We start from the raw sequence: 42,436 nt of genomic DNA on the forward strand, positions 1-42,436 counted from the left end.
TCGGGGCTTGCTTGAGCCGTGTGCGGTGAACAGCTGCTTGCACGGTTCTGAGGGGGCGGGGACGCAGTAATGCGTCCCCGCTACCCGACTGATCATCGGAACGAACCGGTCCGCCATCGGCACGCTCGTGGAGCGTACGACCAGGTTCACGATCCTGGTCCACCTGCCGCGGATGGAAGGCTACGGAGTCGAGCCTCGGGTCAAGAACGGCCCCGCGCTAGCCGGTTACGGTGCCGAGGCGATGAGGGAGGCCCTCACGGCCCGGATGACCACACTCCCGGCGCAGCTACGTCGCTCATTGACCTGGGATCGCGGCAAGGAGCTGGCCCAGCACGCCCAGCTGAAGGCCGACATCGGCATCGCCGTCTATTTCGCCGACCCGCACAGCCCCTGGCAACGGGGCACAAACGAGAACACGAACGGGCTGCTGCGGCAGTACTTTCCCAAGGGCACCGACATCTCCCGCTGGAGCGCCGACGAGCTTGAAGCCGTCGCGGGGGCTCTCAACAGCCGGCCGCGAAAGACACTCGGCTGGCGAACCCCTGCGGAAGCCCTGGACGATCAGCTACTCTCCCTCCAAAACAGCGGTGTTGCAACGACCCCTTGAACCCGGTCAGTACACCTCAGCGGCGTTCGCGGACGTGTGCGACCGGTACGGGATCCGTCGCAGCATGGGTCGGGTCGGCTCCAGTTACGACAACGCCCTGGCCGAGAGCCTGTGGCAGAGCCTCAAACGAGAAGCCCTGTACAGGACGCTGTTCTCCACGATGGAGCAGGCCCGGATAACGGTCCTGCGGTGGCTCACGTACTACAACGCACGGCGACGCCACAGCGCACTGGCCTACCTCTCCCCGATGGAGTTCGAACAACAGCAACGCACGACGGCTAAACTCTCACTCGCGGCGTAAACCCCTGTGTCCACAATCCGGGGGTCACCTCAGTCGGCACGGACCCCTCAATCAGCGACAGAGCCCGAAATCCGTGCCTGAACCAGGAACTGGGCGCCGCCCCCGGTAGGGAGCTCCAGACCCTCTACCGAACCGTCCCGATCGGGGATCCGCCCCGGAGAACACGAGAACGCGCCACGGCACGCCGGTGACGGACTTCGACCGGCGCAGCCACACGACCGCCCGTGTCCCGGGGCCGGTCGGCCCCGGGACACGGGCGGATAGCGGGCGGTCCGTCAGCCGCCCGCCGGACCCGGGGGAACGAGGTCCCTCAGGTGGCCGGCGAGTGCCGCGCGGTTCACCAGGTCAGAGTTTTCGCCCCCAGTTCTCGTCACCGTCGTGGAAATCGTTTGGCCGGGCGTACGTGTCGCTCTTCACGTACTCGCGGGCCTGCTGAAGGATGTAGTCAAGCACCTTGCCGGAGGCTGTATCCCCCTTGCCGTTCGCGAACTTGTTCCGGGCTTCCTCGCCGATCTGCCGGCCCCTGATGTTGTTCACCACGTCGGACATGTGGTCGGTGTGCTCGTGCCGGGGGTGGTACGCCTCATGGGCGTCGCCCCACGCCGTCGCCTGCTTCGCGTTCAGCTCGTAGGTCAACCGCGCCATGAGGATGGCGTGCCGGAAGGCGTTCTGCTGGCCGTCCGTATCCCCTCCGTTTGCGTACTCCGCTTTCGACATGGACAGCGCCCAGGCCCTCACGGGGTAGACGTCGCCAAGGCAGTCGATCGGGTGATCCATGCACATGCCGATCTCGGCATTCGAGGGGTCGATCCAGTCGTCCTTCGTCTTCTGGAGCTTGTCGATCCCGGTCTTCGGATCCCAGTTCGTCTTGAAGGGGGTGTTCTCGCGATACTCCAGTTCCTGGAGCAGGGCGTACGTCCGCCGCTCCTCCCTGTCCTTGCTGCCGAGCTGTATCGGCCCCGCCGGGGGGTCGCTGTACTCGGGGTTGGAGCGGACCTTCTTCACCTCTTCCGAAAGCTGTGCGGGCGTACCGGCGGAGACCCCGGTCAGCGGGTCGTAGGCCATCCGGCCGGTCGGGTCGGAGAGCGTCACCGGGTCGTGGTTGCCGTAGGCGTAACCGCCCATCTGCGTGGGGTCGGTGAGGTCGATCAGCGGGTCCGGGCTGATGAAGCGCCCGGTCGCGGTGTCGTACTCGCGGTCGCCGAGGTGGGTGTAGCCGGTCGCGGTGTCGGTGGTGCCGCCGACGAAGCCGCGCTCGCCCGGCCAGGCCGCCGGGGCCGCGCCGCGCGCTCCTCCGTAGGGCAGGGACTTCCTGCGGTTGACCGCCATGGTGAAGGCGTTGACGGTCAGGGTGTTGGTGCCGTGGTGGTCGGCCAGCTGGTAGCGGACCTTGCCGTCACCGCTGGTCCGCACCGCGCTGCCCTCGCCGGCGCTGTAGTAGCGGGTGCCGTTCACCGCGCCGGTGGCGGTGGTCAGCGCCAGCTCCTGGGTGCCGGGCAGGTAGAGCGTGACGGTGCCCGGGTCGCGGCGCAGGATGCGGGTGCCGTCGGCGTCGTAGACGTCCGAGCTGGTGGTCGCCCCCGCCGTCGCACCGGGGGTGGCCGTCGCCAGGTGGCCTTCCGGATCCCAGGTGAGGGTCTGCTGGACGGCGCCGTTCACCGTCTTCGAGGTGAGGTTGCCCGTGCTGTCGTAGCCGAAGCCGGTGGTGCCCGCGCCGGAGCCCGTGCGGGCCACCTGGGTGGCGGCGTGCGGGCGGGCGGCGCCCGTGGTGGTCGGGTAGGAGTAGCTGCTGACCGTGTCGGCGGTGGCGGTGCCGGTCTTGTGCTGGGTCTCCTTGGCGCGGTTGCCCGCCGTGTCGAAGGTCCAGCTGGACCAGTACGGGTCGACGGCGCCCAGGTTGGGGCCGCCGGCCGTGGCCGGGCCGGTGGCGCAGTTGTCACCCGAGGTCCATGCCTCGGTCAGGCGCCGGGCCCAGTCGTTGGCGAAGCACTGGGTGTCGGTGACCGTCTTGTCGTCCTGCTGGTCCTTGATCCGGGTGATGTCGCCGATCGCGTTGTAGGTGTAGCCGGCGCTGGTCATGACCTGCGGGCCGGACGCCTCGCGGTCGTCCATCACCGTCGCCAGGCGGCGGGTCGGCTCGTCGTAGGTGAGCGTGCGGACCACCCGGCCGCCGATCGTGCCCAGCTGGGTCTGCAGGGTCTGGCCGAACGGCGAGTACTGCGCGCCGCCCAGGTAGCTGATGCCCAGCGAGGAAGAGACCGAGCCGGCCTGCCCGTACTTGTCGTAGCCGTCGGTCAGCGTCTCGGCCGGCAGCGCGGTCGAGGCGTTGGTGTTGGTGGTCGAGTACGCCGTGGTGGCGGGCAGGCCGGTGTTCGGCAGGTAGGTGTAGTCGAGCGTGTACGCACCGGCGAGCTTCTCCTCGCCCGGCACGCTCGGCACCGTGAACGTCGTGCCGGTCGGCCGCCCCGCCGTGTCGTAGCCCTTGACGGCGCTCGCGTAGGCGTAGGTCGTGGCGCCGACCGTGCGGTAGCGCGTCGACCCGGCCGGCAGACCGGTTCCGCCGGGGGCGGTGTCGAAGGCCCACTCCGCGAGCACCGGGCCGGTCGTCGAGCCGGAGCGGATCGTCCGCTTGCGGCCGAGGCTGTCGTACGTGTAGCCGAGCGTGCTCTGCCCCGCGGCCCCGACAGCGGTCGTGACGGTCGCGAGGCGGCCGTCCGCACCGAAGGCGCTGTCGGTGGTGCCCTTGTCCGGGTCGGTGGCCCGGATCTGCCGGCCGCGCAGATCGTAGCCGTAGGTCCAGCTGTTCCGCCCGGTGGCGTCAGTCACCCGGGCGAGCCGGCCGGCGGCGTCGTAGCCGTAGCCCAGCGCCTCGTACTGGGTGGCCGCGGCGCCGATCAGCGGGTTGCGGTCCTTGTAGTTCCGCAGTTCCACCGTCCGGCCCTTGGCGTCCGTACGGGTGAGCGTCGCGGTTCCGCCGGCCGGCGGCAGAACGGACGTCCAGTCACCGCCGTACGTGGTGGTGGTGCGCCACTTCTCCACGTTGAGCGACATGAGGACGGAGGCGGTCGGACGCGACCGTCCGTCGTACTCGGTGACCGTCTGGGAGGGGATCTGGTTGTCCGCGACCGAGTAGAGCACGGTCGCGACACCGAGGCTGTTCCAGTACTCGGCGTTGGTCTTCCAGGGCCGCCCGTGGCTGTCGTAGAAGGTGTCCATGATGGTCCGGCCGGTCGTGGCCGCCTCGGACTGCACCTGGCGCGACCTCAGGAAGGAGTCGCTGAGGACCGTCGCCACCCGGTACGAGCCGTTCTCCAGCAGCACCTTGGTGGACACCGCCGAGGGCACCGTGGCCGACAGGGCGTAGCTGAAGGTCGCGTTCGCCGGGAGGCTGGTGGAACGGCCGGCCTTCCAGGTCGCCGTCAGCCGGCCGGCCGCGTCGTACGTCATGGCGGTCGTGCGGCCCGCCGCGTCGGTGGTGGCGAGGGCGAGGCCGCGCAGGCCGTCGTAGGTCGTGCTGACGACCTGGTCGGCGGGGTTGGTGACCTTGACCGTGGTGGGCTGTTCGCCGTCGGCGGGCGTGTAGGCCGTGGTGGTGGTCCGGTTGTCCTCACCGGTGGTGGAGGTCGGACGGCCGTAGCGGTCGAAGGAGGCCGCGTTCAGGGTGGTGTTCCACACCGGCGTGGAGCCGTTGTGGCGCTCCAGTTGCTCGGACCTGGTGACATGCGCCCGGCCGCTGACCGGCGCCGCGCCGACCGGCCGTCCGTCGTAGGAGGTGCGGGTCGCGCTCACCGCGGTGGCCGGGCCGGACGGGGTGGAGCACAGCGCCGAGTCGGTGGTCACCGAGGACGGGTAGGCGTTCAGCCAGGTGACCGTGTCGGCGTCGGTGTAGGAGGTGCGGGTGCAGCTCTCGTCGCCGCTGACGGCGGTGTCGCCCTCGTCGCTGACCGCGGTGACCCGGCCGAAGACCGGGTCGTAGGTCCGGCTCAGCCTGGTCGTGCGCCAGGTGGTGCCCGACAGCCAGGTCCGGGTCTGCTCGACGGCCGTGCCCGAGAACCTGGCCTCGACGGCCGGCAGTTCGGCGCCGGCCTTGCCGTCATCGCCGGGGACGCTCCTGGGCGTGTAGGTCGCGGCGGCGTCGCTCAGCCACGGCGTGCTCGTCGCCTCCGCGACCACCGTGCCGTTGTCCTGGTCGAAGGTCGAGACCTTCGCCGTGCGGCCGTAGTAGCCGTCCAGGTCGGTGACGCCGTTGACGCTGACCGAGCGCTTGCCGCCACCGGGCAGCAGGTCGCCGTCCATGCCGCGGAAGTACTCGATCTCCGTGAGCGTCCGGTTGACCGAGCCGACCCGGGTGCGGAGCTTCGCGTAGCCTCGGAACTGGTTGTAGGTGCGGTTCTTGTCCGGGGTGAACTCGCCGTCGTCGCGGTGCCAGGCCGCGCCGCCCAGGTACTCGTAGGAGGTCACCTTGGGCTCCGAGCCGGAGCCGGCGGTGGTGTCGTCCTCGGTGACGGACTGCACCAGGTACTTGTGGAACCAGTCGAGGACCTCGGCCTGGTTCTCCGGCGTCCAGTAGGACGGGAAGCAGGCCTTGTCGTTGGACTCGGGCGCCGGGGTCGAGCCGTACACGCACTCCGTCGGCCGGTAGGAGACCAGGGTGTCACCGCCGGTCTCGTTGGTGACCTTGGTGATCCGGTACTTGTGCATGGGCGGACGGCCCTCGGCGCCGTCGACCCGGTTGTCGAACGGTTCGCCGGTGAACTTCGTCGCCTGCGGCGGCTTCACGTCCGTCAGCGCCCCGGCCTGGAACAGCCGCTCGATCGAGGCGAGCCACAGGGACGGCGTGGAGACGTCACCGGTCGGCGGCAGGGTGTGATTCAGCGACCACTGGTCCACCGCCGTGAGCACGCCGCCCAGGCGCGAGAAGGTGTTGATCCGGGACAGCCGCTTGCGGGACCAGAACGTCGGGGAGACGTTCGGGCAGGCGGAACCGGCCGCGCAGGACTGGTCCACCGGGACGTCCGGCCAGTCGGTGGCATGCGCCTTGTCGAAGCTGGTGCAGGTGGTGAGGCAGCGCTCGTCCACGGTGAAGACGACCTGCGCCGAGGGCTTGGACGGCGCGCCCAGGTCACCGCGCATGCCGTAGTCGATCCGCTTGAGGTAGCCGCCGCGCACGTACGGCACCGCGCCGGAGCCGGTCGTCCGGTTCTGCGCGTACGCGTTGGTCTCGCGGTCGTAGTAGTAGGCCGTCGCGTTGCCGTGCACGTCGACCGCGTAGTCCAGGTTCCACCGCCAGGCCTGTGTCCGCACCGAGTCGGCGAACGTCCCCGCGTTGCCCGGCTCGCCCGCGTGGTTGCCGTAGACCGGCACCGTCCAGGTGGCGTTGGTGTCCTCCGTCGACTCCAGCGCGATCGGCGCCTTGTTGCGGCCGAACCAGAACTGGTTGCCCGACCGGTCGGTCACCTTCCAGTACTCGTTGTCGTCGTCCCCGTTGCCGATGGCCTCGCCCCGGATCCGCTCGATCCGCGAGCCGTCGTCGTCGGTCAGCCGCCAGGTGTGGTCGTCGACCTTCACCAGCGCGGTGGAGGAACCGTTCAGCGACATCGTCGCGTTGTCGGACTTCCAGCACAGGTCGCCGGTCTTGGCCGTGTTGTTGCCCTCGTACTGATCGCTCGCGCAGGGCACGTAACTGCGCTCGATGAAGCCGGGGTTGTAGTCCCAGCCCTCACCGATCCAGGACGCCTGGTTGTTGGTCGACGCCGTCCGGCCGTCGGTCCTGGCCGAGCTGTAGGACAGCGCGACGTCCGGGACCTGCCCACCGGGGACAGCCGGTGCCGAAATCGGGTAACTCCAGGTGAATCCACCGGTGTTGCCGGAATGCGACCAGGAACCGGTGGCCGCCAGCGAGGTGGCCTTGTAGTCGCCCATCGGCCCGGAGGGCGAGGCCTCCGCGGTCGTCGCGAGCACCGTCATGGCCGGCGCCTCCTGCGCCGCCGCCGAGGAAACGGCCATCGGGGCCGCGTCCACCCGGGCGGTCAGCGTCCCCGCCACCGGATCGTTCACCGTGGGCACCGCCGTGCGGGTGCGGCACTCCGGCTTCTCCGGCGTGGTCAGGGCGCAGGCCGGCAGGCTCACCAGGGTCAACCTCGATGCGGCGTCCGCCGCGAGGGCGCCCTTGAACTGCGCGTAGTCGACCGAGACGGACACCGGGCCCGCCGAGGCGGAGGCGTCGTCACGGCTCAGGCCGACCAGCAGTCCGTCGACACCGGCCTGCCGGGCGGCCGACCGGTCGGCGACCCGCACCGACACCGCGGCCGGTGAACCCCCGTCCGAGGCGGCCACCGCGACCGGCGTCCCCTCGGCCCGCCGGGCCGGGCTCCCCGCACCGGCCAGGTCCACCCGCACCGACGCGGCCTTCGGCCAGTTCGCCGGCTCCGGCTTCCAGTTGACCGAGGCCGGCGACGGACCGGACACCGGCGCGGCGTCCAGGTCCCGGCCGTTCACCGACTTCGGCTGCTGGACCGGCCGCAGCTTGAAGCCCGGCGCACCGGCGGCACCCGCCGCCGGCGCCGAGAACAGTCCGACCACCACGGCCGCGGCGGTCGCCGTCGCCGCGGCGATTCTCCATCGATGGAGCATTCTCGGCGTATGCGTTCTTGGCGAATCGACATACATCCGCCCCCACCCCCCTCTTCATGCGATCCCCGTAAATGCCTGCGCGATCCTGCCTGCTTGCGACCCGCGCGGCAAGCGGTTCCGTCAGATCGTTCTCCACCGCGTCGGCTTGCTGGCATTTTCCACCCAATGCCATGCCTCCATATTGACTGTCCATTGCCAAACTTTCACCGGGCCGCGACCGCGAGCGGCGGCGTTCCGCACTCCAAGACGGTTTCCATGCCCGATTCCTGACGGTACACCAGCTTTCGACCGATCGATCCCCCCTGAAATTCCCATCGGAAAAAGGCTTGTCGGCGCGTCCTTGTCCACCGGCGTTCGAAGGCGAATAGCATCCCCCGGCACCACCGAAACGGACCAAGGGGGGATCCTCCAGATGAGCACCAGAAAAAGACCGGCGACGGGGCGGCGACGCCTCCTCGCGATTCTCACCACCGGCGCGATACTCGGCACATCGCTGGCCGTCGCCGCGCCGACGGCCGGCGCCGAACCCAACTCGCCAGTGGTGCCACCTCGGTCGACGCAGCAGCAGGCACCGGAAGCCCGGGCGATGGCGGAGGCGAAGCGCACCGGCAGGCCCGTGGAGATCGCCGAGCGCCTCGACGAGTTCAACGAGACCCTGGCCAACCCGGACGGGACGTTCACCCGCCGCAGCCACGTCGAGCCGGTGCGCGCGAAGGTGGACGGCGCCTGGCGCACGCCCGACGCCACGCTGAGGAAGGCCCCCGACGGCGGCCTGACGCCGATCGCGCCGACGTTCCCCATCACCTTCTCCGGCGGCGGCACGGCCCCGCTGGCCACGCTGACGCGTGACGGGCAGACCATGTCGGTCAGTTGGCCGGCCCCGCTGCCGACGCCGACCGTGTCCGGCAACACCGCCCTCTACCCCGAGGTGCTGCCCGGCGTGGACCTGAAGGTCCTGGCGGGTGTCGACGGCTTCGCCGAGCACCTGGTCGTCAAGACCCGTGAGGCCGCCGCCGATCCCGCCCTCGCCGAACTCAGACTCCTCACCAGGGCCGACGGCCTCACGGTGGCCGCTGCCGAGGACGGCGGGATCAAGGTCAAGGGCAAGGACGGCACGACCGTCTTCCAGGCCCCGGCGCCGACCATGTGGGACACCCCGGAGCAGCCCGAGGCCGCCAAGGCCCCCGAGGCGCCCGGCGATCCCAGGGTCTCGAAGGAGTCCGAGTCCGCGAAGGGCTCCGAGGCCCCGGCCTCCGCCGACGCCGGGGCGGCCGAGGAGGGGCAGCAGCCCCAGGAGCCCCCCGCGCTGCCGGTCAAGTCCGCCCGCCTCGGCGTGCGGGTCGCCCCCGGGGAGATCCGGCTCACCCCGGACCGCGAGTTGCTCACCGCCCCGGACGCGCAGTTCCCGCTGGTGATCGACCCGGTGTTCACCGGCGGCTCCCGGCAGAAGTGGTCCTTCACCACGTCCTCCTACCCCAACAGCGCGTTCGTCTCCGGCAGCGGCTGGACCTCCAACAACCCGACCGACGAGTTCCGCGTCGGCTACTCCGGCGACTCCCGGCACCAGAGCTTCTTCACCGTCGACACCAGCGGCCTCGGCGGAGCCCAGATCCTCTCCAGCACCCTCCACACGGTCGAGACCCACTCCTGGGGCTGCACCGCCTCCGACGCGGGCTACACCGACCTCTGGGTGGTCGGCGGCTGGGACCACGACCCGACCTGGAACAACCCGCTCCCCCGGATCAACAAGGTCGCCTCCGACAGCTTCGCCGGCGGCAACCCGAACTACTGCCCCAACGACCTCGGCCACGACTTCGTCTCGGACGGCCTGAAGTCCGCCGTCCAGCAGATGGCCGACTGGAACGCGGGCGCCCTCACCCTCAGCCTCGCCGCCGAGGCGGGCAAGGAGGGCAACACCCTCAGCTACAAGCGGTTCAAGAACAACCCGTACCTGGAGATCACCTACAACCGCACCCCGGTCGTCAACGAGTACGGCGCCTACGAGGGCTCCTGGCTGCAGGGGGGCGCGGGCAACAAGCCCGTGCCGTGCGTGACCGACCCGGCCAAGGCCGCCGTCATCGGCAACAACGGCTTCACCCTCGCGGCCCGCGTCTCCGACCCGGACGGCACCAACACCAACGCCTACTACCGGGTCTGGAAGGAGGGCTGGTCCTGGTTCCACGACCAGGACGAGTGGGTCGGCAACAACAGCTGGTCCTCCCGCACCTGGCCGGCCTCCGAGCTCCAGGAGAACACCGTCTACCGCTGGGCCGTCGCCGCCCGCGACGGAATCACCCAGTCCGGCTACCTGCCCGGCGACCCGTACTGCGCCTTCACGGTGGACAAGACGGCGCCCACCGGGCTGACCGTCACCGCGACCGACGGCAAGCGCCTCGACGTCGCCGAGGTGCCGGCCCGCAGCCCGCGGACCCTGAAGTTCACCGCGACCGACACCAACCTGGCCGGCTTCTGCTGGACCCTGGACCAGCCGATCTCCACCTCCAACACCCGCTGCCAGAACGGCAACTGGGTCGACGCCGGCGGCGGGTCGGCCACCGTCACGGTCACCCCGACCGGCTGGCCGCAGAGCACGCTGCACGTCGTCGCGTACGACGCGGCGGGCAACCGCAGCGCCTACGACGGCACCGGTAGCGGCGTCACCGGCGACACCGTCGTCATCAAGACCACGCCGGCCTCCTATGTCCGCCCGCCCGGCTCCACCACCCCCTGGGCCGCCACCGAGGCCAGGAGCGACCTGTCCGGAGACCTGACCGGCGACGGCTACGCCGACTTCGTCGCGGTCTCGCCCGAGGGCACCCTGCGCCTCTACGCCGGCAACGGGACCGGCGGTTACACCGACCGGACCGACATCGGCACCGGCTACACCGGCGCGCTGATCACCCACCGCGGCGACTTCACCGGCGCGACCGCCGCCACCGCGGGTGCGGACGGCTACGAGGACTACCTGATCCGGCTCTCCACCGGCCTCGACGCCGGGAAGCTGTTCATCTACCCCGGCAACGGCCTCGGACGTCCCAACGCCTCCGCGCGGGTCGAGCTCAAGCACCCGACCCGGCCGAACTGGTCCACGACGACCCAGATCCTGGCCCCGGGCAACATCGACGGGAAGCCCGGCAACGACCTGCTCACCGTCGAGGGCGGCAAGCTCTACCTGTACAGCGGCAGGGTCCTCGGCGACGGCCGCACGCCGGACCACACCGCGCCGTTCGACCTGGCCGGCCGCAAGCAGCTCGGCAGCGAGACCTGGTCCGACTACACCGTGCTCGCGCCCGGCGACGTCAACGGCGACGGCACGGCCGACCTGATCGGCCGCCGCACCTCCGACGGCGCGCTCTTCCTGTTCCCCGGCACCGGCACCGCCGGCGCCTACACCCTCGGTGCGAAGACCACCTACGGCAGCGCGCTCGCCGGGCGGCCGCAGGTCCTCTCGCTCGGCAACCTAGAGGGCCGGGTCACCGACCGGACCGGCTGGGTCGACCTCAACGACGACGGCGTCCAGACCCCGAACGAGGTCGTCGCCTTCCGCCGGTTCGACCCCACCGCCGGCCAGAGCGGCGGCGACCTGATCGCCGCGACCCCGGCCGACTCCGGCACCACGGTCAGCTACACCGACGACGGCACCACCACCAGGACCACCACCTGCCCCACCGGCTGTCTGCTCTTCTACCCCGGCAGCGCCACCGGGCTCGACACCCTGCCGCGGCTGATCGGCGTCGGCGCCTGGGCGGCCTACACGGTCGAGGGCCCGTCACCGCTCGGCAACCGCCTGCTGCGCGAACGCACCGAACACGCCGCCGACTTCAACGGCGACGGCCGCACCGACCTGGCCCTCACCGGCGGCCCCGACTGGTCCTGCCTCCCGGTGGCCACCTCCAGGGGCGACGGCACCGTCAGCACCTCCTGCAACGCCCCCCAGGGCGGGAACTGGGGCTACTGGGCGCACACCGCCAACGTCCGCGCCGTCTCCGGCGACTACAACGGCGACGGCAAGTCGGACATCGCCCTGACCGGCGGCGCGGGCTGGACCTGCCTGCCGGTCGCCGTCTCCAAGGGCGACGGCAACTTTGACGTCAGCTGCTACGCCCCCGAGAACGGTCCGGAGTGGAGCCACTGGGCGTCCGACGCCGGTGTGCAGTTCCTCTCCGGCGACTTCAACGGCGACGGCCTCACCGACCTGGCCATGACCGGCGGAACAAACTGGGGCTGCCTGCCGATCGCCTACGCCAAGGGCGACGGCAGCTTCTCGGTCGGCTGCCCCGGCACCGGATCGTCCTGGACCACCTGGGCGCACGCCCCGGGCGTCAAGGTCGTCACCGGCGACTACAACGGCGACGGGCGGACCGACATCGCGCTCACCGGCGGACCCAACCTCGGCTGCCTGCCGGTCGCGCTCACCAGGGCGGACGGCAGCCTCAACGTCACCTGCACCGCGTTCAGCAGCGGCTCGTGGGGAAGCTGGGCCGCCGAGCCGGGCGTGCAGACGATGTCCGGCGACTTCAACGGCGACGGCCGCACCGACCTCGCCCTGACCGGCGGCACCACCACGACCTGCCTGCCGCTCGCCCTCTCCAAGGGCGACGGGAGCTTCACCGCCACCTGCGGCGCCCCCGGCCTGAACTGGGCCGGCTGGTCCCGCGCCTCGGGCGTCAAGGCGGTCGCGGGCGACTTCAACGGCGACGGCCGGACGGACGTCGCCCTCACCGGCGGACCCGACCCCGGCTGCGTTCCGGTCGCCGCCTCCAACGGCGACGGTTCCTTCACCACCACCTGCAACGCCGTCCAGGGCGGGTACTGGGGCTACTGGGCGTCGGTCCCGGACATCAAGATCCGCTCCGGCGACCTCGACGGCGACGGCCGCACCGACCTGGTGCTGACCGGCGGCGCCGGGTGGGACTGCCTGCCGGTCGCCACCTCCAAGGGCGACGGCAACTTCACCGCCACCTGCCCCGATCCCGGCCACGACTGGGGCTACTGGGCCACCGCCCCGGGCGTCCAGCTCCTGTAACCGCCCCGCCCCTCCCGCCCCGCCACGGCCCGCCCGTCGGCCTCCCACCGGAGGCCGGCGGGCGGGCCATCCCCGCGCTACCCGACGTGACCGCGGCCTCCCCCGGCTTCGGCCCGGAGTTGGTGCCAGGTGCGCATCAGGATCCGCCCGAGCATGTTCCTGCCGGTTCCGGTCCTTCCACGACCCCAGTAGTGGTTGGTGCCGGTGTCCTCGACGATCTCCTCGTCGCCGGTGGACAGCAGGCTGCGTGCGCCCGGGACTTGGCCGCCACGGCCCGGCGCACCCCAAAAACCGGGACCAGACCCATCACCCGCCCTACCCACAGGACCCGCCCGACCCGCCGCACGACTTCACCGGGAAAGCAGCGGGACCACCATGCGACCACCAGCCGACGGAACATCAAAAAGGCCGCTTCCACCGTTCGGTGAAAGCGACCTACGACCTGCGAAAACGCTGGTCGGGACGACAGGATTTGAACCTGCGACCCCTCCCGCCCGAGGGCGATCAGGCCAGCCCGGAAATCCATGAAGCTGTCGTCCGAGCAACCTCTCCCGATGAGATGGGCGGCCGTCCGCACGTCCCAGCGGTAAGCCCGTCGGTCCTATGCACCGTCGGGTGCCCGCTGAAGCGGGAGCTGCTGCTCGAGTCGACGCGGTGCCGGAAGGAGGGCCGTGAGCAAGTAGGAGGCGATGATGTTGACCGGCATGACGGCCGGACCGCTCCACAAGCTCGGGATCGGGCTGCGTGACGACCAGGTGGCGTCTGCGGCGAACTGTGCGGGCCCGGTTCGCACCGCGAGCCGGGCCCGGCGGTGCTACGCGACGCGGGCGGCGCGCCTGGGCGTCCGGCGGCGGCCGGAGGGGCCCTGGTCGTCGCGGCCGGTGGCGGCCCGGGTGCCGGCGGCGGCGTAGGCGGGGCGGCGGCCGCGACTCGTGGACGGGCTGCGGCGCGGCCGCTCGACGACGGGGTCGGGGATCACGGCGGGGATGCCGGTGGGCACGCGGGCGCCGGTGATACGGGCCAGGTCCTCGCCGCCGGCGCTGACCCTGGTGGTGACGGGGGCGATGGCGGCCGTTGTCATCATGCGGGCCATCGCGCGGCGCTGGTTGGGCAGCACCAGCGTGACGACGGTGCCGGACTCGCCGGCCCGTGCGGTGCGGCCGCCCCGGTGGAGGTAGTCCTTGTGGTCGATCGGCGGGTCCACGTTGACGACCAGGTCGAGCCCGTCGACGTGGATGCCGCGGGCGGCGACGTTGGTCGCGATCAACGCGGTCACCTCGCCGGTGCGAAACTGCTCCAGGGTGCGGGTGCGCTGCGGCTGGGACTTGCCGCCGTGCAGGGCCGCGGCCTTCACGCCATTTGCGAGCAGGTCCTCCACCAGGCGGTCCGCGCCGTGCTTGGTGTCGATGAACATGATCACCCTGCCGTCGCGGGACGCGATGTGGGCGATCGTGGCGTTCTTGTCGAAGTTCTGCACGTGCAGCACGTGGTGCTCCATGGTGCTGACCGCTCCCGCGGACGGGTCCACCGAGTGGGTGACCGGGTCCTTGAGGAAGCGCCGCACCAGGCGGTCGACGTTGCGGTCCAGGGTGGCGGAGAACAGCATGGTCTGGCCGCCTTCGGCGACCTGGTCGAGGAGCTCGGTGACCTGCGGCAGGAAGCCCATGTCGGCCATCTGGTCGGCCTCGTCGAGCACCGTGATGCCGACCCTGTCCAGCCGGCAGTCACCACGCTGGATCAGGTCTTTCAGCCGGCCCGGCGTGGCCACCACGACCTCCGCCCCGCGGTTCGGCAGCCATGCCTGGCGACTCATCGACGTCCCGCCCACCGCGGTCGCCATCCTCAGTCGCAGCGCGTGGGCGTAGGGGGTGAGGGCCTCGGTGACCTGCTGCGCGAGCTCGCGGGTGGGGACCAGCACCAGGGCCAGCGGGTAACGCGGCTCGGCCCGCTGCCCGGCGGTGCGGGCCAGCACGGCGAGGCCGAACGCGATGGTTTTGCCGGAGCCGGTGCGGCCTCGTCCGAGGAGGTCGCGGCCGGCCAGCGAGTTCGGCAGCGTTGCGGCCTGGATCGGGAACGGCGCGGTGACGCCCTGGCGGGTCAGCACCGACAGCAGCGCCTTCGGCATGTCCAGCTCATCGAAGGACTCGACGGCCGGCAGTGCCGGGGTGGTGCTCACCGGCATCGCGAACTCGCCCTGCGCAGACATGCCTTGGCCGGCGCCCCGATCGGAGGTCCGTCGGCCTCCGGCGGGCCGGGCGCCGTAGAAGGAGCTGCCACCGGAGCGGGAGCCTGCCGCGGAGCGGGATTGGCGTTCTGGTACGAGGAGCGACTGGAGCGGCTCATACGGGGAAACCTTCCTCGGGGCGGCACGTCACGTGGAAGGTTCCGTGGCGCGGGGCGCCAGCGGAGACCGCAAGGGAACGGGCCGAAAGTGACGGGCGGAGCATGCACGGCAGAACCGTGCCGCACCTCACCTACGGTCGGCGCTCACCACGCAGGGCGGGAGCGAGGAACCTCGAACCGTGAGGTGTCACGGCAGGGCGCCGATCCGGACGCGACGCTGTGCGTCTCGCGTGGGGATGGCCGCCGGTGGCGGAGCCAAGGCCCTGAACGGCCGGAGGGATGCGCCATGGCGCGATGACCGAGAGGCGGCGTTGTCCAGCCGGTGGTCGTAGTCACGGGCGAGGCGCCGGTGGAGCATGAGGGTGCCGTTGACCTGCTCGACCACCCACCGCTTCGGTTGCGGAACGAAGCCCTTGCCCTGGGCGTCAGGGTTGCGACGGACCACCTCGACGGTGATGTCCTTCACCGCCCCGTGGATGATTACGGCGTCCTTGAAGCCCTGGTCGACCAGGACCTTTTCCAGGCGCATCCCGCATCGTTCGGCTGCCTGGTCCAGCAGGGCGATGCCGGCCTCGTTGTCGTGCGCACTCGCGGCCAGGACCACCACACCGATGATCAGGCCCAGCACATCGACGGCCAGTCCCCGCTTCCTGCCAGGCGTCTTCTTGTTCGCATCCAGTCCCGTCGTCTCCTCCGGCACCCCGGCCGCCACGCGCACGGACTGGGTGTCAATGATCACCAGGGACGGGTCCTCTAATCGTCTGGCCCGCTCCCGCACCTGGCAGCGCAGGATCTCCTGGATCCGCTGGTCAAGGCCATCCTGGCGCCACAGGCTGAAGTATTAGAACACCGCCGACCAGGCCGGAAAGTCGTGCGGCAGGAGCCGCCACTGGCAGCCCGTCCGGTTCTGGTACAGCAGCGCGTTCACGACCTCGCGCAGGTCGCAGGAGCCCGGGTCCCCGGTCGCCGAGCGCGACCCGCTCCTGCTTCCAGGCGGTGACCAGCGGCTCGATCAAGGCCCACTGCCCGTCGGACAAGTCCGTTGAGTACGGCATCCGTTCCATGCCCCAACAGCATCATGCACACGACACATGAGTCAGCCTGAACGACTCCATACACACGAACAGGCGACACCAGATCATCCAGAAACGGACTTAACGTCCTCTCACAACGATGGACCCGCCGAGTGGCACAACGGAAGCGAATACCGCAGCTGTGGTAAGGAGTTCGCGCCTCCCCCACCAACCGCCCGGATGCCAGCGAGCCAATTCGTCCGCTCCACCTGCACGGACGTTCGAGTCCATCAGGGTCCGGGTCACCCGACCTACGCCGAGGTGCCGACACGCTCCAGCTCCGGCACTCGTGCTTGGAGTTCGGCGGGTAGGTGCCAGCCCTCGATGCTCGGTGTCATGTAGAGGCGGGCCTTGAGGCCGAGGAGGAGCTGGCGGCGGTTCTCCTGGTCGGCCTGGGCCCAGGCATCCGCGAAGGTCTGGCCGGTCTCGACCTCCACCCAGGCGGAGGGGCGCTGCGGGAGGGCGGCGAGGCGGCGGCGTTCGTCGACGAGGACTTCGAGGGCTTCGGAGTACTCGTCGTCGCCGCCGGGGTAGTCGAACAGGTTGCGGCGCTTCTCCTCCCGGAGATCCTTCATCGCCGCCGTGACGTGGTTGAGCTGCTCGGTGTGGTCCTCTCCGGGGATGAACCTGCGCACCGTCATCGCGAGGCCGGCCAGGCGCTCGACCAGAGCCGCGATCGCGGCAGTGACGCGCTCCCCCTTAACCGACTGGCCCTTGCAGGCCGGTTTGCCGGCCGTCTTCGCGCACCGGTAGTACTCGTACACCTTGCCGTTCTTCGCGAGGTTCACCTGCCGGTAGAACCGATCGCCGCAGCGGTCGCACAGCGCAACGCCGAGCCAGGGCGAGGCCCCGTTCGAGCGCTCCTTCGTCACCGAGCGCTCGTCCATCACCGCCTGGACCGCAGCCCACTCCTCCTCCGCGAACAGAGGCTTGGCCATCCGGATCGGCAGACCCTTGGCGTCGCGGGCGATCTTGCGCGCCTTCACGGAGCGGCCGGTCAGCTTCAGACCCATCGTCGCCGGCGAACGCAGGATCTTCCCCACGCTGGTCGGGTTCCAGTGGTTCGACGGAGCAGTCTTGCGCTTGCTCGAGTACGACTCGCCCTGGTTCTTGAACGCGTGCATCGACGGGGTGTCGAAGCCAGCGGCTTCCAGGGCAGTGGCGATCATCCACTGACTCTGCCCCTCCAGTAGGAGCCTGCCCATGAACCGGACGGCCTCGGAGGTGACCGGGTCCGGCTCCAGGGTGCGCCCACCGCCCGGCCGGTCGACAATCCGGTACCCGTACGGCGGCTGCCCACCCGCCCAGCGGTCCGTCTTGCGCAGGTGCCTGTGCGCGGCCGTGACGCGGGCCTTGATCCGCTTGAGCTCCATCTCCGCAAAAATCGACGCCAGCATCAGGAACACCTTCGCCAACTCGTTCCCGAACGACGACTCACGGCCCGCACGGTAGTCCAAGGTGATCCCATCGTCGGTGAACACCAGGACCTTGTGGTTCTCCTCCGCCCAGTGGGCGAGGTCCGCGCAGTCCTTGGCCGAGCGGAATGCCCGGTCGACCTTGGCCCACACCAACGCGTCCCACTCGCCCTGCCGCTCGGTCAGCCACGGCCCAAGGTCCGGGCGCTTCCACGGCGTGATCTCCGCGGAGACGTCCAGGTCCTCGAAGGACCCGACGATCTCCCACTCCTTCGAGACCGCATGACGCGTCGCCGACTCCGCCTGCACCAGGTGCGAGACCTTGCCCTCGTCCCCGTGCGTGTCCGAGACACGCGAACCCACCACCGCCCGAACCGGCGCCGAAACCGTCATGATGCCCATGGGCCTCCCCTACCGCCCAGGCCAGCGGACACCCTCGAACAACCTGCACTCGAACGGGTGGACTCTTTTAGAAAACGCGTCGTTCCGCTGGAGAGTAGACCTAAGTGTTTGTACAAAAGGCCTCGCCGACAGGGCCATCGAGGCTTACGTCGAACGAGCCGCCTCACACGCCGAACGGTGGAGCGACCACGCGCCAGTCACCGTCAAGTTCGACTTCGGCCATGACTGACCCATAGGCAAATACACTTGATCAGCGGCCGTCGCCGAGCCATGGCGACGCGGGGCGGTCGACGGTCGATTGAACCCCTTGACCCCCAGCACCTCCTTCTGGGTCGGGCTTCGCTTCATCGCCGGCGCGCTGGTTCGGGGCTGTTGCTTCGGCGAGTGGCGTCCGGTGGTCATCGAACCTGGTCCAGCGGGTACCCCTGGGCGAGGGCAGCCTTGCGGAAGGCAGCGAGCCGGTCGACGGGGACGGCGAAGTGGCGCTCCCCCAGCCGGGTCGCGACGGTGCGCAGGCGTCGGTCCCCGGCCAGGAGGGCCGCCACCGCGGGGTCCGCGCATTCGATCAGGTGGACCGGGCCGGTGTCACGGACTTGGCCGAGGCGGCGAGCCGCATCATCCAGCAGCGTCGTGACGGTCTGCGGCAGCGGATGCCGGCTTGCCGACTCCAGGTAGCGGCGTAGCTCGGTGAGGTCGCGTCCGGCGTCGACGGCTCGGAGCAGGGAGCGGTGAGTGAGGCTCCAGACGCGGTCGCCGGTCTTATCGGCGAAGGCGTCCAGGAGTAGCGCGTCGGCGGAGGTAAGTCCGTCGAGGGCGGCGATGTCGTGGTTGGGCAGGACGGTGACCTGGCCGAGCGGGGTTGCCAGCTGGGGCTTGGGGCTGGGGTCGTAGGTGGCGCTCTGGCCGGTGGTGTAGGCGCCGAGTGGGTTGAGGCGTACGGCGAGCAGGCCGTCGTAACGGCTGAGTTGGTCGAGGTAGTCGCCGCCCCAGTTGTGCTGGTAGTCGGTGCGGGCTCCGGCGGGCGGGATGTAGTCGATGTCGATCAGGCCGAGGACGGCCGCGTATTCGAACAGCACCGCGAGGGTGTAGCGACCCTCGAGCAGCGGCCAGTCGTGGTGGCCGTCGTAGCCGAGGCTGCCATACTGGGGGTCTTCCAGGTACAGCTTCCACAGGGCGCGTTCGGTTCGCGCGATGACGGGGTCCTGCCCGGCTCGGCGCATCTGCCCGAACAGATCGTCCACCGTGATCCATTGGCCGGTGGTGCGGGTGGCAAGTGCCTGGCCGACGAGCTCGCGGCGCGGTCGGGCGGCGGTGAGGACGTTGGCGGCGCGCTGACCCTTGATCTCCTCGATCCGGGAGAACTCGTCCAGCAGGGTGTTCTTCAGCCAGCGCTGCCACAGGGCGGCGATGGTCTCGTGTGCGGGCTTGGCAAGTACGGTGCGGCCGCGCGGGGTCAGTGTGAGCCTGCTGGTAGCCAGGGTGGCCAGGCCACCGGCCTGAAGCAGCAGCGGCCAGGCGAAGGCGGCGATGGCCTCGTGTTCGTAAAAGTCGCCGCCGTCGAGGACTTCGGTGATCGCGGCGACGGTGGCCGCGCTGGGCCTGCGGGTCTTCTCGCTGCAACGGAGCTTGCCCGTCGCGCAGAGCTGAAGCACGGCGGCCAGATTGGCCTGCGCCTCGTGTTCGGTGGCGCGGACCATCCCGCACGGCAGTGCCACCGCTCTGATCGCGCGCACGGTGCCGATGGCGAAGTCGGCCCAACACGGTCCGCCAGGAGCTGCGGGTTCCGCCAGGGCGAAGCGGTCTGTTTTGACTGCACGGGCCCGTTGAATCGCCTCACCTCTCCGTTGCCACGCTGGTGGGTCAGTCCGGTCGGTCTGGTCGGCTGGCAAATGTGCGGGCAATGGGTGGAAGTCAGAAGTTGCGCCGGCGATAGGTGGGCAGGCGGGTAGGGGTCGCCGGTCCTCTGCCATGCACCGGGGCCCACGACGCTGGTTCGTCGTGGGCCCCGGGGGTGGTTCCTGCAGATTAGGGGTTGACGGGCAGGGGCGGGGTCTTGAGAGCGGGGAAGCTCCAGGTCTGCGCGGGTGTGCCGTTGCAGGTGACGGCGGCGAGTCGGTTGCCGGGGGTGGTGTCGTTGTTGGGCAGGTCGAGGCAGTGGTTGGAGACGGGGTTGTAGAGGCTGCCGTCAGCGCGGGGAAGCCAGACCTGGTTCCAGGCGCCGGTGACGCAGCTCCAGAGGCCGACGGCGGCGCCGTTGGCGGTGCTGCCCCCGCTGATGTCGAGGCACATGCCGCGCAGGCTGACGGTGCCGTTGGCGGAGTTGACCGTCAGGCTCTGGGCGGGGCCGTTGTTGCAGGGCCAGATCGCGAGGCCCTGGCTGGTGTCGTTGCCGGGGACGTCGAGGCAGTTGTAGCTGGCGGCGTGGCGGATGGCCGTGCTCGCAGCAGTCGGGTTGACGCCGATGTTGTAGAAGGCGAAGTTGCTGATGCTGCCGTTGAAGCTGGTGGTCGGCTGGCCCTGGTACTGGTAGCGGCCGAGGACCAAGCCGCCGCTGGAGGCGGGGCTGGTGGCCGCGTTGTGGTAGGCACTGCCGGCGAGGGTGCCGTTGACGTAGAGGCTCATCTGGCCGGTGTCGGCGTTGTAGCTTGCGGTCAGGCGGGTCCAGACGCCGGTCTGGACCAGGGCCGCGCTGTTGGTGACGCTGGTGTACTCGTAGGGCCAGCTGTTGTCGTCGGCGTGTGCGAGGGCGAAGCGCCAGGCGCCTCCGGTGCCTTCGCTCCAGAGGATGAAGCTGCTGGCGCGGGTGGTGTTCTGGCTGGCGACGATCTGGCCGCCGGCGTTGGACTTGGCCCAGGTGCTGATGGTGAAGCTCTTGCGGGTGTCGACGACCGGCTTGTCGGTGGTCATGGCCGAGGTCGAGCCGTTGAAGGCGGCGACCTTCGTGGCGCGGCCGTCGACGGTGTCGTCGACGAAGGCGAGGTCGCCGGCGGTCGCGTTGTACGTGATGGCCGGGTCGGCGCTGACGGCGGTGGTGTCACCCTGGAGCTTCCACTGGGCGGCCGGGGCCTGGGTGTTGCCGCGGTAGTGGTCGGCGCCGAGCCCGGTGACCGTCTTGCCGGTGAGCGATCCGGGCCAGGCATGGAGCTTGCCGGTGCTGTCGAGGGCCCACAGGTCGGGAACCCCGTCGCCGGTGACATCGCCGTCGGCGCCGACCGTCGGGTAGGCGCCGGTCGTGATGTCGGTGCCGATGCGGTAGGCGTTCGCCGGGGCGACGGCGGTGACGGTGGTGTACTCGCCGAGGCCGTCGGTGCGGGTCTGGGTGGTGAGGGCGTACTGGAGGATGTCTCCGGCGGTCCGGCCGCCTGCGGTGGTTCGGGCTCGTGCCCACAGGGCCGGGGTGACCGGGGTGGTGCTGGCCGGGTCGACGGCCAGGGTGTTGCCGGGAACCATCAGGTCGAGGGTGTCCCAGCCGCCTGCGGCGACGAGAGTGGGCGCGCGCAGGGTGTGGTTGGAGTTGGCCGGATAGTACCAGAGGTTGCCGGATTCGACGGCGAGGATGCCGGTGGCGTTCTTGACCTCGCGGTTGGGGGTGCGGGTGTCGGTGGCCGAGCCGATCGGGGTGATCTGGGTGGTGTAGCGCCAGTCCTCGTCCTGGTGGTAGCCGGGACAGGCAGTGTCGCCGCCCTCGCAGTTCGGCCGGTCTAGGGTCCCCTTCAGTTTGAGGGTGAAGCGGCCGGGGTCGGAGAGCTTGTTGGCGTAGTAGTGGAGGGCACTGCCTCCGTCCCGGTGGACGAACAGGTCGTCGGTGTTCAGGCCCGGGTCCAGGGAGCCGCGGTGGGTGACGTGGTAGTCCTTCCACGTCCGGCCCCCCTCGGGTGCCTGGTTGGCGGCGGCAGCGGTGCCGGTGGGCGGCACGTCGGTGTTGCCGGGGTCGGTGGCACGGCCGTGGGTGATCAGGTTGCCCGCGTTGTCCGGGACGAGGATGTCGGGGTTGGCGTCGCCGGTGGTGTCGCCGAAGGCGACCGGTCCGGGGGCCCAGGGGACGTAGAAGGAGTACGACGTCGTCTGCGAGGCGTTGCCGGCGTCGTCGAAGACCTGGGCGTACAGGATGTTGGTGCCCCAGTGGGTGGGCTTGGTCCTGATCTCGGTGAGGTTCAGGGTGCTGCCGGCCCCGGCGCAGTTCTGGGTGTAGGTGGCGAGCTGCGGGTCGTAGCCGTAGCGGACGCAGACCACGCCCGAGGCCAGCAGGCCGGAGGGGTTGGGGTCGTAGGCCGTGAAGGGGATCGAGCCCTCCTGGCCGAGGCGCAGGTTGGTGGTCTGGCCGTTGCCCGACGGCGGGAACTGGGTGTCCGGGTTGGTGAACGTTCCGAACGCGGCGACCGGCGGGGTGGTGTCGACGGCGAAGTGGCAGGCGGCGGTCGCGGGTCCGCGGATCAGGCCGTCGTCGCCCTGGGTGGCCCAGCCGTAGACGTGGCCGTCCTGGAGGGTGAAGCGGGGGACGGTATACGAGGCGCGGCTGCCGTTGGGCACGAAGCCCGACCAGCCGTTGTTGACGCTCGGAGACCCCGGGGAGGAGTCGTCCCAGATGTTGACGTACTCGGTGAGCTGGGACTGGTTGTAACTGCTCACCACCGAGGTGAGGTTGACGGTCGTATCGGTGATCCAGCGCAGCAAGGAGACCGGCGCGCCGCCGCAACTCTCACCCTCACCACGGGTGACGCTGCGGGCCGCCGGAGACGTACGCGGGTCGCCCGGCTGCAGCGGGACGTGGTCGTACTCGGTGGACAGGACCGCGTCGTAGGCGAAGCGCTTGAATCCCATCCTGTCGCCAGTGCCCTCCTGGCCGACCAGGGCGAGCGCCAGGGGCGTGCCGATGTCGGCGAGAGCGTTTCGCATCGCGCCGGTGACGTTGAAGTCGAGGGGGATGTCCGCCTTGCAGGCGTCGAGGGTCCCGTTTCCAGGGATGTCCTTGCCGTCGAGCCACTCGTAGGTGCGGTGGCTGTTCCAGGAGATGCTGCCGTCGAAGGCTCCGGCCCGGTAGACGTTCACCGGGTACTTGTTGTCGCACGAGTGGTCGGCGGAGACGTACTGCCAGACGCGCAGGTTGGCGTAGTTGATGGCGGTGTTGGGCAGGTAGCCGTTCAGGTTGAACTCGTACAGCGCCCGCTCGACGCCCTTGGTGGTCTCCCACCCCTGGTAGCCGACGCCGGGATGGTCACGGTCGGCCGGGCCGGTCTTGTCGTAGTTTCCGCCCGAGTAGGCGGACTGGACCCATGCGAAGTGGCTCCTGCCCCGGGCGTCGTTCGACCAGGACGGGTCGACGTAGATCGGGTAGCTGGTGTTCGAGCCGTCCAGCAGTTCGGGGGTGGGCGACAACCGGATGCTGTTGTTGCCGTTCGTGTCCGTGCCAGTGGCGACGGGGATGTTCGCGACCGTGGCTTTGGCTCCCGGGCCGTCCGCGGTACTCGGCGCCTCCGGGTCCTGACGCGTCGGACCAGCGGCGTCGCTGCGCGCGGGCGGCGGCAGTGACGGACTCGACGACGGCTCCGAAGCCCGGGTGGCGAACGACGCCTTCGTGGCGGTGGCCGCAGCCGTCGGCGCGACGTCCGTCGAGCCGGTTGCCGGGGCTGTGGCGGACCACATCTGGGGCTTCGGGGCGGTGAACACCTCCTTGCCTTCGCTGACCGCCTTCAGGCTTCCGTCCGCGTTCGTGGACAGGTCCACCCCCTTGGCGGTGGCGGGGAATTGCAGCGATCGAACAGCGGGGTTGGCCGCCGCCGCGGGGGTGTGAAGGATCAGTACGGTGCTGTAGCCGCCGAACCTGGTCGCCGTGACCTTAAGGTCCGTGTCGGGTGCCACCGAGGCGAACAGCGCACTGTTGCCGGTCACGGTCGGTACAGGCAGCGGCCCGAGGAAGGGCGAGCCCACCGCGAGTTGCTTGCCGTCCTTGGTCGTCATCGTCGCCAACGGGCCATTGCCGCCGCCCGAGATGACCAGATCCTCACTTGCGGCTGCCGGAGCAAGCGTGCCGTCGACACGCTTGAGCAGCGTGTCATCCAGCGCCGTCCATGATCCGTCGGCCCGCTTCACACGTTGTGCGTCCAGATGCTGCTCCTGCCGGAGTTTGCCGGCCGGGGTGGCGACGGTGGTGCTGAACTCGTCCGTCAACGAGGGCACCGGAACGTCCTTGCCGGTCTTCTTCGCCTCGGCGAGCGCCTCCTCGGCGGGCCGGGGATCCAGCAACTCCCCCGAGTGCTTGGCGTCGCCGGCGGCAACCGCCTCCTGCACGGCCTGCCACGGATCGGCGGCCGAGTCGGCTGCGGCCGGGAGCGACGCCAGGCCGGGCAGCGTCACCGTGAGCGCCAGCAATACCGCTAGTGACGAGAAGCGGAGTCGAGTGGATCGCGGTCTGGCGGTCCGCTTGATCGAAAGTCGACGGTTAGTCATATCTCTACCTGGAGTACCCACGCGATTCCCCGGTCCGAACCCTCAGCGCCGAGCGCGCAGAGGCCAGGCGGACAGTCTCAGAGAATCAGTTGGGCGTCAACGCTTTTCTTTCCGGAATATCCGCATTGACCGGCATAGACACCCCCACTTTCCGACGTGACGCATGTCACATGGATGCAATCTCGATGCGAAGGGATCGATTTTCGGATCCCTCCCATAGAATCCACCAGCCCTTGCCAAGGCTTTAAATGACGTTGTGTCAGTAAAGGATTCCGGATGCAAGTTCGCAGAAGAAACGACTCACTGCCGGTGAGTAGGCGCATAGCCTGCGCCGTGGTGCTTGCCGTGGCCTCGTCACTGCTCGGGCCAGTCGCCTCCCAGGCCATAGCGGCGGAACCCGACTTCTCCCGGGTGTGGTCACCGCCCGACACCCCTCTGCCGCGCACCCCGTCAGTGAACGCCGACGCGGCGCCGAAACCGACCGAGACCGCACCGCACTACCCCGTACCCGCGACGTCGAACACCGCACCGGCCCGGACTCCCGTCGAGCAGAAGAGCGCGACAGCGGACCTGACGACCACGGCTTCGCGCGCCGGAACACTCCCGGTGTGGGTCAGTTCGCCGGAACAGGGAACTGTCGCAGGACCGGTGACGGTCACCCAAGCGGACACGAAGACCGCCGACGCCGCACAGGTCAACGGCCTTCTGCTTTCCCTGAGCGCCGCCGCTCCCGCCGCCGGTACGCCGTCCTCGGGCGGAGACGGTACGGCGAAGGCGGCGGTGAAGGTCGCCGTCGATGTCGCGGCATTGGACGCGGCCAGCGGAACGATCGGCGACTTCGCCTCCCGCGGCCGCCTGGTCACCATGCCCTCCTGTGCGCTGACCGCACCTCAGGATCCCTCCTGTCTGGTCCGCACACCAGTGGCCACCACCTACGACGCCGCCTCGAAGCGTCTGGTCACAGACCTGGAGCTGCCCACGCAGACGGCCGCGGGATCGGTCAAGGCCTCGTTCTCCAGCGCAACGGCATCAACCGCCGGGGCCGGAGCTGTTCTCCTCGGGGCGGAGACGAGCTCTTCCGGGGGCGGCGGAACCTACCAGGCGACCAGCCTGTCAAGCTCCTCGGGCTGGGCGGCGGGCGACTCCTCCGGCGCACTCACCTACAGCTACGGCATCGAGGTCCCGAAGGCGCTCGGCGGCGCGGCGCCCCTGGTCTCCCTCGACTACAACTCGTCGTCGGTGGACGGCAAGACGTCGGCCACCAACGCCCAGGCATCCTGGATCGGTGACGGCTGGGACTTCAACCCCGGTTTCATCGAGCGCAGTTACACCCCCTGCGACAAGGACGGCATCACCAACTCCGGCGACCTGTGCTGGGGCGGGTTCAACGCCTCGCTGTCCATGGGCTCACACGTCGGACCGCTCGTGCGCGTCTCGAACACGGCAGCCTCATCCGACGAGGCCACCGGTGTGTGGCGCCTGAAGAACGACGACGGCACACGGATCGAATTCGGAGCGGATCCCGCCAACGGCAACGGCACCTACAACGGCGCTTACGCCAAGGTCACCGACATCTCCGGCACGGTGTACTACTTCGGGCTCAACCACCTGCCCGGCGGCGACAAGAGCGACCCCGCCACCAAGTCCGCTTCCACAGTGCCGGTGTACGCGCCGAACAGCGGCGACCCGTGCTACGACGCCGCCAAGGGCAAGGCATCGTGGTGCCAGATGTGGCAGCGCCTGTCCCTCGACTACGTCGTGGACGCCCACGGAAACCTGACCACCTACACCTGGACGCCGGAAACCAACTACTACTCCCGTGGCAGCGGTCAGAACAACGGCAACGGCACGCTGACGGCGTACACCCGGGAGAACACGCTCGCGCGCATCGACTACGGCCAGCGCCTCGGCGACCAGGTCGCGGCGAAGGGGACGCTCCAGCCCGCCGCGCGGGTGGTCTTCGCCACTGGCGAGCGCTGCCTCGCCGCCGGCACCGCCTGCGATCCGGCGAACCGCACCGTCGCGAACCAGAACAACTGGCCCGACGTACCGGTGGACCAGGAGTGCAAGGACACCGGCACCTGCAGCATCCCGGGCCCGACGTACTTCACGACCAAGCGACTGACATCGATCACCACCCAGGTCCGGGTCAACAACGCCTGGCAGGACGTCGACGCCTACGAGCTGAAGCACTCCTTCCCCGACCCCAAGGACGTCACCAGCGACCCCAAGGACGCCCTCAGCCAGCGGGTACTGTGGCTCGACTCCGTGCAGCGCACCGGAAAGACCGCCGCTCCCAACGTCAGCACTCCCGCGGTGTCGTTCACGCCGGCCATGCTGCCGAACAGGGTCGACGGATCGGACCTCGTCCCAGCGCCTCCGAGGATGAACCGGGCGCGCATCCAGCAGATCCGCAACGAGACTGGCGGCGTCCTCAACGTCGACTACAACCTGCGTGAATGCTCCCGCGTCAACCACGTGATGCCTACGGCCGAGGACGACAACACCCGTGCCTGCTTCCCGGTGCGCTGGATCGTGCCCGGGTCCAAGGTCGGTTCGGACCCGATCCTCGACTGGTTCAACCACTACACCGTCGCGTCCATTACCGAGAACGACTTCGCCACCGGCTCGCCCGCCAAGATCACCAGCTACGACTACGGACCTGCGGCCTGGCACCGCGACGACAGCCAGTTCACCGACGCCAAGTCCCGTACATGGAATGACTTCCGCGGGTTCGCCACGGTGACCGTCACGGTCGGCAGCGGGAACGACGGACCCAAGAGCCGGACCGTCACCACCTACCGGCAGGGCATGGACGGTGACGTCCTCAAGAACGGCACCCAGCGGACCGTCCCACGCCTCACCGACGCCCTCGGCCGCAGCGTCACCGATGTCGACTGGCTCTCCGGCCAGACGCTGCAGACCGAAACCATCGACCTGACGACCGGCAAGGCCATGGCGCAGGTCGTCAACAGCTTCACCCGGGAATGGACCACGGCGACCCAGCCCCGCGGCAACGGGCTGCCGGACCTCGTCGCCCGCTATCCGGCCACGGTCAACAGCACGACCAGCCGCACCCGCAAGGCCGACGACACCTGGCGGGCCACCACCACGACCACCACTGGCGACGAGAGCCACGGCAACCGGCCGAAAACCTCGCTCGACCAGGCCGACGGCCTGTCGGACCTGTGCACCCGTACCGAGTACGCCACCGGGCCCGACTCCCAGCGGATCGACCTGATCGCCGAGACCCTGACCGTCTCCGGTGCCGATGCCTGCACCGCCACAGCCACGGCCGCCAACACGGCCGCCCGGCAACGGGTCTTCTACGACGGCAAGCCCTATCAGCAGGCCGCCGCGACCGCGGACCAGACCGCCAAGCAGGTCCTCGACCGGTACGACAGCACCGGTTCGCCCGTGTTCACGACCGTGAGCACCGCCGCGTTCGACTTGTACGGCAGGCCCGTCTCGGTCACCGACCCGAACAGCACCGACGCCCAGCACCCGAACGGTGCCACGAGCATGACGTCCTACGCCGCGCCCGCAGCCGGTGAACTGCCCATCACGGTCACGGTGTCGTCCCCGATTCCCGGCTCCGCGAGCGGCACTTGGGACACCGTCACCACCTTCGACAGCCGGCGATCCCTGCCGCTGACAGTCAAGGACTCCAACGGCAAGACGGTCACCGAGAGCTACGACGCCCTCGGCCGCCTTTCCGCGGTCTGGTCGCCCGGCCGGACCCCGGCACTCAAGCCGAACGCCAACCTGACGTTCAGCTACAACGTCTCGAACACCACCGGCGTCCCGTCAACCACCACCACGTCCACCCTCACCGCCGACGGCGACACCCCCGTCTACACACGGGAGATCATGCTGTTCGACGGCCTCGCCCGCACCCGCCAAACCCAGTCCACCCCGGCCGGTCCCGGCGACCCAGGCCGGCTGATCACGGACAGGCAGTACGACTCCCAGGGCCGTGCCTGGTCCTCCAACGCCACCTGGTACAACAAGGACTCCGGCCCCTCGACAACCCTCGTCAGCGCCCCGGACAGCACCATCGCGGCCCAAACACGCCTGACCTTCGACGGCCTCGGCCGGCAAGTCACTTCGGCGTTCTGGTCCCTGGGCGTCCTCCAGAACCAGACCACCACCGCCTACCCCGACACCGGCCGGACCGACGTCACCCCGCCGCACGGCGCCTGGCCCAGCACCACGCTGACCGACACCCGCGGCCGCACCACCGAGACGTGGCAGTACCGCACCACCATAGCCACCGGACAGGCGTCCGACGCGGCCGTCACCCGCTACAGCTACACCCCCGCCGGACAAACCGCTGGCATGACCGATGCGGCGGGTAACACCTGGGCCTACACCTACGACCTACGCGGACGCCAGACCAGCGCCAGCGACCCCGACACGGGGAAGACCACCCGTACCTACGACAACGCGTCCCGCGTGTCCACTTCCACCGACGCCAAGGGCCAGGTCCTCACCTACACCTACGACCTGCTCGGGCGGAAGACCGGCCTCTACCAAGGCACGGCCACCCCCGACACGCAGCTCGCCTCGTGGACCTTCGACACGGTCATGAAGGGCAAGCCCACCGGGTCGACCCGCTACGTCGGCGGCACCAACGGCGGCCAGGCCTATACCGCCGCCGTCACCGGCTACGACAACGGCTACCGGCCCACCGGTACCACCCTGACCGTCCCCGGAACCGAGGCCGGCCTCAGTTCTGGCACCTACACCTACGCCACCTCGACCACCTACGACCAGATCACCGGCAACCCCAAACTGGTCACCCTCCCCGCCACCGGCGGACTCCCCCTGGACCAACTGGCGTACTCGTACAACGACTACGGCCAGATGTTCAAGTACGCCGGCGCCACCACCTACGACGTCCAGAGCGAGTACGACGCCTACGGCCGACCGCTGCGCTCAACCGTCAACCCGTGGGGCTCCCAGGTCGTCACCACCACCGACTACGACCAGGCCACCGGCCGCGTCCGCGGCCAGTTCCTCGACAAGCAGATCTCCACCGTCGGCGCGGTCCAGCAGACCAACTACACCTACAACCCCACCGGATCGATCACCTCGATCACCAACATCCCCGACAACAACCCGAGCGCGACCGACCGTCAGTGCTTCACCTACGACTACCTCGGCCGCCTCACCACCGCCTGGACCGACACCGGCGGCATCACCACCCCTGACCCGCTCCAACACAAGACCCTCGACCAAGGCGCCTGCACCAACACCACCCCCACCAGCGGCGCGAAGGCACCGGCCAAGACCACCGTCGGCGGCGCCACCCCCTACTGGCAGGAGTACACCTACGACCTGACCGGCAACCGCACCTCCCTGATCCAGCACGACCAGTACGGCGACCCTGCCAAGGACGTCACCACCACCCAGCAGTTCCCGGCCCCCGGCACCGTCAACACACCGACCACCGCCGGCAACACCGGCGGCGGCACCGGCGGCGCCCACGCCCTACTCGGATCCACCGTCAAGACCGGCACCACCACGACCTCCAACGGCGCAACCCAGTACGACGCGGCAGGCAGCACCACAGCCATCCGCACCGGCACCTCCGGCACCGGAACCTCCGCGCTGACCTGGAACAGCGAAGGCAAGCTCGCCAGCTACACCGCCCCCGCCCAGATCACCGGCAACGGCGGCAAGTGCATCACCACCGCCGACGGCAGCAACGCCAACGGCACCAACCTGCAGATCACCACCTGCAGCAACGGCGCCAGCCAGCTCTACACCGTCGCCAACAGCAAGCTCCTCGTCCTCGACAAGTGCGTCCAGGCCATGGGCACCACCACCGGATCAGCCGTCCAACTCCAGGACTGCGACAACTCCGCAGCACAGACCTGGAACACCCGAGCCGACGGCACCATCCACAACCCCGCCTCCAACCGGTGCCTCGCCATCCCCGGCGACGTGACCACCAACAACACCGCCCTGGCCCTCGGCGACTGCGCGAGCACCGTCCCGGCCGGGCAGAAGTGGACCGTCCCCAACACCACCACCACCTACCTCTACGACGCCGACGGCAACCAGCTCATCCGCCGCAACCCCGGCCAGAACACCATCACGATCGGCGCCGACGAACTCACCGTCAACACCACGACCAAGGCCCAGACCGGCACCCGCTACTACCCCATCCCCGGCGGCCTCACCATCGTCCGCCAAGGCGCCGGCACCGCGGCCGGTTCCTTCGTCGTCCAGGCAGCCGACCACCACGGCACCGGCACCACCAGTATCGACCTGACCGCATCCGCCACCACTCGCCGCGCCAGCGACCCCTTCGGAAACCCCCGCGGCAACCAGCCCGCACCCGGAACCTGGCTCGGCACCAAGGGCTTTGTTGGCGGCACCAAGGACGACACCACCAACCTCACCAACCTCGGCGCCCGCCAGTACGACCCCACCAGCGGACGCTTCATCAACCCCGACCCCATTCTCAACCAAGCCGACCCTCGGCAATGGAATGGTTACGCTTACAGTCACAATGATCCAGTAAATAGATCTGACCCGTCAGGTCTCTACGATCCGGACCTTCGGCTGCTGCCGCCAGAAGAGGCAGCTCAGGAGGCTGCCAAATCTCGCACCAGGCTCACTCCAAAAAGTGCCCCCGAGGCAGATGCAGAGGTTGAGCGACCTGTAGTAAAGCTCAACTCGCCAAAACTCTACGATCCGCCTGCCAATTTCACCCAGAAAATGGTGGACCTCACCGGATCCACTTACGATAAAGCTCTGGATGAATATGCAAAATATATGAAGAAGAACTTCTTCGCCAATGTGCGATTTACCATGATCCTCTCAGAGGTTCAGGTGGAGAACTCAAACGGCTTGGTCGTTCCAAGGGTTGTGGCGTTTGTGAGCCAGGGGGGCCTTGTCTCGGATCAAGCTTTGCTTGAAAAGATGACCGAACTTGGAGTTACCGTCTATCAGATAGGCCCTCCGAAATCCGAGAAGGGCAACCCAGAGGGCCATGCCGAAAATGCAGCAAGAAGGTTTCGGGACGATGAGAAAGCCCAGCAGCGCGACCTCGGCGGCCGCATCAAGGGCGTCAATTCGGCCATCATGAACACGTATGCCTGCAGCTCCAAGTGTGCAGAAAATCTCACAAAGTTCGTTAATGACCCATCGATAAAGATTGAAGAGGGCGGGCTGGGCGTATACGGAAAGAATCTACTAAGCAAGGACGCGATCAAGGAGTACAAGAACGTAAACAACATGACTGGACGCGCGCTGGAGGTGGCCTCGTCGATGGCTTCCATGTTGCGAGCCGGCGGGGACAGAGGCAGGACTCGTTGATGCGGGTTCAGTGAATATTGAGTAGGATGTAGGCCTTGCGCGGGAGTGCACTCCCGCGCAAGGCCTACATGGCGCATCATCTCAAAAAATTATAGCGTGCATTCATAGAAAATACGCGAGGAGAAAAATTGCCCAACATTACGCCTATTCCCAATGGCTTGAAAATCTCTAACGCTCACCCGGGAACAGTTTGGCCGATTATCTTCTCCAAGCTTCCCGAACGAGAAATCATGGTCATTTCATCGCAAGGCTCTGGCGGTGACGGCATCCGCTGCTGGAGTGCCAGGAATGGAAATCTGATTCAGATTCTCCAAGACAGTGACGTGGGCGCCTTCAGTATGGCTTCGGCGCATATCGAAAGCGCAGACTCGATCTTGGCGGCCGCAACAGAGGATGGCGTATATCGATGGAATCTCAGGACCGGGGAACGGCTGCCGGACCATCCAGATTTGCTGGCATCTGCTGCTTGGGATGTCAAAACTATTAGCGACCGCGATCGCGGGACGGTGCTCGTGGCGGCCTGTCAAGATCACATGATCCGCCGCTGGGACGCTGCGAGTGGTGAACTAATCGGGGAGCCGTTCCAAGGACACCGAACGAGTGTCAAGGCGGTGCAACCTGCAATTCTCCGAAATGGCAAGAATCTGATTTTCTCTGGGGATGATAACGGAGATATCCTCTGCTGGGATTATGAATCTGGAAGTCCAATTAATTTTACACATCCGATTGCCCTTGGGTCAACAATTACCGGAATGTCATCAATCACCCCCAGGCGTGGGGATTCAATCATTTCGGCAGTGGGGGTTTCTGGACTGTTGCGGCGATGGAACGCCTCGACCGGCAAGGAGATCGGATCTGCGATTCAGCTACCAACTGCGGCGCCGTCGCTTGGATTTTTCGAGCATGGCGGCAATGTTCGGATTGTCACCTCTATCGATGATGAAACTATTACTCAATGGGATCTGGAGTCCGGGGCCCTCGAAGATGATTCTTTGACTGGAATTTCAGCCGCCACTTGCAGCTCTGATGAGTTTTGCGCCATTGCAACCGGCACCTTCGAAGGGGATATTTATATCCACAATTTCAAATAGGTTAAATCTTCCCACTGCTCCCCTACGGTGCCGGGCTTTCCCTCAGGAGAAACCCGGCTCGAAGCAGGGGTGCTGGAATCTATCGTGTCATGTGGGGGCGTTCGTCTGACAGCCGGGCAGTTGCTCCGGGGACTGTGGATCGCGAAGTACAACACATAGGACAGCGGGTTAATCGACGACAAGAGGGCCACGTGGGAGAGCAGACTCGGCTGGCGGCCGCGGTCCGCTTGAGGATGGAGAGACAGCGGTAGATTGCTGCCGCGTTGCGGTGTCTGAACGGCCGGTGGATTGCTTGCGCCGACAGTGGCGCCCGTAGATCGAGAAGATCCATCCCAGGTCCCCGATATCACAATGCACTCACAAGGCCCCGAAAACGCGTCAAGGCCGCTCCCGCCTTACGGCGGAAACGGCCTACGACCTGCGATTATGCAAGTCGGGACGACAGGATTTGAACCTGCGACCCCTTGACCCCCAGTCAGGGCCTACCTCGTCCACTACGCATGACGCCCAATGACACCTCATGACACCCAGTCCGTGAGAGGCGCGTGAGAGGCGGCAAACGAGGGGGAGTTCGAGAGTGATTTGCCTCACACCTCCAATGATAGCGCTTCAGCGTCCCCGGAGCGCCTCCACGCCGCCTCTGTCCGAACTGGTCATTGCGGCAGTCACTGCCGGTTAGCCGTAATCGCTTCACCCAGCCCCATCGGCAATAGAATGAGATCGCGCCGATGTAATCAGTAGGGCATGGAGAGGCTTGGCACGTGTCGGCCGGATTACTTCCAACCATTCCTGGCCATCCGCGACCCGGTCTCGCAGGATATCGAAGTATCGCCACCCCAGATCGACGAAACAGCACTACCCCAGAGTCAGGCCCTACGGACTGGCCGTGCAGTTCAATTTCGTTGATGGTGAGGCCGCGGACAGTCTCCAAGTACGCCAGCGATGCCGCGGCGGCACGGCGCAAGGGGCTCAGGGGCGTTTCAAAGCAATGCCGCGAAGTTACGGCTGCGGCAGTGTTGTCAAGCAGTTCGTTGAAGCTGCTCCCAGAAGGCAGGGCTCCTGCTAGGAGAGGAAGTCGACCAAGACGACTCTCCCTGTGCAGGAGCCCTGTTGACCTCCCATTCTGGCAGTTGTCCCACCGTTGATGTCTACGCTCCGGGGCATCTCGGTGCGCTCACCCGGAAGATCCCGCCGAGTCTCGTCGATGACGTGCTCGAAGCGACGGGCCGGCGCGAACGCCGTGTGCGTCTGCTGCCGGCCCGAGTGGTCGTCTACTTCGTGCTCGCCATGGCCCTGTTCAGCACCGACGGCTACCACGGGGTGTGGGCCAGCCTGGTCAAAGGGCTCGGTGGCCTCACCGCGAGGATGCCGTCCACGCCGGCTCTGTCCCAGGCCCGTGCCAGGCTCGGGGCGGCTCCGATGGCCGAACTCTTCGCCCGACTGTCCGGCCCCGTGGCCACCACTGCAACCCCTGGGGCGTTCTGGCGCAAACTGCGTCTGATGGCCTGGGACGGCCTGCACCTGGAGGTAGCGGACAGCCCGGCCAACGTCGCCGCCTTCGGCTACCTCCACGCCCGCCGCGGCCGCTCCGGGTTCCCCCTGGTCAGGCTCGCCGCCTTGGTGGAGTGCGGCAGCCGCGCAATCCATGAGGTGGCCTTCGGCGCGTACGTCACCGCGGAGAAGACGCTCGCGCAGCGCCTGCTGGGTGGCCTGTGCCCGGGCATGCTGCTGCTCGCCGACCGGAACTTCGACGGCTACGAGCTGTGGGGCCAGGCCCGGGACACCGGCGCTCACCTGCTGTGGCGGGCCAAGGGAGTGCGGATCCTGCCCCGGCTGGTCCCGCTGGAGGACGGCTCCTATCTCTCCGTGCTGCCCGACCGAAACAGCCGCGGCTACCGGTCCGCCAACGGGCACCAGGTCCGCGTCATCGAGTTCGACCTCACGGTGGCCACCAGCGACGGTGCCCGCAGAACCGAGCACTACCGCCTGCTGACCACGCTCATGGACCCCCGTCGCCATCCCGCCGATCAACTCGCGGCCCTCTACCACCAGCGGTGGGAGGTAGAGATCGCGTTCTTCGGACTGAAGGTGACCTTGAGGACCGCGGACCGAGTCCTGCGCTCCCAGCGTCCGGAAGGCGTCGAGCAGGAGATCTACGCCTACCTGACCGTCTACCAGGTCCTGCGACGAGTGTCGCACCACAGTGCCCGCCGCGTCGGCGTCGACCCGGACCGTGTCTCCCTCACTGTGGCGGTCCGCACCGCACGCCACAGCGTCATCGCGGCCGACCACGCCTCACCCGGCACGCCGGAACAGGCCTTCCACCAGATGCTGACCAGAGAGCTCCTGCCGCCACGGCGTGCGGATCGTGTCAGCCCCCGCGCGGTCAAGCGCCCAGTCTCGCCGTTCTCCTACAAGCAGGTCCAGGCCCTCCGCCAGAGTCGAACATCCAGACGCGCAACCTACACAGTCCACCTCCGCGAACCCTCCACTGACGCGTTGACAACACTGCCGCAGCCGTAACTTCGCGGCATTGCTTTGCAACGGCCCTGGCAAGGGGCTGTCGTCGCTCCACCGCTGTTCGAGCCACCGCACAGCGGCTCGGCTGGTGGGTAGGGCATCGTCCAGAGTCAGGGCAGTATTCTGAACGGCTCCGGCAGCGTGCAAGTCAGAGGTTCCAGCGCCGCCAGCAGGCCGTACGTCGTCCCAGTCCCGAGCGTCATGGCTCGCCGGCTGCAACTGCGCGACCTTCCGGATCCGCGCGGGTCGCCTCCCGCCCGAGCCGTCGTCGCCCGAGCGCCAACCGGCTGCCCGTGTGCCGCCGCGTCGGCCTGTGCAACGACGACCCGGCGAGGTCAGGGGCCGTAGGCGCGCAGGAACACGTCGACGGCCGTGGACACCAGCGGGCCGGGGTCGGCGTCCGGCCGGTAGTCGAGCGGCCCGGTGAGCAGTGACAGCAGGTGCTCGGCGGCCTGGTCCGGGTCGCAGGTGCGCAGCTGCCCGGAGAGGGCCAGGCGCGCCAGTCGGTCCGCGAGCGCGGAGCGCACGCGGAGTGCGGTGCGCTCGCGCACGCTCGCCGTCAGGTCCTGGAACCGGTCCGGCTGGGAGGCCGCCAACTGCCCTACGGAAGCGGCCTCCTCGCAGGTCAGCGCGGACAGCAGCCCGCGCGCGGCGGCGGTGAGCGCCGGGCGGGGATCGGCGTCGGGGGTCGCCACGCGTAGCTGGTCGAGGACGGTGAGGCTCTGGGCGGCGATGCGGTCGGCGGCGGCCTCGACGGCCTCGCGGAAGAGGCTCTCCTTGTCGTGCAGGTGGTTATAGACGGTCGGCTTCGCGACACCCGCCTCCTGGGCGATCTCCTGCACGCACGTGTTCGCGTAGCCGCGCCGGGCGAACACCGTGAACGCGGCGTCCAGGATGGCCTGTCGTCGCTCGATCCGCCCACGGCCCGTACGCCTGGCGCCGGTTGACACTTCTGAACCCATGGGTTCAGTCTAGTGCCTGAACCAGTCAGGAAGCATTTCTGAACCATTGAGTTCAAAATCAGGAAGATTGGGGAGTGGCGTGATCGTTCACACGTTGAGGTTCGCGTTCAAGGAGGACATCACCGAGGAGGAGCGGGAGCACGTGCTCGCGTTGATGCGCCGCACCGCCTCGGTGGAGTCGGTGTCCTTCGGGACGGTCGGTCAGAGCCTGGGGGAGAAGGACCGCTTCACGCACGCCTACTGCGTGGGCATCGCCGACATGGACGCCCTGCGACGCTACATGCACGACCCGGTGCACCTGGCCGGGGACCCGCAGATCCTGCCGTACCTGTCCCGGATCGCCATCGGCCCGGACCTGTCCGACGACATGACGCCCACCCTGGCCACCGACATCCTCGCGCTGCACGAGGAGAAGCTGACGCTGTACCCGGAGTGGGCCGCCCAGATCGGTCCGCTGCTCGCGGACCGGTGAGAACCGCAGGTCGGCCGCCATCCGGTCCGTAGAACGACGAGGCCCGTGGTCAGCTCAACGAGCTGACCACGGGCGGGGCTCGAGCGCCGAGCTCAGCATCCGCGAAAGCTACTGAGCGTGGCCCCTGCGCCGCTGGCCGACTTCAAGTACGCGTTTTCCGCCACCAACTTCGCCAGCCGAACTTGCAGTGCGCCGTTCTTGACGGCGAGAGCCCCAATTGCGGCGGCAGCCAGAAGGCCGAGGCCGACCTCGGCCGCGGCCCTGCCTTTGCCGAACCTGCCTTCGGTTGTCTCGGCCTCTTCCACGGCCTCGGCGACCTCGGAGGTCTCGATGCCGTCCTTCTCCCGGCTGCCGACGTGGCCCGTCCGGTGCGAGTGCTGTCGAAGCCCATCGAGATCGTCGCTCCCGTAGGAGCACGACCCGCATTGATAATCGGTCACCGGTCGATCCTGTCAGTCCTGCGGCGTAAGCATCCACCACGGTTGACAAAGCGACCGGTTGGCGGGAACCGCCATGCGCCATTGCGCCGCAGGCCTCAAGAGAGCGACGGTTCAGCCAGACGTGTGCTCCGCGCCGCCGCGCGCCGGCCAGGCCCGCTCGTCGGCGGCCAGCCACGGCTCGTTCGCGGCGGCGGTGGGGGTGGTCCCGGTGAACGCGCGGACGTCGCGGTGGAGGTGGGACTGGTCGGCGTAGCCGCCGTCCGCGGCCACCTGCACGGGGGTCTGCCCCCGGGCCAGGCGGTGAACGGCGTGATCGAAACGGACCAGCATGGCGGCGCGTTTGGGCGTCAGGCCGATCTGCGCGCCGAAGCGCGACCACGTACGCTGCCGGCTCCACCCGATCCGGCCCGCGAGGTCGCTCACGCGGGCCCGTCCGCGGCTCGCGACGATCTGGCGCCAGGCCCAGGCCACCTCGGGATCGGCCTCCCGGCCCTCGTGGAACCGGGTCGTCAGTTCCCTGTCGATCAACGCGAAGCGCTCCGGCCAGGTCCGCGTATGGTGGAGCCGCTCCCGCAGGCGCGGCGCGGCACGGCCCCACAGGTCGTCGAGTGCGATGACGCTCCCGCGCAACTCCGCGAGCGGGAGTCCGAGCACGGGGTGCGCGACCAGCGGGGACAGACGTATCTGCACGCACTCGACGTCCTGGGCGCGCACCTCGAACGCGCTGAAGGCGAGCCCGGCGGTCAGGCTCTCCGACCGCATCCGGCCGACCGCGCCGTGGATGTCGAACGGGCGGCCGCCGAACTCGAAGGCCACGGTGACGGCCGGGTGAGGAATGGCCCGTAGATCGATCGGGCCGCCACCGCGAATGCGGAACCCGGCCATGTCGACACCGGGCAGCGCGCTCACCCGCGGCGGCCGCTCGATCTCCCAGGCAGCGGTGGAGTCTGCTGTCCGGCGAACAGGGTGCACACGACGACGGTACGAGCAGCCCGGCGCCGGGATCAACCACCGTACGGGGCGCGACATTTCTCCAAGACGTCCCGGCCCCGCCACCGCGAGAGTGAGGGCACCGCGCACCGACCGACGGAGGAACCGTGGACGAGCCGACCATCTCTCAGGACCAACAGCCGCAGAGCCACCCGGACCCGGCACCGGGCGTCCCGCGCGGACGGCGGACGCGGACCCGGCGGTGGCGGATCGCCGCGCTGGCCGCCGGCGTGCTGGCCCTCCTCCTCGCGGCAAACACGGTGTCCGTGCTCAACCAGACGGCCGAGGCCTCCGGTGAGCAGATCGTACGCATTCCCGGCGGGGACCTCCACGTCGTCCAGGACGGTCCCCCGGACGCGCCCACGGTGGTGCTCCTGCACGGCCTCGGCGGCTCGACGGCGTGGTGGGAGCCGGTCATGCCGGCCTTGCGGGACCTGCACGTGGTGCGGGTGGACCTGCTCGGTCACGGCCAATCGGCCAAACCGGCCGACGGCTACGGCATGGCGGAGCAGGCACACCGGGTCGCCACCGTGCTCGACCGGCTCGGGGTGCGCCGCGCGACGGTCGTCGGGCACTCCACCGGCGGCGCCGTCGCCACGGCGCTGGCCGAGCAGCGCCGTGACCTGGTGGCGGCGATCGCGCTGATCGACAGCGGTCCGCGGATCGACGCGTACATCGGCGACAGCTTCGTCGCCCACCTGGTGACCACACCAGTGGTGGGGCAGTTCCTCTGGCGGCTGCGCACCGACGGTACGATCCGCGACGCGCTCGGCAACGCGTTCACCCGCCACGTGCAGATCCCCGGCCGGATCGTCGCCGACATCCGGGGCATGACCTACCGCAGCCTCACCGCGACCGACGCGGCGTCCAGCGCGTACCTGGAGGAACGCCCCCTCCCCGACCGGCTCGCCGGCCTCGGCCTGCCGACCCTGGTGCTCTTCGGTTCCCAGGACCGGCGGTGGCAGCCCTCCTCCGCCCAGGACTACCGCCGCGTCCCCCACGCCCGCATCGAGATCCTCGACGGCGTCGGCCACACCCCCATGTTCGAGGACCCCGCCACCACCGGAACCCTCCTCCACGGCTTCGCCGTCGAAACCGCGTCCCGCTGATCACCCGTCGTCGAGCGGAGCCGCGAGACGCGCCTGCGACGCGCGGCGGAACGTGGGAGCGGCCGGGAGGCACCCCTTCCTCCGCCTTGCCGTGCACGCCGTCCGGTCAGTTCGACCCGGCCCGGCCGCTCGCGGCGCTGTCGGCCTGGTGCGCGATGCTCGCCAGCCACTGCGGGAACTGCGCCACGGGTATCGCGGGCGAGGCGGGGGAGTCAGGGTGAGCGGAAACACCGGGGAGGAACGTCACCCGGCAGCGCCGGCACAGCCATGCCGTCCGCCACACCTGGTGGATCTGCTGCCACTGCTCGTACTTCTGCGGCCATGGGCCCGCCGTGCGCGAGCGACGGCGGCGGGCGGCGGCGTGCAGCGCGAGCCCGATCCCCAGCAGGATCGCGGCGAGGAGGAACGGGCCCGTGGTGTAGCCGAGCCGGTAGGCGGCATCGGAGCTGCCGCCGTCGTCGCCGTGGAGCAACGTGATCGGCCAGGACCAGCGTCCGGCCCCGTCCTCGGGGATGATGGCCAGCAGTGGTGCGGTCACCGCGACACCTCCACCGTCGTGCCGTCCGCAGAGGTGAGCATCTGTATTCGCCAGGCGTGGATGTGCTCCATGCCGCGGGCCAGCTTGTCGGCCAGGTCCCGGCCGGACAGGTGGATGTACTGGAGCGTGGAATCGGTGTTGCGGTGGCCGGCGAAGGTGGCGATCGCGTGCAACTCCCAGCCCATCCGGGCCAGATCGGTCAGACACAGGTGCCGGGTGGTGTGGGTCGAGAACCGCGGGGCACCGGCCGCCAAGGCGATCCGGCGAACCACCTTCGACCACGTCCACAGGGTCAGCGGCTGCCCGTGGTTGCGCCGGGACTCCGACAGGAACAGCGGCCCCCTGGCCCGGCTGATCGTGGCCCGGTGGGCGAGGTAGGCCGACATCAGCACGCCGGTCGACGCCGAGTACGGCACCACCCGCTCCAGCCAGTTCTTCGTCGTCTCCGCCCGCACCCTCAGTGTCCGGCGGGCGGGATCGAGGTCGTCGGTCCGCAGCGAGCACAACTCCTCTCGCCGCAGCGCGGAATCGTAGGCCAGGGCCAGCATCACCCGGTTGCGGACCGACTCCTCCCGCGCGACCTGCAGGATCCCCAGCCACTGCTGTTCGCTGGGGATCCACGGCAGCTTCGTGAGCCGCGGTACCAGTCCGCGCTGCTGCCCGCCCCGCTGGCGGCCGGGGGTGTAGCGGCCCCGGCCCACCGGGTTGGACTCGCGCAGACCCTCCTCCATGAGGAAGTCGTAGAAGAGGCGGACCGGCACCAGGCGCTGCTGGATCGTGGCGTTCGCCAGCCCCGACCCCGAGTCGATCGTCACCACGTTCGCACCCTGACGGTGCGGCCGTGACGTCAACTCCCGTACGAACAGGGCGACGTGGGCGCGGTTCGCGGTGATCGGGTCGACGTCCTCCCGCTCGCACATCACCAGGTACTCGGCCAGCCCACGGGCATAGGCATCGATCGTGCGGGGCGCACGTCCGAGATCCGTCCAGATCGTCAGCCAGGTCGCCGCCTGCTCATGCCTGCCGAGCACCGGCCACTTCTCCACCAGCACCGTCGTGCCGCTCAACACATCTCCCAAGTCCGTGGTTGCACCGGAGAGACATGATCACCCCGGCAGATTCCACGTAACTTTTAAAATGATCAAGCGCCAGATGTACGGCCGGGCTGGCTTCGCACTGCTGCGGAAACGAGTACTGCTGGCGTCCTGACGGGCAGTTACGAGCTCTGCTGGAGTCGCTCCGCAGCCTGAGCAGGCGTGTCGTAGTAGCCAGGCCGTGCCAGCAGGACCGAGCTGAAGTAGTAGCCCTGCTCTTCACCTGGCTCGTCGTCGGCTGCGAATGGGCGCCAGAAACTCAGGAGCAGGTCGGAGGCGACGAAAGGCGCTGGGTCGTCTGGGTCTGCTTCGATCAAGGTGTATTCGCCCATGCGTTGCACCAGCTCGCGGGCCGGGATCGCGAACATGACAGCGGCCACGTGGAATGGTTCTGATCCACTCTCTGGATGCTGTTGGTGATCTTCAGCGACTGTCGGTATGGGTCCGGCCGGTCGTCTGTCGGCAGAGGCGCGTGAAGCGGGTTGCGGAGCTGGTCCGGTCGTCGCCTGGCTGGTGCTGGTGGAGGCGGATGATGTTGGTTCCGGCTGCGGTGAGGACGTGCTGGACGTGGGTTTTCGCTGTGCCGCGGTAGCGGCAGTGCCGGAGGCCGTGGGCGTGCACGGTCTCGGAGACGGTGGCCTCGCAGCCGGCCCTGAGGGCGTATCGCTCGCGCCATGGCCTGGTCTGCTGGTCGCATCGCACCTGGTTCTGGATCTCCTGCAGGGGCTGGGGCAGGAGGAGGATGTGCCGGCCCTTGCCGTCGACGTTGCCGGTGCATTTCAAGCGGTCCTCGCAGGCCCGGCAAGTGGCTCGGGGGAAGAGCACCGACAGGCGCTCCTGGCCGTCTGCGAGTGTCGGTTTCCATGGAGGGCTGGTCGCTCCGTTCGGGCAAGTCAGAGTTCGTTCCTGCCAGTTGGGGAGGAAGTCTTCCTTGTTGAACCCCGGGTGGGCGCGGGATGTCGGGGCGAGGCGGACCGGGCCGACCAGGTCGATCCCGTACTCGGTCCTGGCTCGGTGGATGGTGGCCGGAGTGACGTATCCGCCGTCGACGAGGTGCTCGGCCGGGGCGTGGCCGCGCGTCGAAAGGTCGGCGTGGATCCGGTCCAGGGCGTCGATGTCCTGCTCGGGCGCCGGTGTGGTGGCGACGTGGACGATCACGTTGGGCAGGCCCTCGTCGCAGGTCTCGGTCTGGTGGTCCTTGTAGCCGACCCACTCGGCTTTGCCGGGCTTGTGGCTGTAGCGCGCCTGGGGATCGTGCGGGGAGACGATCTCCACCGACGACCAGGGGACACGTGCCGTCGCCGGATCGGGTCTGCCCTCAGCGGCCGCCCCTGAGGTAGTCGTCCGGCGGGCGGTGTGGCGTCGGCTCTGCCGGTCGCGGGTCTGCTTTGGCCCGCGCCACCGCAGAACGTCGTGCTCGTCGAACCAGTACTGCTGGCCCCAGACCTGCCGCAGCACCTCCACCTGCGGCAGCCGCCGAAGCCTGGCCGGAGTGCCAGGAGCGAGAAGGGCCCGGAACAGCCGCATGCCGTCCTCGCCGACCGTGAGAGCGTACTGCTCACGCTCCTTGGTCTCCCTGGGCAGCCGGTCATAGCGCACCGGCCTGCCGTAACGACGGGCCCACTCGTCCGTGACCAGGGCGGA

Annotated in this window: 20 protein-coding genes and 3 pseudogenes; 9 read left to right on the plus strand and 14 right to left on the minus strand. The window is 68.9% G+C overall.

The window, feature by feature from the left end; translation table 11 throughout:
- Positions 1 to 88: 88 nt before the first annotated feature.
- Both ACIRRH_RS40600 and ACIRRH_RS40605 read left to right on the plus strand, forming a co-directional pair.
- Positions 89 to 607, plus strand: a pseudogene (locus ACIRRH_RS40600) (IS30 family transposase); the annotation flags it as partial.
- Positions 591 to 908 carry an integrase core domain-containing protein gene (locus ACIRRH_RS40605; protein ID WP_403078013.1) on the plus strand — a complete coding sequence of 106 codons (318 nt, stop codon included), beginning with the start codon at positions 591 to 593 and terminating at the stop codon, positions 906 to 908. The pseudogene ACIRRH_RS40600 and the gene ACIRRH_RS40605, both read left to right, overlap by 17 nt.
- Before the next feature lie 345 nt (positions 909 to 1,253).
- Here the strand turns inward: ACIRRH_RS40605 and ACIRRH_RS40610 are convergent, their stop codons facing one another.
- The gene (locus tag ACIRRH_RS40610) at positions 1,254 to 7,541 is read right to left on the minus strand and encodes an RHS repeat-associated core domain-containing protein (RefSeq protein WP_403078015.1); all 6,288 of its coding nucleotides are present in this window, start codon (positions 7,539 to 7,541) and stop codon (positions 1,254 to 1,256) included.
- A 412-nt stretch (positions 7,542 to 7,953) separates the two neighbouring features.
- On the opposite strand from ACIRRH_RS40610, the gene ACIRRH_RS40615 reads away from it, so the two are divergent.
- Complete coding sequence (locus tag ACIRRH_RS40615; protein ID WP_403078017.1) at positions 7,954 to 12,567, plus strand: FG-GAP-like repeat-containing protein; 4,614 nt, start codon at positions 7,954 to 7,956, stop codon at positions 12,565 to 12,567.
- 77 nt (positions 12,568 to 12,644) lie between these two features.
- Here ACIRRH_RS40615 and ACIRRH_RS40620 read toward each other — a convergent pair whose 3' ends face one another.
- The 4 genes and pseudogenes from ACIRRH_RS40620 to ACIRRH_RS40635 all read right to left on the minus strand — a co-directional run bounded on the left by ACIRRH_RS40620 (position 12,645) and on the right by ACIRRH_RS40635 (position 17,800).
- The gene (locus ACIRRH_RS40620) at positions 12,645 to 12,890 is read right to left on the minus strand and encodes an NADAR domain-containing protein (protein WP_403078020.1); all 246 of its coding nucleotides are present in this window, start codon (positions 12,888 to 12,890) and stop codon (positions 12,645 to 12,647) included.
- A gap of 491 nt (positions 12,891 to 13,381) precedes the next feature.
- Positions 13,382 to 14,773 carry a DEAD/DEAH box helicase gene (locus ACIRRH_RS40625; RefSeq protein WP_403078022.1) on the minus strand — a complete coding sequence of 464 codons (1,392 nt, stop codon included), beginning with the start codon at positions 14,771 to 14,773 and terminating at the stop codon, positions 13,382 to 13,384.
- Between the two features lie 435 nt (positions 14,774 to 15,208).
- Positions 15,209 to 15,974, minus strand: a pseudogene (locus tag ACIRRH_RS40630) (IS5 family transposase); the annotation flags it as partial.
- Positions 15,975 to 16,234: 260 nt separating this feature from the next.
- Entirely contained in the window at positions 16,235 to 17,800 is a 1,566-nt protein-coding gene (locus ACIRRH_RS40635; protein ID WP_403078024.1) for a recombinase family protein, read from the minus strand.
- An 88-nt stretch (positions 17,801 to 17,888) separates the two neighbouring features.
- Here ACIRRH_RS40635 and ACIRRH_RS40640 point away from each other — a divergent pair.
- Positions 17,889 to 18,029: pseudogene (locus tag ACIRRH_RS40640) on the plus strand (exodeoxyribonuclease III); the annotation flags it as partial.
- Positions 18,030 to 18,198: 169 nt separating this feature from the next.
- Here the strand turns inward: ACIRRH_RS40640 and ACIRRH_RS40645 are convergent.
- Entirely contained in the window at positions 18,199 to 19,533 is a 1,335-nt protein-coding gene (locus tag ACIRRH_RS40645) for a helicase-associated domain-containing protein (protein ID WP_403078026.1), read from the minus strand.
- 292 nt (positions 19,534 to 19,825) lie between these two features.
- Positions 19,826 to 24,169, minus strand: a complete 4,344-nt coding sequence (locus ACIRRH_RS40650) for a ricin-type beta-trefoil lectin domain protein (protein WP_403078028.1) — start codon at positions 24,167 to 24,169, stop codon at positions 19,826 to 19,828.
- 726 nt (positions 24,170 to 24,895) lie between these two features.
- Between ACIRRH_RS40650 and ACIRRH_RS40655 the strand changes: the two genes are divergently transcribed.
- From ACIRRH_RS40655 to ACIRRH_RS40665, 3 genes are all read left to right on the plus strand, one after another.
- Complete coding sequence (locus ACIRRH_RS40655; RefSeq protein ID WP_403078031.1) at positions 24,896 to 31,576, plus strand: ricin-type beta-trefoil lectin domain protein; 6,681 nt, start codon at positions 24,896 to 24,898, stop codon at positions 31,574 to 31,576.
- Positions 31,577 to 31,704: 128 nt separating this feature from the next.
- Complete coding sequence (locus ACIRRH_RS40660) at positions 31,705 to 32,667, plus strand: WD40 repeat domain-containing protein (RefSeq protein ID WP_403078033.1); 963 nt, start codon at positions 31,705 to 31,707, stop codon at positions 32,665 to 32,667.
- Positions 32,668 to 33,777: 1,110 nt separating this feature from the next.
- Positions 33,778 to 35,190: an IS4 family transposase gene (locus tag ACIRRH_RS40665; protein ID WP_403078036.1), complete on the plus strand. Its 1,413-nt coding sequence runs from the start codon at positions 33,778 to 33,780 to the stop codon at positions 35,188 to 35,190.
- A gap of 332 nt (positions 35,191 to 35,522) precedes the next feature.
- Here ACIRRH_RS40665 and ACIRRH_RS40670 read toward each other — a convergent pair whose 3' ends face one another.
- On the minus strand, positions 35,523 to 36,149 hold the full coding sequence (locus tag ACIRRH_RS40670; RefSeq protein WP_403078038.1) for a TetR/AcrR family transcriptional regulator: 627 nt from the start codon (positions 36,147 to 36,149) through the stop codon (positions 35,523 to 35,525).
- 79 nt (positions 36,150 to 36,228) lie between these two features.
- On the opposite strand from ACIRRH_RS40670, the gene ACIRRH_RS40675 reads away from it, so the two are divergent.
- Entirely contained in the window at positions 36,229 to 36,621 is a 393-nt protein-coding gene (locus tag ACIRRH_RS40675; RefSeq protein WP_403078040.1) for a Dabb family protein, read from the plus strand.
- A gap of 92 nt (positions 36,622 to 36,713) precedes the next feature.
- On the opposite strand, the gene ACIRRH_RS40680 is transcribed toward ACIRRH_RS40675, so the two are convergent.
- Together ACIRRH_RS40680 and ACIRRH_RS40685 are read right to left on the minus strand one after the other, a co-directional pair.
- Entirely contained in the window at positions 36,714 to 37,061 is a 348-nt protein-coding gene (locus tag ACIRRH_RS40680) for a hypothetical protein (RefSeq protein WP_403078042.1), read from the minus strand.
- 111 nt (positions 37,062 to 37,172) lie between these two features.
- On the minus strand, positions 37,173 to 38,033 hold the full coding sequence (locus ACIRRH_RS40685) for a helix-turn-helix domain-containing protein (RefSeq protein ID WP_403078045.1): 861 nt from the start codon (positions 38,031 to 38,033) through the stop codon (positions 37,173 to 37,175).
- Between the two features lie 125 nt (positions 38,034 to 38,158).
- Here ACIRRH_RS40685 and ACIRRH_RS40690 point away from each other — a divergent pair, with 125 nt between their 5' ends.
- Positions 38,159 to 39,160 (plus strand): alpha/beta fold hydrolase, encoded by a 1,002-nt coding sequence (locus ACIRRH_RS40690; RefSeq protein WP_403078047.1) that lies wholly within the window; start codon positions 38,159 to 38,161, stop codon positions 39,158 to 39,160.
- A 106-nt stretch (positions 39,161 to 39,266) separates the two neighbouring features.
- Here ACIRRH_RS40690 and ACIRRH_RS40695 read toward each other — a convergent pair whose 3' ends face one another.
- The 4 genes from ACIRRH_RS40695 to ACIRRH_RS40710 all read right to left on the minus strand — a co-directional run.
- Positions 39,267 to 39,698, minus strand: coding sequence for a hypothetical protein (locus ACIRRH_RS40695; protein WP_403078049.1), 432 nt, complete (start codon positions 39,696 to 39,698; stop codon positions 39,267 to 39,269).
- Positions 39,695 to 40,765 carry a tyrosine-type recombinase/integrase gene (locus ACIRRH_RS40700; RefSeq protein ID WP_403078051.1) on the minus strand — a complete coding sequence of 357 codons (1,071 nt, stop codon included), beginning with the start codon at positions 40,763 to 40,765 and terminating at the stop codon, positions 39,695 to 39,697. The genes ACIRRH_RS40695 and ACIRRH_RS40700 overlap by 4 nt, the downstream gene beginning before the upstream one ends.
- A gap of 149 nt (positions 40,766 to 40,914) precedes the next feature.
- Positions 40,915 to 41,172, minus strand: coding sequence for a hypothetical protein (locus ACIRRH_RS40705; RefSeq protein ID WP_403078053.1), 258 nt, complete (start codon positions 41,170 to 41,172; stop codon positions 40,915 to 40,917).
- Between the two features lie 43 nt (positions 41,173 to 41,215).
- Positions 41,216 to 42,436: transposase (locus ACIRRH_RS40710; protein WP_403078055.1), on the minus strand; the 1,221-nt coding region annotated here is incomplete at its 5' end.

Source organism: Kitasatospora sp. NPDC101235 (assembly GCF_044767505.1).
In the GTDB taxonomy this organism is placed as follows: domain Bacteria; phylum Actinomycetota; class Actinomycetes; order Streptomycetales; family Streptomycetaceae; genus Kitasatospora.

Excerpts from the sequence above, each read along its gene's own strand:
- ACIRRH_RS40610 (WP_403078015.1), bottom strand. The coding sequence starts at position 7,541 with ATGCTCCATCGATGGAGAATCGCCGCGGCGACGGCGACCGCCGCGGCC.
- ACIRRH_RS40615 (WP_403078017.1), top strand. The coding sequence starts at position 7,954 with ATGAGCACCAGAAAAAGACCGGCGACGGGGCGGCGACGCCTCCTCGCG.
- ACIRRH_RS40625 (WP_403078022.1), bottom strand. The coding sequence starts at position 14,773 with ATGTCTGCGCAGGGCGAGTTCGCGATGCCGGTGAGCACCACCCCGGCA.
- ACIRRH_RS40635 (WP_403078024.1), bottom strand. The coding sequence starts at position 17,800 with ATGGGCATCATGACGGTTTCGGCGCCGGTTCGGGCGGTGGTGGGTTCG.
- ACIRRH_RS40670 (WP_403078038.1), bottom strand. The coding sequence starts at position 36,149 with ATGGGTTCAGAAGTGTCAACCGGCGCCAGGCGTACGGGCCGTGGGCGG.